A 57,671-nucleotide genomic window follows, 5' to 3' on the forward strand; every position below is an offset into this window, starting at 1 on the left:
TCGCGTATATGCGCTATTACAACCTAGAAAGGCTTCATACTGCCAACGGTGATCTGTCCCCCATTGAGTATGAACAAAATTCCTTAAGAAAAGTGTCCTGATTTAGTTGCGCAGAACAGACTTACCTTTATTACAACAATTTCTTTGGTATAGCTCTAGGCATGTGTATTTGCTTGGTCTTTTAGCTGTTGGTTTTTGTGCGTTGACGGGCTTAGTGACTTATTACTGGTTACAACGTCGTTCAACTCGTCGTTTACATCAGATATCACAGCATCGTTCAGGTAAATAGGAGTATATGGGATGAAAAACCACGCACTTAACATCATCGTTAAAGTTATTTATGCAGGTTGTATTTTAGGCGCTTCAAGCCAAGTACAAGCCACGGCGAATGATGTAAATACAACAGCTACTGATCCAAATATTGTAAGCTCTCTTATTGAACAAGCTAATTATTGGCATGGTAGAGCGCATGATGCGCGTGCAGTAGAAGCACTGCAAAAAGTGTTGATTATGGAAAGTAATAACCAAGACGCTTTATATTTAATGGCGTTCTTTACAGCACAGCAAGGGAATGAAAAGCAAGCGACCTATTGGCGCGAAAAACTTGCACAAGTCGCACCGCAAGATCCACGTATTGAAGGATTAAAGAACATCCGATCATCACAATTTAGTGATCAACAATTAGGTTATGCCAGGGACTTGGCAAAGAAAGGGCAACATGAAGAAGCGATAAAAGCGTATCAACGTTTATTTGTTAGCAGTGAGCCACCAGAAACACTGGCATTAGAATATTATCAGACAATGGCAGGTGTGCCGGCTATGTTGCCACAAGCCATTTCAGGGCTAAAACAACGAGCAGCATTAATGCCTGATAATAAAGAAACACAAAGAGCGTTAGGGCTGACGCTAACTTATAATGAAGAAACTCGTCGTGAAGGGATAACAATTTTAGGTAATGTTTCAGGTGATGAGTCAGCAAAAAAAGGCCTTCGCCAAGCACTACTATGGTTGAATGTTCGCCCTGATGATGAGGTGTTATATAAAACCTATTTACAAGCAAATCCGAATGATAAAGCCGTTGCTGAACATTTCCAAGGCGCTATTCAAGGCAATGCTCGTCAAGCAGGTTATACCGCTTTAAATAAAGGCAAGTTAAAAGAAGCTGAAGGTTATTTTAAACAAGCATTAGCAGCGGATAATAATGATGCACAAGCATTAGCAGGGTTAGGTTATACCGCATTACGTTCAGGTGATTTAGCAACAGGTCAGCGCTTATTAAATCAAGCCGCACAATCAGGTGGCGAGCAGGGGAGTAAATGGAAACAACAAGCTGAAGATGCTGGTTTCTATGCACAATTGCGTGATGCGCAACAACGTGCTAAACAAGGAAATATTCAACAGGCACTTGATAAATTAGCACCTTTAACGGGCGCTTCAGGTGAGAGAGGATTATCCGCTAATTTGCTACAAGCTGATTTATTACGTAAACAAGGTAATTTACCCGCTGCTCACCAATTGTTAGCCGGTCTTTATCAACAAAATAGTCGTAATGAAAAAGTCATTTCAGCTTACTACTATTTATTGGTTCAGGAAGGGCAAAATACGAAAGCGGAGCAATTACTGGCTCAACAATCAGCCTCTTTACGTCAAAAACTTACTGCAAATACAGATCCTTCAGAGACATTACGTCGTGAAGCACAAAAAGCGCTAGAAAATGGTAATCGTGTTCAAGCAAGACAATTACTGACACAAGCACAACGTAAAAATCCACAAAATAACTGGGTTTATCTTGATTTAGCTCGTTTAATGGCTGCTGATGGCGATAGTGTTGGTGCAAAAAATATTATTTCACAATTGCAAAATCGTAAAACAAGAGATACAGACTACGTCGCTTCTCTATTTTATGTTGAGCAAAAAGAGTGGGATAAAGTTTTTAACTTGTTAAGTAGTCATAATCAACAGACAGAAGCTGAAAAAGAGTTATTACAGCGTGCTCGTTTTCATCGTCAACTTGCGCAAGCAGAGCATTATCGCCAAGCTGGCAATCTTGTTGCTGTACGTAATACCTTGCGTCCTTTAATTAATCAAGTTGCTGATTATCCAAATGATGTAGGTGAATTAGCTGAACGATTAGTAAGCAGTGGATTAAACGATGAAGCGTTGCAGTTAGTTGAAAATGATATTGCCAAAGGCACTAAAGGCTCTGTAGGTAACTATGCCGGGCATATCAATGTTCTCAATGAATTAGGTCATTATACACAAGCATCTAGCTTGATTAATGATCCGGCATTGCAACAAGAAACACCGATTGTTGAGAAAAAACGTTTAGAAGTTGCCACTAAAGTTGCGCAAGCTGATAGTTTACGAGAAAAAGGTGAAATTAAAGCGGCTTATGACACACTAGTAGTTGCTTTAAAATCATCCCCTAACGATCCTGATTTATTAATGGCATTAAGTCGTGTTTATTTAGCGCAATCTATGCCTGAACAGTCGAATAAAATTCTCTCTTATTTGGAAAAAGAGCAAGGAAAAGATACTAAATTAATCCAAGCTCAAATAGAAGTTGCATTAGCGCAACAAGATGGCCGAAAAGCACAGCAGTTATTGCAACAAATTCCGTCTTCTTCACAACCTGCTTATTTATTACAAGCAGCGCAAATAGCACAATTAAACGGTGAAAATCGTAAAGCTTTAACCTTGTTACGTAGCGCACAATGGCAAAGCAATGATAGTGCATTGAATACCTCTGCGGGCCAATTACGCGCATTAGAGAGCGATAATACAGCCATAGCAGGTTCTATCTATGAACGTAAAGAGATGGCTTCTGTTCAACGTTCTATCCGTGAGTTAGAAGAAAAAGTTTCACCGTGGGTACAAGGTGGTGTTGCTGTACGTCATCGTAATGGTGATAAAGGATTATCTAATGTCACTGAAATTTCTGCACCAATCAGCATTTCAAGTGTTCCTGGAGAGGAGTTCCGCTGGGAATTTAATGTAACTCCAGTTTCTATGACGAGTGGCTCAGTTTCTGGTGAGAGAGCAAATCGTTTTGGTACAGGTCAGCTTCAACATGCTGAACGTTTTGCTAAAAATAGCGATAACCATGATGAGAAAAACAAAATTAATGCCGATGAAGCCGGTAGCCAACGTGCTTCTGGTGTTGAATTAGGGCTACGTTTATCTGACAAGAATGTCAGCTTTGATGTTGGCTCAACACCATTAGGTAAAGATACGGCAACGGTTGTTGGTGGTCTCACATATTCACCTAAAATTGGCCAAAATGGGCAATTAACACTGACTGCAGAGCGCAGAGCTATCAAAGATAGTCTACTTTCTTATATGGGACGCACTGATCCTACGACGGGTGAAAGCTGGGGCCGTGTAACACGTAATGGTGCCAAAGCTCAATATGCTTGGGATGATGGCAAAGTTGGCGCTTATGTCGGGGGTGGTTTTTATAACTATGAAGGTAAAAGTGTCGCGAGTAATGATGAAGTGAAAGCATGGATGGGATCTTACGCTAAGTTCTATAAAGATGACCAGCAAGAGGTGAAAGCTGGTGTGCATGTTGATTATATGAATTTTAGAAATAACCAAAATAACTTCTCATTAGGGCATGGCGGTTACTTTAGTCCACAAGATTATGTTTCTGTTTCATTACCTGTTGCTTATACCCGCCGTTTTGAAAAAGGTGAAGTGTCCTTAAATGGTGCGATAGGTATACAAAGTTACAAACAAAAAGGCAGTGATTATTTTCCAACACATAGTTATATGCAGGATGCCTTAAATAAACATAACGCGAGCGATCCTCGTATTAAATCTCGTTATGAAGAAAAAGACGAAACAAATATTACTTACAGATTAGGTTTAGACGCGAAATATTATTTAAACAAAGAAACCGAGTTAGGTGTCAGCTTATCGCATGATACATCCGGTGATTATGCTGAAGATAATATGTGGTTACACCTAAAATATACTCCAGACTTTCTGTCTAAATAATTAAGGAAACAAACAATGAATAAGCATGACAGTGATATCTTACAATTACCTTTTGAAAGCGGCTGGCAAGATCTAACTCAATTATTATTTTTTCAAGTATTAAATGACAATGATATTTCTACCGCCGAAAGTAAATTAAGAAATATTGGTAAAGATATTGCCTTACGCTATCCTTTGCCAGAAAGTGAAAATATTCAATTACTTGAATCACATATCAATCGCGTATTAACGTTATTCAAATGGGGTTTTGTCACCATATCTCCTGCAATGAGTGAGCTTTTATTAGTGCACTGTGCATGGCCTCACTTTACGCAAAGCCAAGATGATGTTCAGTGGCGTGTTGCAAGTGCTGGTGTATTAGAGGGGTTATATGAGGGGTGGTTAACCCATCAGGGTGGCAATGCAAAAATGCAAGTGCATCGTCAACCTACTGATGCTAAAGATGTCTTTATTTTTCGCTATGCACATAATTCATCAGCTGAATAATAATATATATGCTTTATTGATGAGCATCGGAGGTCAAAAATGAATGAAATGATATTTAATGATGATAATTCTAAATGCTTATTAATAAAGCAGTTTACTAATAATGTTTTTATGATGTTAGTAACTGATATTAATGGCGCTATAGTTTATGCTAATGAAAAATATTGTGAATTTAATAACGTTCATTTTGAAAATATAAAAGATAAAAAATACAACTTGTTTTATTTAATTGATAAGAATCAAATCAATTATTGTGTAAACGGTAATAATGATAATAAAGGTGTCTATCGATTAGAAGCAAAGAGAAATAATGAATCTCAACAAGAAGTATGGGAAGATATTAGTATTATTCCTGTATTTGATAAAGATAATTTAATTTCTCATTATGTATTTATTAGCTTGGATATTACTGATAAAGTAGAGTTAAGAAATGAGTTATTTAGTAAAAGCTATATTGACTCATTAACCGGAATATCAAATCGATTAAGTATTGTTGAAAAAATTGAAAATGAGCGATTAAATATTTCACATCCATCTTCATTTTGTCTTGGTATTATTGATTGTGATAAATTCAAAGCAATTAATGATCAATTTGGGCATCATGCCGGTGATAAAGTATTGTGTGAAATATCAAAGCGATTATCACAATTAGAAAACAGCGAAGTTTATTGTGGCCGTCTTGGCGGTGATGAGTTTGCTGTGCTTTTCCCTAAAGGATTACGTTCTTGTTCAGTGATTCTATTAGAAATCATAGAATCACTTTGGAAATCAATGGAAAAGCCTATCAATATTAATTCAGACTATATGTTAACGCCTTCCATTAGCTTAGGTATTGCTGAATATCCTAAAGACGGAAAGACATTATCTGAATTATTAAAATCTGCAGATGAAACACTTTATTCCATAAAAGAGATGGGTGGTAATAAATACGGGTTTTATTCTGGGTTTTAAATAGAAGAAATTTTCAAATAAAGGTATATAAAATAATATTATCTCTTTTTAATAAAGAGAGAGATAACTATATATTTAAAATATATATCGTGTTTCTGATGAAATATAAGAGTAATTTAAAATAATACTAAATATTAGTTTTAGATAAATATCTATTAGAGGATTTTATTATGATGAAAGCTGTTATCCCTGTTGCTGGATTAGGTACTCGTATGTTACCTGCAACGAAATCAATTCCTAAAGAAATGCTGCCTATCGTTGACCGCCCTTTGATTCAATATATTGTTGAAGAGTGTGCTCAGGCGGGTGTTGAGGAAATTATTTTAGTCACTCATTCTTCTAAAAATTCAATTGCGGATCATTTTGATACCAGCTTTGAATTAGAAAATATGCTTGAACAGCGTATTAAAAATAAATTATTAGAAGAAGTACGTTCAATTTGCCCTGAAAATGTCAAAATTGTGCAAATTCGTCAAGGTCATGCCTTAGGTTTAGGTCACGCTATTTGCTGTGCACGCCCTGTGATAGGTGATAATCCATTTATTGTTTTACTCCCAGATGTTTTATTGAATGCACACTATTGTGATCCTAAACATGATAATTTATCAGCAATGATCAAACGTTTTGAAAAAACAGAACGTAGCCAAATCATGGTTGAACCGGTACCAATGAGCCAAGTGCAACAATATGGTGTTGTGGATTGCGAAGGAATTTTCTGTCCTCAAGGCAATTGGGCTCCTATTCGTCGTATCGTGGAAAAACCAAATCCAGAAGATGCACCTTCTAATCTTTCTGTAGTAGGTCGCTATGTTTTCTCTTCTGCTATTTGGGAATTATTAGATGGTTTACCAGCAGGCGTCGGTGGTGAAATTCAGTTAACTGATGCGATTGATTTATTATTGAAAAAAGAGACGGCTGAAGCTTACACCTTAGTGGGTAAATCTCATGACTGTGGTAATAAGCTGGGATATATGAAAGCCTTTGTTGAATATGGTTTACATAATTCCGTTTTAAAAGAAGAATTCGCTTCTTGGATGCAGGATTTTTGTGAAAAAACATTGTTACCCAAAACAGAAGTCATAGAAGAAGACGAAATTAATGAAGAACAAAAGATAGTTGCTATCTTTTGAGTTACCTTGAAATAACATGCAATGTGCCGACCGAAATAAGATAACGGTCGGCAATAGCAGGAGAGAAAGGCAATGTCTTTTGGGCACTTATCTCGTTGTAATTATCTATTTTTTACCTTTTTTATTTTAGGTTTGTTGCTTATGGTTTCTCCCTCAATACAGGCAGCAGATACTCAAACCGGATGGCAGCAGTTTAAAGAGCGCTATATTAAGGATGATGGGCGTGTTATAGATAGTGCCAATAACAATATCTCGCACTCTGAAGGTCAAGGCTATGGGATGTTGATGGCGGTAATGAGTGATGATCGTCAGACATTCAATAAGCTGTGGCGTTGGACTGCAGCCTCTCTTTATCGAGGCGATTTAGGGCTGTTTAAATGGCGTTATGAGCCAGAAAACAGTGAACATACCCCTGATCCTAATAATGCCACTGACGGTGATATTTTAATTGCGTGGGCATTATTAAAAGCTGGTGAAAAATGGAATGATGAAAGTTATCTTTCAGCCTCTGATTCTATTCAGCACGCTATTTTAGAGCACACCTTAGTTAAAACAAAAAACTATACCGTTTTACTACCGGGTATTAATGGTTTTAAAACACCGGAAGAAATTATTATTAATCCATCTTATTTTATTTTTCCGGCATGGAAAGATTTTTACCGTACAAGCAAAGATGTTCGCTGGAAAGCGTTAATTAATGATAGCCAATCTTTGCTAAGAAATATGCACTTTGGTGAATATCAATTACCAACAGATTGGGTGAGTTTATATCCTGATGGAAAAATAGAGCCTAGTGAGAAATGGCCAGCACGATTTAGCTTTGATGCAATACGTATTCCGCTGTATTTAGCTTGGGCACATGATGAATTAGCTTTACAACCCTTTGTGCAATATTGGCAACAATTTGATCGTTATAAAACCCCAGCTTGGGTCAGTATTGATGGCCAAGAGCGTGCGGAATATAACCTCACACCAGGTATGATGGCGGTGAGAGATTTAACAATGAAAACCCCAATTGAAGATGTTGATTTAAGTAAAGATACGGATTATTACTCTTCCGCTTTACATTTATTAGCGGCATTTGCTCAAAACGGGCAATAAGTATTTTTAATTAAAAATTATAGATAGCTTAAATTACTTTTAATTAATAGGTTAATTAAGTTATCTATTTTGTTTATGGCAATAATGATAAAAATAAAAAAAGAGATAACTCCCTGAATTTATTTCTATTAGTTTACGTGGTTATTATTTGTTTTCGCTATCTCTATTTATTTATAACGCTATGTTTTTAAATAATAAATAAACTTTAAACCATGATCTAAGAATAATTTATTTAATGATATTTATGCTAAAGTTATCTCAGTGACTTAATAGTGTTATTAATATAATTTCTCATCAATAATAGAGGTGGATAAATGAAAGTTTCAGCACGCAATCAGTTAGTTGGTAAAGTTATTGATATTATTGAAGGTGCCGTTAATAGCGAAGTGATTTTATCTTTAGCGCATGGTGAAAAACTTGCCACAATTATTACTAAAGAGAGCTGTGACAGTTTAAAGATCAAAAAAGATGGCGAAGCAATTGCCATCATTAAAGCACCGTGGGTTGTCTTAGCACTACCTGATTGCGGTTTAAATTTCTCTGCGCGTAACCAATTTGCAGGTAAAGTAACTCAAATCGCACAAGGCGCAGTGAACTCGACCGTTCATTTAGAAACAACTAAAGGCTTAGAACTGACAGCTGTGATTACAAATGAAAGCTTACAAGAGATGAAGTTGGCAAAAGGCAGTGATGTTTTAGCATTAGTGAAAGCATCTAGTGTGATCGTTGCAACGCGTAAATAATAGTATTCAATCTTTTGAGATAATAAGTTTGGAGATAAAAAAAGAGGCTAGATAACTAGCCTCTTTTTCGTTGATATTAATCAGATTTATAATCCCGATCATCCATTATTTAAGTGATAAACATTAATCATCAGCGACACCTGCAACTTTCAGTTTGTCGTAAATATAATTTTTATAACTGTTAATTAATTTTTCGTCTTCACAGTCATTTAATTTACCTTCACATAAGTGTCGCATTTGAATATTGGCTTTATAGAAAGGCGATAATGGTAAACGTGCGCGCTCCAGTATCATGCCACCTAAGAAGCTAATATCTGTTAACTCACCCGTTGAAAGTGGCGCACCTTGCGTTAGGTTGTCTCTCAATGTGAATTGAGTGATATGTGCAGGGTTAGTAAATGGTGATTGGTAATTATTTAATTCAATATTAGGTTGATGATCACCAAAATAGAGAAACATTGTCGGTTTTTCTCTTTGGGCGACAAAATTAGAGAAATCTTTAATTGCTGGATCACTGGTAATAATTTTTTCCATATAGTGGCTAAATTTACCCGGTGCATTACTGCTTTCTGTTTGACCCGTAATTTGGTAATCATCAGTATGAGATTCATCATAAGGGCCATGCTCATACATCGTTAATGAAAATATAAATAAAGGTTTATCTGTTCGTTTTTTAAGAACTTCCTCGATATAACCCAGCATATCTTGTGTTGATATTTTCCAAAGATTTTCTTCCAAATGCCCAGGATAACCTAACTCTTGTGGTTGGATAATTTCATCAACACCCATTTGCTCGTAAGCATAACCAGCATGATAAGCACTGCGATTAAATGGGGTGAGTAAAACCGTGTAATAGCCTTCAGCTTTGAGTTGACGGAATAAACTTTCATTAAGATTATCGACAACAAAATAGAATACCGAATTCTTACGGGCACCAAAATCGTCAGTATTTAATCCAGTTAAGATGGAAAACTCAGAAAGCCAAGTACCACCACCAAAGGTTTGTACACGTAAAGGGCTTTGAGCACTCACACCTTCATCTTTTTGGAACATGAATAAATTAGGTAATGCGAGATCTTTATCAAATTGATAAATGGAAGGATTAACCGTCGATTCTTGTAATAAAACGATGATATCGGGCTTTATGTCAGTTTGTGTCTCAGGTAATACCGTTTTATTTGCTTTTTCAAGGAAGTAATCAGCACTTTCTTTAAAATAAGGAGGGTGATATGTCGTTTGGTAACCAGACATAATCAAATTAGTGACGGTACCGCGGCCACCAGGTAATGTGCCTTCCCATTCAGCTTGCCACTTTTCAACAGTAAAATGGATAGTAATGACGCCAACAACCATTAGCAGTAAGCTACTTATACGTAAAGCTGGGCGTGATTTTTTGGAAAAACGCCAAGCAATCAACATATTAATAAGAAGCCATATTAGCATTGCAACCAATGCCACACCGGCTTCCCAATAATGTCCTAATGTCCCTAAATTCGAGCTATCAAAAGCTAAATCAAAGTCAGAGAACATTAATGTCTCTTTGTAATAATGGACTTTAAGTTGGTTAATAAACTTAGTGATCAGGAAAAGCGTACCTGTTGTAATGACAGAAAATAAAATACGTCCTGATAAAATAAAGAAAAGAGAAAAAAGAATAAAATAAGCACCCACAGAGAGTAGGGCTGTATAAATAAGGCTCGCTTTTTCAAAAACAATAAACAGAGAGCCAATAAGAATAAGTGCAAGGTAAGCACTTCCTAATAGTTTTTTCATATCTCTTCCGAGTATAGCCATAAAGAATGGATTTAAATTTTACAAATATTGTAGGCGATAACCTTAATTAGACTGAATAGATTATTCAGCCTAATTATATTCTTTATTTAGAATAGCCCTTTATCTCGTAAAATATGAAGATCTTTTTTGCGCCGTGTAAAACCTGTACGGTCAAAATATTCTAGGATTTGTACTGCTAATTTACGCCCTACAGATAATTCATCACGAAAATCCGCTGCGGTAACACTGCCATTACTCTCATTATATTTCACAATAATGGAGGCAAATTTTTCTATAGATGTATGGGTATAGTAGCGATCAGCAATAATTGGGATAATTAAACCTAACTGTGCGGCTTTGCGTAATAATGAGCGAATTTCTTTTTCATCATTTTTCATTTCATTGGCAAGATCACGTACCCACCAAGGTTCAGATTGCTCAAAATAGACTTTAGCATGTTGCCATAACGCATCTTGTTCTGGAGAAAAGGCAAGACCATGAGTTGGAAGATGAAGCCAACCACGACTTTGGCTAATAGCACCGTCTTTACGTAATTGATCAATTAAGTGATAGACCAATTCATCATGATAAGTAGGTAGTGCCATTCGTTTTAAACGAGAACGTCCGACGCCCATTTGATCATTATGTTGTTGATGATATTCCTCAAGGGTATCGAGTAATTTCTGTTTTGCGTTATCAGCATTCTCTTTAGAAAGAATAACGCCTGCAACGCTGACTAGGTCAAAGGTTTCTAATAACTGAGTTAGCGTACTCTCTGTTAATTGCTGAGCCCAAGCAAACTGACTTAGAGAGAGCTCACCTTTTGGTAAACATAACGCTAAATGGGCACTAACGCTGTCTGCGCTATCAAGTTGGTGTAACCAAGTTAAGAACTCAGCTTGTCGTTTACCTCTGCGTGGCGAGTGCAAATGTAAGACTTTCGCTGCGGCTAAAGTGCGTTGAGCACTGATATCACGCAAGATAAGTCTATCGTTATCCACCAGCCAAAGGGGTTCATCAAGAATAAGTTCAGCTAACTGTGGTGTTTCATTTGCATCATTTAAAAGAGCAACACGACCTGTAATATGGCGTGTACCGTGGTGAATATGTACAGGCTGCCAATGCTTTAAAGGTTCATCTGCAATTAAACTGACTAATATTTTATGAGATTGATAGTTAGGTGCTTGAGAAAGCAGCCAATCACCACGAGAGACGTTTTCTTTACTGACATCACCTGTGATGTTAATTGCAATACGATGACCAGCACCAGCATGCTCTACGGGCTGATTTTGTGCATGTAAGGCTCTTATTCTTACGGGTTTATCTGCGCCAGTTAGCCAAAATGTATCGCCAACAGAAATTTGCCCTGCAAGTGCGGTACCTGTGACAACCAATCCTGCCCCTTTAATGCTAAAAACACGGTCTATTGCTAAACGAAAACGCTTATGCCATTGAGGGTGTTGTTGCTCTTGTTGATGCAACTCAACAAGGTAGTCACGAAGTGCTGGAATACCTTCACCAGAAGGGGCTGAGGTGACAAAAATATCAGGTTGTTGCCAGCCTAAATTGGCTAATACGTCGATTGTTTGTGAACGAACTTCTTCAATCCGTTCAGGCGTAACACGATCTGCTTTGGTGAGAATAACGGTAACTTGAGGACAGCCAGCAAGGCGTAAAATAGAAATATGTTCAATGGTTTGGGCCATAACACCATCGTCACAAGCCACAATTAACAGTGCATGAGAGATCCCTCCAACGCCAGCAAGCATATTGGAAAGAAATTTTTCATGACCGGGCACATCGACAAAACCAATAGACGTTCCGTCATCTTGACGCCAATAGGCATAACCTAAATCTATGGTCATGCCTCGTTTTTTCTCTTCAGGTAAATGAGTAGTATCTACCCCAGTAATGGCCTGTATAAGTGTGGTCTTTCCGTGGTCTACGTGACCTGCTGTCGCAAAAATCATAGTAAAAGTGCCTGTATTAATGCATTTTCATCCTCAAGACAGCGCAGATCAAGCCACAGGCGACCATCAGTAATTCGACCAATAATCGGCTTTTCTAAATTACGCCAATGCGCAGCTAGCGCATCTAACTGGCTACCTTTTCCATCTTTGGCTTCAAAGGTAAGTGCTGCACTTGGTAAACTTTCAATAGGTAACGAACCACTGCCTATTTGAGAAGCACATGAGGATATCGTGATATGGTAGTTATCCCCATAATATGCCTGAAAATGAGGCAGTAACCGTTGCGCCATATCATTAATTTCTGTTTGTGTCCGAGTTAACAAACGTAATGTCGGAATTTCAACTACCATTTTTTCTGGTTGCTGATAAAGGCGTAATGTGGCACCTAATGCCGCTAATGTCATTTTATCAACACGCAATGCACGCTTTAAAGGATGGCGCTGAATAGCCTCAATCCACACTTTTTTACCAAGGATTATCCCTGCTTGCGGGCCACCTAATAATTTATCACCAGAGAAAGTAACAAGATCGATGCCTTGTTGTAGATAATCTTGAGGCATTGGTTCTGAAGGTAAACCTAAAGCAGCTAAGTTAGTCATTGAGCCACTGCCTAAATCGATAGCGGTAGGTAAATTCATCTCTTTACCTAAAGCGGCTAATTCATCACCATGAACTTCTGCGGTAAAACCTTGAATAGCGTAATTGCTGGTATGAACTTTCATCAGCAATCCCGTATTTTCATTAATGGCGTTACGATAATCTTTAAGATGAGTGCGGTTTGTTGTACCCACTTCTTTGAGTGTACAACCCGCTTGTGTCATCACATCAGGGATACGAAAAGCACCACCAATTTCCACTAATTCACCACGGGAAACCACGACTTCTTTATTGGGTGCAACAGTTGCAAGCATCAATAAAACGGCGGCAGCATTGTTATTAACAATACAGGCATCTTCAGCCCCCGTTAATTCACATAACAAATCTGCGATAGCGCGATCACGGTGTCCTCTTGAGGCACCATCGAGAGAATATTCTAAGGTTGCAGGGGAGCGCATAACTTGGCTAACGGCTTCGATAGCAGATTCAGCCATTAATGCTCGGCCTAAATTGGTGTGTAAAACCGTCCCTGTTAAATTGAAAACAGGTTTAATTGACGATTTTCGTTGTAATGTAATGCGATTTTGTAATTCATTCGCCCACTGGTTATGCCATGCTGGTAGGTTATTATCTTGGCGAATAATGATACGCGCTTCTTCTTGTAACTTTCGTAAATGTTCAGTAATAAATGTCTGACCATAAAAAGTAACTAAAGCCTGAATTTCTTCTTGATGCAGCAACTTATCAATAGACGGTAGCTGGCTGTAAAGTGAGCGCGTATCATTTGTCATACTAGTACCTAATTATTATTCATTTGGGAACAGGAATGGGTTAATGCTACTACGAGCAAATCCTTCTTCTTCCATTTTTGCATCAAGAACAATAGATGCTAAATCATCAGCGACAGCATCAACATTGGCATCTTTTTCTTGATATAAAATTTTCAGATAGCTTCCACAGTCACCACAGCTTTCTGCTTTAACTGGAGCATTTTCACTGTCTAATGACCAGTAATTTAATTTACCTGTTAGCTCACAGTTGGTGCATTTAATACGCACAACATGCCACTCGGTTTCACATAAATTACAATGTAAATAGCGTAAGCCTTGTGTTGTTCCGATTTGTACCATGCTTGTCACTGGCATACTGTTACAAACAGGGCAGAATTGGCGATTTTCACCATATTCTGTTTTTGCTTTACCTGGGATATTAGAGGCCAATTGTGCCCAATAAAGGGATAATGCAGACCAAATAAAGACTGATTTATCCGCAGATACTTTTGAATATTCATCATTAAGTAATGCTGTCGCCATCTCTTCTAATTCAGTTTCAGAAGCTTTAGATAGGTTTTCTAAGGTGATAGTGACACTTTCTGGTACAACTGGACGTAATTCAGCAATAATCGAGGCTAATAAAGCATGCCAATGTTTACTACGTTTGAATGTTTTTTTATCTAAAGGTGCAATACCCGCTTGCTGTGTGAGAAGTGGCGCAAGATCAATGACTAATGGATTGTCATGGAGTGCTTTTTCTTGAGCCTTAGCAATTTCTGCTGCAAATTCAAGGTAGTCTGCAAAAGGATTATCTTTTGCAAGTGTTTGAAAACGTTCAGCACGACGTTGATAAAGGTTTTTCAGATTAGGGAATAATACCGGTGGAATGAAACTAATCCCTTTTTCTGATTGCTCTTTACCTAATTGCTCTTTAGGAACGATGCGAATACTCATAACGTTCTATCTTCCTATTATCTTAAATTTTATAGTGAATACCCACAGGGTTTGGCTTCAGAATAAATCAAATACAGACATGAAGCCATGACAGTGGGTAATAATAGCGTGATTTTATTGTTTTTTTACGCCTTAAAACCAGACGTAAATTGAATAAAAAACGGAGGCTAACAAGCCTCCGTTTGTTCAGAAATACACTTTAGGGCATTATTTCTGTGACTGCTTTTCGGCTTCTTTTTTCTCTTCTTCGAGAATTTCACGATACCAACGAGGGTGATGCTTTTTAGCCCAACCACGAGTTACCCAGCCTTCAATCATGCTACGAATTGAACCTTTCACCCAGAACGCCGCATAAGCATGAACAAATACGGTGATTATCAGTAAGATTGCTGATAATGAGTGGACTAATAAGGCAATTCGGATCACTGGGATCGAGAAATACTCTGCGAAATAAGGACGCCAAATAATAACACCACTGACTGTTAGTAAGATCAGGCTGATACTTAATGTCCAGTAAATGCCCTTCTGACCTAAGTTGTAGTGGCCAATATCACCAGCTTCTTCATTTTGCAGTACTTTATGAATGTTTTTAGCCCAGACTAAATCATCTTTATCAATAAAGTTGTGCTTCAGATATCTGAAGAACATAAAGAGAAAGAGAAACGCCATCACGCTACCCACGAATGGGTGTAACAAACGCGACAGTTCTGGTGTACCTAAAATATTCATGAACCAGTTCAGAGATGGGAAGAAGAAACCCAATCCGCTGATAGCAGTAAACAGAAATACAATCACTACTAACCAATGGTTAATACGCTCAGAAGCGGTGTGGCGAAGAATTTTATCGCCTTTCTTCTTCATCATTTCTGCTCCTCCTTATTCACAGAGGTCTGTGTTTTAGAAGATGCTTCCATCTCTTTGAGCGCTTCTTCTTCATCTTCTTCAGTTGTACGGTTTGGACCGACACCTAAATAGTGGAAAATTGCACCCGCGAAGGTTGCGGCAAAACCAACTGCTGCTAATGGTTTCCAGATACCTTTCCAGAATTTAACGGTTGAGCTAATTTCTGGGTTTTCTGGTAAACCATGATACAGGTTTGGTTTGTCAGCATGATGGAGAACATACATCACGTGTGTACCACCCACACCTTGTGGATCGTAAAGACCAGCGTTGTCATAACCACGAGTTTGCAGTTCTGAAACACGTTCACTTGCAAGATTGATCATCGCTTCTTTCGAACCAAAATGAATCGCTCCTGTAGGACACGTTTTCACACATGCAGGCTCTTGGCCAACTTCAACACGGTCAACACATAACGTACATTTGTAAGCACGGTTATCTTCTTCGTTAATGCGAGGCACGTCAAAAGGACAACCAGCAATACAATAACCACAACCAATACAGTGTTCTGATTGGAAATCAACAATACCGTTAGCGTATTGAATGATGGCACCTTCTGCTGGGCAAGCTTTTAAACAGCCTGGGTCAGCACAGTGCATACAACCGTCTTTACGGATCAACCATTCCAGCTTGCCATTCTCTTCAACTTCAGAGAAGCGCATTACTGTCCATGATTTTGCCGTTAAGTCAGTTGGGTTATCGTAAACACCAACGTTAGTGCCAATTTTATCGCGAATATCGTTCCATTCAGAACAAGCAACCTGACAGGCTTTACAGCCGATACAGGTTGTTACGTCGATAAGTTTTGCCACTTCTTCCTTGTAATCCCGCACATGAGGTGCGGGAGTAAGAGAATTGGTGGCAGAGCGACGAATAATGTCTTGGGATTGCAGTGACATAATTTATCTCCTTACACCTTTTCCACATTAACAAGGAACGCTTTAAACTCAGGCGTTTGTGTATTTGCATCACCAACAAATGGCGTTAACGTATTAGCAATAAAGCCTTTGACTGCAACACCTTCAAAGCCCCAGTGGATAGGAATACCAATGGTATCTACTTTACGACCATCCACATCAAGGGTTCTAATACGTTTAGTCACCACAGCTTTGGCCTTGATATAACCACGTTTTGAGCTGACTTTAACGGTATCGCCTTGAACAATGCCTTTTTCTGCGGCTAAACGCTCACCAATTTCAATAAATTGTTGTGGCTGAATAATCGCATTCAAGCGCGCGTGTTTAGTCCAGAAGTGGAAATGTTCTGTCAGACGATAAGTTGTACCGACATATGGGAAATCTTCTGCTTTACCCATATCTTTCCAGTCATCTTTAAAGATACGTGCTGCTGGGTTTGAAACCACATTTGGATGCAGAGGGTTAGTACCCAATGGTGTTTCAATTGGTTCATAGTGCTCAGGGAATGGACCTTCTGCCATCTTATCGATAGCAAACAGACGTCCCATACCTTCCGGCTGCATAATAAATGGACCAACATCAGAACCTGGAGCTGCGTTGCTATAGTCAGGTACATCAATACCTGTCCATTTGCTGCCATCCCATTCGATTAACTTACGTTTAGGGTCCCATGGTTGACCTTGTGGGTCTGCCGATGCGCGGTTATAAATAATGCGACGGTTAAGAGGCCATGCCCATGCCCAACCTAATGTATTACCTAATCCTGATGGATCGGAGTTATCACGGTTAGCCATTTGGTTGCCTTTCTCTGTCCAGCTACCAGCGAAGATCCAACAGCCACTTGCTGTGGTACCATCATCACGTAACTGAGCGAACGAGCTAAGCAGTTGACCTTTTTTCAGAATGATATTGCCATCAGCGTCTTTTAAATCGACTAATGCTCTACCATTACTTTCTTGTGCAACTTCTGCGGATGTTGGATTATCAGGATCAAAGTAATCCCAAGTCATATTCAACACCTGCTCTGGCATCGCGCCGCCTTCTTCTCTATAGAGTTGGCGTAAACGATGGAAAATACCAGATAAAATCTCAGCATCAGGGATAGCAATACCAGGGGCATCACCACCTTTCCAGTGCCACTGTAACCAGCGACCAGAGTTAACGATAGAGCCGTCTTCTTCTGCGAAACAGGTTGTTGGTAAACGGAAGACTTCAGTTTGAATATCTTCTGTTTTAACGTCGTTCTCTTCACCATGGTTCTGCCAGAAACATGAAGTTTCAGTATTTAGCGGGTCCATGGTGATAAGGAATTTCAGTTTTGATAATGAACGAACAACTTTGTTCTTATTCGGGAATGAGGCAACTGGGTTAAAGCCTTGGCAGATATAGCCGTTGACTTCACCTTTATCCATCATATCGAAGTATTGTAGAACGTCGTAAGGTTTGTCCCACTTAGGTAACAGTGAGAAGCCCCAATCATTATCACGTTGAGCATTATCACCATAGAATGTCTTCATCATACTGACGAAGAATTTAGGATAATTGCCCCAGTAGTTAACTTGTCCTGGTACTGTCGCTTTTGGCGTATTCGCAGCTAAGTAGGTTTCTAATGAAGTCTGCTTCTCAGAAGGCAGAGTCATATAGCCTGGCAAGCTTTGAGATAATAGACCGAGGTCAGTTAAGCCTTGAATATTGGAGTGACCACGTAGTGCGTTAACACCGCCACCAGCCATACCCATATTACCTAACAGTAATTGGATCATTGCCATGGTACGAATGTTTTGGGCACCAACAGTATGTTGAGTCCAGCCTAATGCATACAGGAAAGACGCTGTTTTATCTTTCGCTGCTGTTTCAGCAATATATTCACAGACTTTTAAGAAATCATCTTTTGGTGTACCACAAATCTGAGTAACCACATCAGGCGTGTAACGGCTAACGTGTTGTTTTAACAGATTCCAGACACAACGAGGATGTTGTAATGTGGTGTCGCGTTTTGCGAAACCATTTTCATCCATCTCGTAGTTCCAAGTGGTTTTATCGTATTTACGTTTTTCTGCATCATATCCGCTGAATAAACCATCATCAAAGTGATAGTCTTCACGGACAATCAAGCTAGCATTGGTATAAGCCTCAACGTATTCTTTTTGATATTTCTTATTTTCGAGCAGATATAAGATAACGCCCGATAAGAACGTAATATCAGTACCAGAACGGATAGGCGTATAGAAATCCGCAACAGCCGCAGTACGGGTGAAGCGAGGATCAATAACAATGAGCTTGGCGTTATTATGGATTTTAGCTTCCATCGCCCAGCGGAATCCCACAGGGTGTGCTTCTGCCGCATTACCGCCCATAACGACGATAAGGTTGGCGTTTTTCATATCAACCCAGTGGTTGGTCATCGCACCGCGACCAAATGTTGGAGCAAGACTTGCTACCGTTGGTCCGTGTCAGACACGCGCTTGGTTATCGACAGCTAGCATCCCAAGAGCTCTTGAGAATTTCTGAGTTAAAAACCCAGTTTCATTGCTTGCTGCAGAGGCGCAAAGCATACCAGTTGTTAACCAACGGTTGACTTCTACACCTTCTTTATTGAATTTCTCGAAGTTGGCATCGCGGTCTTTTTTGATTAAGCGCGCAATACGATCAAACGTTTCTTCCCATGAAAGTTTTACCCATTTATCCGAGCCGGGTGCACGGTATTCTGGGTATTTTAAACGACCTTCACTGTGGATGAAATCCACAAGACCAGCACCTTTAGGGCATAATGCACCGCGGTTTACTGGATGGTCTGAGTCACCTTCAATATGGAATATTGTTTCTTTTGCGTTTTTCGCGCCATCGCCCAGACTATACATTAATAGTCCACAACCGACAGAACAGTACGTACAGGTATTGCGGGTTTCGCGGGCTCTCAGTAGTTTATACTGACGCGAGCCTGCTAGCGCAACTGCTGGTGCAAAACCGAGCGCTGCCGCTGTAGTACCTGCCATACCGCCAGCACAGATCTTAAAGAACTGTCTTCTGCTGACCTGCATGGGGTCTCTCCTCATCATACATTGCTTTTACTGACTCTGATTTTCTTCACGAAAATGGAGCTGATTGTTTTTTTATTCCTATTATCCTTAATAGGATCAGGTTCATTGCCTGATAGGTAGTGTAAAATCGTTTTACCCATATTGTTATTATGTATTAATAAATTTAGGAATTCATCTTATGGATGAAACAAAATCGACAAAATTGTTAACTAAACGTGTAATCATTGGCGTAGATCAAACAATTGTGCAACACAAAGGATCGCTTAACAGACAAGAAGACGATTATATTGCACTCGAAGTTCCTGTTGCATTAGTGTACAACGGAATTTCTCACGTTGTTATGATGGCAAGCCCTAAAAATTTAGAGTTGTTCGCTGTCGGATTTTCTTTATCCGAAGGCATTATAAAGTCTTCTAATGAAATTCGCAGTATTGAAATTGTTGAAAGTTGTAACGGGGGTATTGAAGTTCAAGTTGAATTATCAAGCCGACGTTTTATGGGATTAAAAGAGCGACGCCGTAATATGACAGGGCGTACAGGTTGTGGGATTTGCGGAACAGAGCAACTTGAAGAGATTTTTCGTCCTATTACGCCATTACCTTTTACACAAACATTTTCACTTTCAAATCTTGATAAATCATTAGAGCAGATGACAACCGTTCAAGAAATTGGTGAATTAACTGGCTGTACTCATGCGGCTGTTTGGTTATCACCAGATGGGGAAATGCAAGGTGGCTGTGAAGACGTTGGTCGTCACGTCGCACTTGATAAGCTTTTAGGTATGAAAGCACAAGAGCAATGGAGTGAAGGTGCGGTATTAGTCTCTAGTCGAGCCAGTTATGAAATGGTACAAAAAGCGGCAATGTGTGGTGCCGAAATATTATTTGCAGTTTCTGCGGCAACCTCTTTAGCTGTCGAAGTTGCTAATAAATATAATGTGACGCTGGTGGGCTTTTGTCGTCGAGGAAGAGCAACCGTGTTTACTCATCCACAACGACTGACTGATTAATGAGCATGAAACACATTGAAATAGGTGTAATGACTATGTATTCTCGCATTACACCTATTTGATCTTTCACTTTATTTATATTTATGACCACAGTTTACCTAGTGTGTAATCCCATTCTTGTGGCTTAATCGGAATGCGCCCTGCATTTGGAGTAAAGGTCATTTCGCTAAATATAAGTCTATTTTCAGACATTAAAAAATCAACACGACAATAATTAAAGTTATCAGCCATTTTTGTGGCTAACTGCAACATTTTTTCAAATTGGATTGGTTTTTCAACTGGTTCTGGCGTATTGGGATCTTCTAATGTGAAGGGTTGTAGCTGCCAGTCTGTATCATACACATTTATATACTCATTTCCTTTGGTGTCAGAGATATCAATCTCGGCATAATGAGGTTGACCATGAAAGCAATGAATACGACAAGTTGTTGGGATCATTGGGCTTTGTGTATTGAATAAATCAATATATTCTTCACAAAGAATTTGGGGTTTTATATTTTTGTAGTGCCATTCTCGCGTTACTGGATAGAGGTTACGTTTTAAATGAAAATGGAGTTTTTTCTTTGCTTTTTCAAAATCAAAGGTTGATTTATCAAGGCATATCACTGTACTTCCGCTGTCATGATTGCATTTCAATACAAAGCGTGAAGGGAGTTGAGAGATATCTATTTCATCAGGGTGTGAATAAGTTTTAATAATAGGAACAAGATAAGATGGGCCTATTTTATCTATCACATAGTCTCTCACTTTAATCTTATCTGCTAAACGCGTATAAATTGGATTTCTATCAAATAACATACGTGCATTGATTTTTTCATTAAGTGATGTTGGTATTTTGAAATTAGGTTGATAACCTAAATTACGAATAAACTTATTCTTTAAATACACACGATCAGGTAATGCGATAGTACGAAATTGTTTGAAATAATATTCTATAATTTTCATAAGCTAATTTATATATGTGTTTATTTTTTATATTAAGAAATAATTAAATTTATATTAAAGGAGTATTAATTTAGCAATGTAGTGGTAAGGTTTTAAATGAGTAATATAAAAACAATATCTATTTTTAATTTTTATTAATATGGATATCAATACGTCAACATAGAGAGTATTGGCTGGAACTATTTTAAATTAATATAAAAATAGCGACATTAAGAGATAATTAACAAACGTAAAGATTGATTAAGAATATATTAATTAGGCGACCACTTGGTTATATGAATAGGTTTATCCCAGTTATTAAAGCGTAATCCTTTGCCAGTTCTATTTCCGTGAGCATCTAATATTTCATAGTATTCTTCAACGATTTGGCTACGGCCACGTTGCCATTCATTGGTTGTTGCAAAAGGATCGATTAAATAGATATCACCGACAACGGTATATAGCTCACCTAAATAGCGAATTTTTTTTGTACTGCTATTTGAATAATGAGAAAACATAATTTGGTAGGTTTTATAGTGTTCAGGTTGACCATAAGGGCCATATTTCATTGCAATATAACGAATGCCTTGATGATCAGAGTGGTTTGTACCACCAGGAACAGGCATATCAGGGGTGATATTAAAAAGAGTATACCGAGAGCTTGGCGCAGGTTGTCTTAATGCTTGTCGATAGCTTTGTGTATCAAGCCCTGTGGCGTTCCATGTTCTGTCCACCAGTCCATTTCCTGCAAAACAGGAAACAGAGGATCCTAATAATGAAAGAATTATAAATAGGAACTTAGCAAACATAAATACTCCTTTATTGCCATTATGATGCCAGAAAATAAGGTATCTATTCCGTGAAACAGAGATGTAGAACCCTGTTATTTCTTGCTGTAACCCCTATCGATTCCAAATGGTTATTTAAAAGAAAAAATAAGTGATTGTATTTTGAGAAAAAAATACGTTTTTATAATGAGATAATATGAGAGTTAATAGGTGAAAACGTATGAATACATTCCAAACATTGCGTGTCGCGACAGTACAGTTTCAACATAAGGCGAACGATAAAACTAATAATTTAGCGAAAATTCATCAGTTTATTGATAAAGCGGCGACTGAAAAGGTAAATATTTTAGTTTTTCCTGAAATGTGTATTACAGGGTATTGGCATGTTCCTAAATTATCAGATCAATCAGTGTATGCATTAAGTGAAAGAATTTCGGATAGTAGATCATTAGCATTAATAAAACAAAAAGCGATAGAGCATCAGATGGCGATCGGTGTTGGGTTAATCGAACGGGATGAAGATAACTCTCTTTATAATACATGGGTTGTTTGTATGCCTGATGGTTTATTACATAAACATCGTAAATTACATGCCTTCGAACATCCGATCATCAATAGTGGTGAGCAATACACTGTATTTGATACCCCTTGGGGGATCAAAATGGGGATACTCATTTGCTGGGATAATAATTTGGTTGAAAATGCACGAGCTAATGCATTATTAGGTGCTGATATTTTGCTCGCGCCTCATCAAACGGGAGGCACAAATTCATGTAGCCCATATAGCATGAAGCCCATTCCTATGGCCCTTTGGAAAAATAGACATCAAGATCCACAATCATTACAAGATGCTTTTCAAGGAGAGCATGGACGAGGCTGGTTAATGCGTTGGTTACCAGCAAGAGCCCATGATAACGGGATGTTTGTGCTCTTTAGTAATGGAGTTGGGCGAGATGAGGAAGAAATTCGCACAGGTAATGCGATGATTATCGACCCTTATGGACGGATAGTAAAAGAAAGCTGCGCCATTAATGATGATATGGTGATTGCAGATATTGACCTTACATTATTAGAAAACTCTACAGGAAGGCGCTGGCTAACAGGGCGAAAGCCTGAACTGTATTCGATTTTGACAACGACATTAGGTAACGAGCAAGATCCTATTTCGGTGCGATTTGGTAAAGCATAATTTAATAAAAAAACAGCTCACATTTTGTTAGCTGTTTTTGTTTTGGCTAGAGAATAATCTCAAAGAAAGATAGAACACTTTATTTATCAGGTTGTTGGTCTTGGTTATTAATTTTATTTATTTATTCTATGATAGAATAATAAAAGGAAAAACTATGTGGGATTAATGATTAATCATGGATACTCGTTTATTGAACGCATTTGTTGTACTGGCTGAAACTGAACATTTTGGTGAAGCATCAGCAAGGCTTTGTATTAGTCAGCCTGCACTCACTAAACAAATAAAAACATTAGAATCTCAATTGGGTATTACTCTTTTTCAACGTGGGCGCCAAGGTGCAAAACTTACCCTAGAAGGGCAATATTTACTCAATCAATGTCAATCAGTATTAAGAGAAGTTTATCTTTTAGAAAAACAGGCTCGCCAATTAATTGAGCCTCAAAAGATCGAGCTTTATGCTGGGTTTGGTTTGTCATCATTGAGCTTTATTACCCCTTTATTGGCTAAGTTTAAGCAAGATTATCCAGATATTACGGTTCATATTGATGATATGCCCTCTAATATAATGGAAGAGAAATTACTTTTAGGGGAATTGGATTTAGCTTTTTCACGTTTGCCGATTTCTGAGCCATTAAAAGGTCTCCAATTAGCACAAGAGAGACTAATGTTAGCTGTTCCAATACAAAATATTACGGTATTAGAGGTGGATGATAATCCATTACACTATTTTGAGACGCTTGGGCTTATTCAACTTGTGCCTGAAAAAGGAAAAAAGCTTTATCAGCAGATCCATGATTTTTTAAAGTATCATCAAATAAAGCCTCGAGTATTACAACAATCACAAGATATTCAAACACAATTGGCGTTAGTTGCAGCAGGTTTGGGGGTAGCTCTTGTTCCTAAAAGTGCAGAACTTATCTGTGATAAACAAAAAGTAACACTATTACCGCTTTCTGGTTTATATACACAATGGGAAATAGGTATTATTTGGAATAATAATATTAAAAATAAAGAGCGTGATCTTCTTATAAATATAATTTCTTAGGAAATAAATAAAATCTTATGAATAAAAATGGTTTTTAATTTTAGTGATGATTGTATTTTTAATATATAACATTATAGTAAAGATAAAACACCTAATAAATATTAATTAGTTTTAAAACAAAGTGATTTAATTAATTGCGAGATTGCTCACAAAAAATAACATAAAATAATAATGACTTTTTAACGTGTTTTAATAAAAAGTTAAATTAAAACATCATATTAAATTTATCTCCCTGACATAAATAAGGCTAATTAAAATCATTGTTATTAAAAAGAGTTATTTACAATGAAAGAGATTTATTTAATATAGTTCACCGACAACACAGCAAGCTTTATATTCGCCAGTGAAGTTGGAAAGATAAAATATAATTATCCCTGTAAGTGGCTACTTATTATTTTATTTATAATAAGTAGCCACACCCTCTAATGAATAATATGGAAATTATTATGAAAAAACTGAATAAAATAACTTGTGCGTTATTCGTATTAATGGGCACACATGCGGTGCAAGCTGAAATTCATTCTAATCAAAGCGGACCTTTAAACATCATGACAGTGGGAGCAAGTGATGCTGTTAATCGAGGTCCTCATCAATCAGTTGGTGGAGAACCAGGTGTTGGGATAAAAACTATTGGGAATGGTGCAAAACTTAGCTTTGCTTCGTTAACATCGCCAAGAATGAGTGGTGGGGCGGACAGTAATGGAATTTACACTATTCAGCCTAATGAAAGTACACCTGCTAGTCATAGTGATATGGGTGTTTTCCATTTTGCCAAAATTACTGATGCTAATGTCTATTTTGGTGACTGGGCAAAAACAACATCAGCAACGGATGCGACACATCAAACCTATTATATCGGTAAAGATGTTACAACCACATTACCAACAGATAGCGCTACTTATACGGTAACGGGTATTAGTCAATATAGCGGCAGTAACTTACTGACTGGTACGTTTGATGTTGATTTTTCACAGAAGAAAATCGAAGGTTCGCTGACTAATAGTCAACGTACGGTTGATTTAGCAGGAGGAAATCTTTATACCGCAAATAATCAAGTGACGTTTTCTGCAGATGCAAATGATGGGGCAACATCAGGGGTTGTTGAAGGCGCTTTCTTTGGTGAAAGTGCAGAGGCGTTAGCAGGTATTGTGGTGTTTAGTTCAGATCATAAAAAAGACATTAGTTTTGGTGGCACGAAAGATAGTAGTGATAGCGAATAAATGACAGCAGCATGGATGCTTCTTGATTTTTTTAAAAAAAATATTATAGATTTATTTGGTAATACAATCGGTTAATTCTTTTAAAGTGGTATTAGTGGTCATTACGCTAAATGTTAGCAACAGATAATCTGGTATAGGGTTATCTGTTTTTTTTTATCTAAATTAAGCCGATTTAAAGGAATTGTTCTTTTGTTTTTATAAGGATATACCATGAATTATTATCGACCTTTAATAAGAGGGTTATTGGCTTTATTGCTTATTTTATTTTCATTTAATGGGAGTGCAAAAGAGAGCCGTGACAAGCCATTTTATTATCTTGAAACAACGAGTACAGCTAAAATAGGTCAGCAACTTTATCACTATTTGCAACAACAACAGTGGCAAAAAGCAGAAAGATTACTGCTTTATTATCAACAACAACCTCAACATGAAGCATTACTTGTTAATTACGCAAAGGCGTTATTGGCACAAAACAGAGGTGATTTTTTAAACGCTGAATTTTATTATCAGCAACAACTTAAGCAAAAAGCCGATTTTATCCCAGCCCAAACAGGATTAATTCAACTTTATTTTCATTTACGAGAATATAAAAAAGCACAGCAACAACTTAATCAACTGAGCAATATCGTTGATTTATCTAAAAATATTATCCAATCTATTGAGTTTTATAAGGTTAAGTTAGCCTCTTATTTTCAAGGCCAACGTTTCTATCAACTTGGCTTTTTTTATGACGATAATATTAATCATGCACCTTTTTTCAAGGCCAACGTTTCTATCAACTTGGCTTTTTTTATGACGATAATATTAATCATGCACCTTACTTATCTGAAAAAATTGTCTCTCAATCAACCCAAGGAAAAACGACGCTAAGAGGTGCAAAACCTATTGCATCTACAGGAATTACTCATTATTTTTCTTTTTATCAACCTTTTATTATTTATTCTCACCATACTTTTTCTTCTTATACTTATGCTCGATATATAGATTATCACTCTCACCGTAATGCTAATTTTTTTGCATTATATACACAACTGGGTTATCGCTATCAAAAACCTCAATATCAGTGGTCAATAACACCTTATTACGAAATAAAATCATCACGGGAACAATATGAATATCAAGCATGGGGGAATGAAACACAGCTTTCTTATTTTATTAATAAAAAGCAAACTATTAATTTAAGCTTGGATTATAAAATAAAGAAATATCAAAAAGCGTTAAATAATTTAAATGATAAGCGAGTAAGTTATAGTGCTTACCATAACTATTATTTTAATAATGGAATACACTTAGTTAATCAATTAAATTATCAGTTAGATCGTAAAAAAAACACTTTATTAAATTATCAGCTGTATGGTATAAAAACTGGCGTTTATTATCCATTGTCAGCTAATTGGCATATCTCTCTTTTTTTACAGTATCAAATTAAATGCTTTAATAACTATAATCCTTTATTAAAAAAGAGAAGAAAAGACAATGGCGTTATTTTTACAACTAATATTAAAAGTAAATCGCCTTTTATTTTAGGGTTTTATCCCACAATAGAACTACGTTATACCCGAAGATTAAGCAATGTGGATTGGTTATATCAATATCAGCAACATGAAGTGTTATTTAAATTAGAAAAACAATTTTAATTAAATAAGTGACTTCCTTTATTAATTGAATAGGTAAAACAATGCATGTAATGCTTTTTAAAAAGCGAAAAATTGTTTCAATCTTCGTTTCTCTATCGCTATATTCTCCTTGCTTTTATCTGCAAGCCAAAGAAGATAAAACCGATCTTGGTCATATTCAAATTTCTGATAATAAAGAAAAAGATAAACAGGGTTATTCACACGTTTATGAGAAAGATGTTTCTAATGTTTATTTAGGAAAAGAGCTATTAGAGCGTTATCAAGGCGTTTCTCCCGCTGATTTACTAAAAAGCGCCATTGGTGTTTATAGTGGTGAAGCGCGTAATGGTGGGGCGCTTGACCCGAATATTCGTGGTATTCAAGGGCAAGGTCGGATACCTGTTACTGTCGATGGGACCGAGCAGGCAATTACTGTTTATCGAGGTTATAGTGGTGCATCTAATCGTAACTATATTGATTCTAATCTGATTAGCAGTATCTATATTGAAAAAGGTCCCTCATTAACACCTGATATGAAAACGGGTATTGGTGGCGGTATTGCAGTAAAAACTTTAGATATTCGAGATATTGTACCTATTGGTGATTCTTTTGGGATTAATTTTAAAGGAGATATTAGTAATAACTCTACACGGTATAAAGAAGTTTATACAAATATGATTGAAGATTACCGCTATTATCCAAAATTTTACCAGCAACATGCTTACATTATTGATCCTGCTTTAGAAATAGTGCCTCAAAAAAGTAAAGTACAAAATTTTCAAGATTATTCATTTCGACTTGGGGTGGGATTTGAAGAAGAAAATTTTAACTTATTATTTGCTTACGCACTACGAGAAAAAGGAAATTACTTTGCAGGAAAAAGAAATGCCAAAAAATATAGTGAGAATAATAAAGACTTATTAGAATCCGTTCATGTAAGGGATGGGACAAGAAATTTTGAGCCTTATTTACCTTTTATTGCTCATATTTATCGTCCTGATAATGAAGTCCCTAATACCTCTAATCGTAGTCGTTCTCTTTTAGTTAAAGGAACATTATTCCCTGAATCAACACATCGTTTTTCAATTAACTATCGATACACAGATTTACTGTTTGGCGATATTATGCCATCACGCTTAAGTTGGGTTCGTTATGATAAAAATTTAGTCAATCAGTGGCCTCTGGGAAATATTACACAACAAGCAGGAATATTAACCTATCAATATAAACCAGAAGATAAAAAAACAGATCTACTATTAAGATTATGGGGCAATTTAACTACGGGTCATACTAATACACGAGGAGGAAAACCAAGGGAGCCAAAACAAGTTGACTCGTTTTCAAGTAGAAATACACAATGGGATCTCAGTTATGAAACTGGGTTTATTGATACTTCTTCTCTTTATCAAGAGAATAATCGTTATGGTATTGATATATCCTCGATATTTAAATTATCACCTCAATTTTCTATTTCATTTTCCAGTAATTATCAATTTGAAAAATTAGACAGTGATGAAATTAAAATTCCTGAAAATTTTGATTTTGTTACCGCAGGGCGAGCAGGGCAACGTCATGAAATTAATTTAGCCCTTTCCACAGATTGGAAGCCACTTTCTTGGTTAGCTATTACTGCGGGTGGGAAATACCATTATTATCATTTAACAGATACTTTTTTAAATAATAAGCTACGGAATAACGTAAAAGGTTATGAGAAATCCCCATCAATAAGAGGCTTTATTCTTCCTTATCGACGAACTTTAACTGCTGAGGAATATTTATTATATAGAGCCTACCACAGTATTGATGTAGAAGGTTTACCAGAAGAACTAAAGAATTATCGACGTTATCCAGAAAGCTATAAAAAAATACGTGAGTTTGTGAAATCTAAGTTTATTTATCCTGAATATGAAAACTTACCATTAGAAATAAAAGAAAAGATTATTAATAGTAATGAAGTGAATAGAGTTCAAGTTGATATGATGCAGGATGATTTTCTTCGTGAGAGACAAGGATATCTCAACATAAAATCTTCTGAAAAACGTCTTATGATCACTGAATATACAGTCTTACTTTATGACGAAAATGGAGAGTTACCTAAAAGTAAAAACATCTTCTTAAGTGGCTATGTTGATATTAATGAAAAAGTACCTGATCCAATTACAGGTGAACTAGTTAATAAATATGAAATGGGCGTTTCTAATTCAATACCTATTTATCTTGATGATAAAGATAAATTTGCACCAGAGCCCAGTTATCATCATGGTGCATTTTCACCCTTAGTGTCTGCGACGGTATATGCCAACGATATATTGCGTTTTTATGGACGTTATACCGAACAACTACGGTTACCTAATCTATTTGAAAATACCAGTGGCTTTTCTGGGTCAAAAGCGCGTTATTACGGTTTTAAATTAAAACCCGAACGTGCAAAAAGTACTGAGTTAGGTGTTGTGTTTGATTTGACAGATTGGCTAAATGTGGAGCACCATGCCGATATTAAAATTAATTATTTTCGTACCAATATTGAAAATGTGTTTGATAGAGATACGAACTGGCAAATTAGGCAATTTGAAAAGCAAATATTAGAGGGATTAGAGGTTCAAGCTCGCTTTGATAATGGCTTTATTTTTATGGATACGGCTTTAGTTTATAGCCATAAAAATAAAGTATGTGATAAAAATGCCTTTAGTCACTATGATCCATTTGGTTTCTTGGGTATTAAAGAGTGTATGACGGGCGGTTATCCTGGTGGTTTTTTACGTACCTCTATCCAACCTAAATATTCGGTTAATTTACATTTAGGGACTCGTTGGTTAGATAATAAATTAGAAATTGGTAGTCGCTGGCTTTATTCATCAGAAGTGGAAAATAAGGATGAAAAATGGCTAAAAGAAAAGTTACCACGAGAAATGTACGGTCAAAATAATAATCCAATGCGTTGGGCAAAAGTCTTTACCGTTGATGCTTATATTAACTATCAATATAGCCCTAATTTATCGTTTGAAATAACGGGCAGTAATTTATTAAACGAATACTACATTGATCCTTTAACGCGATCAGGTATGCCTGCACCGGGAAGAACATTCCGATTAGGTGTGACTGCACAATTTTAATTAAAAGAGAGTAAGGAGCTTTTATTTATGTTGGCACTTTCTGTCAGGCATCCGTTTAATATTTATTATTGGCTGATTGGCATATCGTTAGTTTATATCGGCGTATTAAGTTGGGTGTTACGTTCACTTTCTATGACAGAAAGTGCGCACCATATTCATCAGCAACAAGAAAATACATTATCCGTTTACCAAGTGGTATTTTCACCTCCTCAACAATCAACAGTTGTGCCGGAACCTTTAGTGGAAACGGAGCCACAAGAAACGCCCATTGTTTTACCCATTGCCGAAAAAGGGGAGTTTGTTGAAGCACCAAAGAAAATACCTGAAAAAATAAAAGAAAAGCCCACACCTATAAAACCAATTACACCTGTAAAAAAACAGGTGGTGCAAGAAAAAGTAGAGCCGATAAAACAGCGTGATTTAGAAAGCCAAGTAGCGCAAACGACTTCAGAAGCCTCAGCAGAAAGCTTAACGCAACATACGGCAAGCTCATTAGCAGGAAGAAGTCATGCATTAAGCGAGAAAGGAATAGGGCAAGGCGAATCTGATAATCACTATATTAGTTCACTGCGTCGAGAAATAGAGCGCCATAAACGTTATCCATCACAAGCACGTCGTATGCAACATGAAGGTCAGGTGGTGGTGAGCTTTTCACTAACCTCTGAAGGTGCGATTTCAAGGGTTGAGATAGAAAGTACCTCGGGTATTTCTTCCCTTGATAATGCGGCTATTGCTGCGGTTAAACGTGTAAAACCTATAGGTCCTAAACCCGAAAACCTATTGAACCCTTTGATTGTTTCATTAGATTTTCAATTAAATTAATAAAATAACGGAAACACCTGAGTACAACTTGGACTTGGGTGTTTTTTTATAAAGTTGTTTTTTGTGCGCTCATTCTCACTTTTCCGATCACAACCCCATAAATCCTTATTGTTAATGATATTGATTATGATTAACATTAATAATTACATTTATTATTTAAAGTAAAGATTATTTACTTGGAAAGTGGTCATGTTTAAATCCGTTGTCTCTATTGCCTGTCTTTTTATTTTTCCTTTTATTGTTAATACAGCAAATGCTTCTGATGTTGGCGCTGATAGCCAATCTTGGCCTCGCACTTTTACCAACGTTGATGGCACTAAAACTGAAATTAACGCAAAACCTCAGCGTATTTTATCGGCATCAGTTTCTATCACCGGAACGCTCCTTGCAATGCAAGCTCCGGTGGTTGCCAGTTCAACGGCGGCAAATGGCCAATTTTTTGCCCAATGGGATAAAGTGGCAAAAGAGAGAAAGGTTGAAAAACTGTGGTCTGCGGGCAGTGTTTCATTAGAGATGGCTTATCTTTATGCACCTGATTTAATCGTTGTTTCCATCAATGGTGGTGATACGGTCTATCCTCAAGTTGAACAATTTAAACAAATCGCGCCTACCATTGTTTTAGATTACGGCAAACAGAGTTGGGAAAGCTTAGCGTTACAATTGGCACAAGCAACAGGACAAGAAGAAGAGACCGGTACACTACTACAGCGTTTTGCGAACGTAGTAAAAGAGGGGAAAGAAGCGCTACAACTCCCTGAAGGTCAGGTCAATATTATCTCTTATTTTGGTGCTGGTACTGTTAATCCCGTTTCGCTAACCACCAGCCCTCATGCGGTATTATTACAACAACTCGGTTTCACCATTGAAAGCGCAGATCTTGCTTGGCAACCGAAAGATAAACCCGTTTCAGATTTTGTGTGGGCTCAATATGAGCATTTAACACAACTCACTGCACCTACAACGTTTCTATTAAGTGGCACCGCTAAAGAAGCCGATGTATTTATGGCTGATCCTATTCTTGCAAATCTGCCTTCTGTTAAAAATAAGCAAGTTTATGGTTTAGGTGCAAACTCGTTCCGTATTGATTATTACAGCGCGCAAGAAATTATCAGTGATATGGTCGCGCGTTTTAGTCAGCATAAGTAATAACGTATGTTTACTTCTCACCACAGCATAAAGTGGGGAATAAGAGGTGCTATTCTCCTATTGTTCTTTTTTGCACTATTAAGTTTATTTGTTGGAAGCAGGCATGTTTCTATGTATACAACATGGCAGGCTTTTACCAATTTTGATACGACAAATAGTGAGCACTTATTAGTGCGCTATCTACGTTTTCCTCGCACATTATTAGCTATAGTTATTGGCGTTGCATTAGGTGGAGCAGGAACGTTAATGCAAGCTTTAACACGTAATCCACTTGCCGATCCGGGGCTGTTTGGCATTAATGCTGGAGCAATGGTGGCGATCGTCTCTGTTATTGCATTAACGGGGATCACTGATGTCACTATTTATATGTGGTTTGGTTTATTAGGGGCATTCTGCGCGGGTGTTGGTGTTTATCTTCTTGGTGGTGTAAGACACGGACTTAATCCTGTGAGAATGGTGCTTGCAGGTGTTGCCCTTTCTGTCGTTTTACTCGCTATTACTCAACTTATTACGGTCAATAGTGATGAACGTGTTTTTGATCAATTCCGTCATTGGGTTGTGGGTTCATTGCAAGGACGTAGTTTCGATGTTTTGTACCCAATTACTGTGTTGGTTGTGATTGGAAGTGTGATTGCTTACTCGCTAACACGCTCGTTAGATATCGTGACATTAGGTGATGATATTAGTCATGCGTTAGGTGCAAACCAAAAACGAGTTTGGCTATTGTCGGCATTTTCAATAGTTCTTCTTGCTGGAAGTGCTACCGCAGCGGTTGGCCCTATTAGCTTTTTAGGCTTAACAGCCCCTCATTTTGCTCGTCGTTTAGTCGGTGCTGAATATCGGCGGATCTTACCCATGTCGATGTTAATTGGTGCGTTAGTCATGCTGATGGCAGATTGTTTAGGGCGATTAATCGGCACACCAGGCGAAATTAGTGTCGGTATTATGATTTCACTGATTGGTGGGCCTTTCTTTATTTATTTGGTTAAACGTTGGCGGATCATTACATTATGAAACTTAAAAATAATGAGATTATCTGCCAATTGGGTACATGGTCTTGGATCTTCTCTCCAAAAGATATCATCATCGCCTTTATTTTGTTTTTATTGATGATTTCTCTGGCATTTTTCGCCCTTACAACAGGTAAGTTTCCCATCGAGTTTTCTACATTAATAGATATTGTTGTCGGGCAATCAGAAGGTGGTATCAAAGAGAAAATTGTCATAGATATCCGTTTGCCTCGTCTACTTACTGCCATGGGGGTTGGAGCTGCATTAGGTATTTCAGGCGCTATTTTCCAGTCGATCTCTCGCAATGTTTTGGGCTCACCGGATGTTATTGGGTTTACAACGGGTGCAGCAACAGGTGCATTACTTCAAATCATTATTTTTAATGGCACCGTTGTGGATATCGCTATTTCTACATTAATAGGCGGAATGGCAACGGCGTTAATTGTTTATCTACTGTCATTAAAAAATAGTGTTATGTCTGGTTACACCATGATTTTAATCGGTATTGGCGTCGGTGCCATTTTACATGCCTTTAATAGTTTATTGTTGGTAAAAGGCAATATTGATAATGCCATTATGGCTAATCTTTGGCTTGCTGGTTCACTAAACGCTCGTACTTGGCAGCATGTTTACCCTACTTTTATCGGTTTACTGCTGCTTGTTCCCCTTATTGTTTTTTATGCTAAATCACTCACTTTAATGGAAATGGGCGATGATATGGCCCAACAATTGGGCGTCAATGTTGGCCGAGTAAGATGGGTGATGATTTTTAGTGCTGTATTACTCGCTTCATTAGCGACTGCCAGTGCAGGGCCGATTGCTTTTGTTGCACTCGCGGCACCTCAATTAGTGATCCGATTAAGCCACTCAGGAAAGCTACCCATCGTAGGCTCTGCATTAATGGGAGCACTTCTTTTGCTTTCTGCTGACGTATTGTCACAAAGCCTACCTATTGATGTCACGATGCCAGTAGGTTTAATGACGGGTGTTATTGGTGGACTTTATTTGTTGTGGTTACTAACACGAAAATACAAAGCTTAAATTGATAATGATATGCATTACGTATGTATAATAATAATCATTATATATAATGCTAATGAATAATAATAAATGAAGTAAATATTTATCAACTTATGGATGAGTGAAAGGGATGGTCACCAAAAAGACTTATTAAATTTTTAGGATGTAGTGCGGGTATTTTATTAAATCGTCTAATGGCATGCTCTATGGCATGAAAGGTATAGACTTATGTCTGTTATTCTTACTCTACGCGCAAAAAAAGCCACAATAACAACACTTGTGCAAACGGCTTTATTAGGAACGCTATGTATTGCGACTCCTTATGTCAATGCACAAGAAATAGAAAAAACATCAACGTCACAAGATAACAAAAAACACGACGAAAAAGTGGATGTGTTAATTGTAACTGGTGAAAAACTCAATAAATCTATCTATGACACAGGCTCGAGTGTCACGGTTTATGATGCGAAAAAAATAGAAGCTACACCAAATGCAGATGTGAATACATTACTGCAAATGACACCCAACATTGTTGATAACGGAAACAGTAATGCTTTACCCGCTATTCGAGGTGTTGATGGCTCAGGACCAGCACAAGGTGCTATTGCTTTCCTCGGTGGTACTCGACCTAGAGTTAATTTCTCTGTTGATGGGCGCTCATTTACCTATAACGAATTTGGTTATGGTGCTCAATCCTTGTGGGATGTGAATACGGTTGAAATTTTCCGTGATCCACAAAGTTATGTGCAAGGCCGTAATGCTATCGCTGGTGCAATTTTGGTTAAAACTCAAGACCCAACATTCTATTGGGAAAATGCAGTAAAACTGGGTGCAGGTCAGCAAGATCTTCGTGAATATGCAGTCATGACTTCTGGGCCACTGATTGAAGATAAATTAGCGTTTCGTTTTACGGCAGAAAGACAAGAGCGTGAAAGCTTTGTGCATATGGATAAATATTCACCAACGGGTGATCCGCGCGATATCCATTCCAATACATTCCGTGGAAAACTACTTTATGACTCTTTAGATAATCCTGATTTTAAGGCCAAGCTAACAGTTAGCCATCTTGATAGTCGATCACCGCAAAATGAAGCCAATATGGCAAGTAATTTAGCGCCAAATGCCCCTTCACGTTTTCGTCCTGTGATTAAACGTAAAACAACCAGCGGTATTTTAAATACTACATGGGAAGCGAATGACAATTTAAGTGTTGAAAATACACTGATTTATACTGATTTTTCAACACGTCGCCTAACGGAAGCACAAAGCCCTCGTGCAGATATTGATGCTAAAGAGTTTGAATTTGAACCTATGATCCGTTTTAAAACGGACAGTGAAGCATTAAGCGGGATTTTGGGTTTACGTTATTTCCACGCCAAACAAGATGAATTTGTGAATATCTTTGGGGGTAGCTATTTTGATGATAAAACAGAAACGGCTTCCGCTTATGGTTCATTAACTTACGCACTATTTCCTGAAATTGATGTCACGTTATCAGGACGTTTTGAACGAGAGCACCACACTCGTAATGGGGGAAGTGCGGCTGTTGCTATCGATTTTGATGAAACCTATAACACCTTCTTGCCTAAAGCTGATATCGCATGGAAACCGGGTGTGAATCAAACCGTCGGTTTTGCTGTCGGCCGAGGCTATAACGGTGGTGGCGCAGGTGTGACGATTGGTAAGCCGATTGTCACTTATGTCTATTCACCTGAATATGTATGGAATTATAGCCTTTATACACGTAATAGCCTGTTGGATAACAAATTAAGTGTGATGACAAACTTGTTCTACAACGACTATAAAGATATGCAACTGCCTTTCTATTTAGGGCCAAATTCTTCCACTATTCGTAATGCGAAAAAGGTTGAAACTTACGGTGCGGAATTAACAGTCGCTTATCAACCAATAGACTCGCTTGAATTAAACACAGGTATTGGTTTATTAAAAACTAAAATCAAAGACTTTGGTAACAGTGGTATTGAAGGGAAAGAGTTAGCTCGAGCACCTAGTTACACTGCAAATGTTGGTGCTAAATATCAATTAACTCAGGCGATGGATATTAGCGGTAATGTTCAATTCTCGGGTGATTATTTCTCTAATGCAAATAATGCAGATAGCGGCAAAGTAGATAGTTTTTGGTTAGCTAATTTACAGCTTGGCTATAACTTCAAATGGGGTAGAACCACATTATTTGCTCAGAACTTATTTGATTCTGATAAACGAATTCTTATCCCAGATAATAATAAAGACACCGCTATTTACCAACGTCCTCGTATGGTTGGTGCTTCAGTAGAAATTCGTTTCTAAACATAAATCACAGCAAAGGGTGGTGTTAATTTATCACCCTTATTTTACTTAATGTGATCATTCAATAAAAAGATAATGTGATGAATAATAGCCGATTGCAGACTCAATGTTTAACGTTGGGATATCAACAAACAACGATTTGCCAAGATATTTCTCTTTCTATTCCTGATAAAAAAGTCACCGTCATTATTGGTCCCAATGGTTGTGGTAAATCAACGTTATTGCGTAGCTTATGCTGCCTATTAAAACCGCTATCAGGCCATGTTTCATTAGATGGACAGCCTTTAACTGCATTGCCAACTAAAAAGTTAGCTCGTCAAATCGCGTTATTACCACAAACGATGCAAGCACCTTCGGGGATCACTGTAGCTAATTTAGTTGCAAGAGGGCGATTTCCTCACCAAAGTTTTATGCATCAATGGAGTAGAGAAGACAAGTTAGCCGTAGAAACGGCAATGAAAGAGACCGGAATAGTCGAATTTGCAGATAAAACGGTAGATTCATTATCTGGAGGGCAAAGACAACGTGTTTGGGTTGCGATGGTATTAGCGCAACAAACGGAGATTTTACTATTAGATGAGCCAACAACCTATTTGGATATTGCTTATCAAATAGAATTACTGAATATCTTTCGAAAGCTTAATCAGCAACAAGGGCGAACTGTCGTTGCTGTTTTACATGATTTAAACCAAGCTTGTCGTTACGCAGATAATCTAGTGGTCATGGTGCAAGGTCAAATTATTGCACAAGGCCAGCCACAATCTATTATTAATGAGGCGTTAATCAAACAAGTTTTTGATTTAGAATGTAAAATTATTCCTGATCCTATTATTGGAACACCAATGATAGTGCCTTGCTAAATTATTTTTTAGCAATAAAAAGCGGCTTTAGCATGACTAAATACCGCTTTTAGATTTGAGTTAGCATAAATAAATTACGCTATTTTGGGCCATTTATTGGCAATCCAAAGTCCACTCATTTTCATTGCATAACCAAATAAAACACCCACAACTAGTGAAGGAATGGTTTGAATGAGGTCCCCTTGTGCTGCAAAAATAGTACATGCTCCAATAAAAGTGCCGGGAATATAAGCAAGTAAAGTGCTTTTAGCTTGAATACACATTACAAAGGCAATCACACCCGTTACGGCATAGCCGAAAATAGAAATATCATTAAAAATCTGGCTACCATAAATAATGGCTAATGCCCAAATTACACCACTCATAATGGTTGCTATTGTGACTGCTAATCCTTTAACACCTTCTTTTGGATAAGCAAAATAAGCGGTACAACCTAAAAAGCCAGCCCAGCTTAATAAATCAAATTGATTAGCAACAAATGCCCAAATGGCAGAAAGAATGCCTGTTGTCAGCGCAGTAAAATAAAGCGTTCTCACGATAGACTCTTAAATATAAGGGGGATATTTACCCAGTTAACTAAAGGCGAAGTTTAGCATTGTCATTGGCTGGTTTTCTATATTTAGATCATTAAAAAGCACATTTAATAATGATATTAATATGTGTTAGATATATTGATCTTTATTCAAGATAGAAAAAGTAAAAAGTAAACGATTGCGTAATCAGTTTTATTTATTAAATGTAAAAATAAATATTTTAACTAAGTATTATTTATTGATATTTAATTTATTATTATTCTTCAATAATATGAATATAAAGAGTGCGGAGAGAATAAGGACAATTGTTCTCGGTTTCAATTAGTGTAAAACCATGTCTTTCATAAAGTTGAATTAGATTTTTATTATTTTCGTATTCTAATATAATGATCCTACCACCAATAAGGGCTTTTGCTTCTGATAAGACAGCATAAATCTCATTCAAGATTAACTTTAAAGAAATAGGGTTATTTATTATAGATGTGTTTTTCCCAATTTGACCAATAAGAAAAGCTTTAATTCTTTCAGCTTTTTTAGAAATTCCATCGAGTTGTTGTATTTTTGTTTTACTTATTTTTGCATTATCAAGAATAAGTTCTTTAAAGGATAAAGAGAAGTAAGCAAGAATTTCACCATTATCATTTAATATTAAATAGGTTCGTGCATTATTAGTTTGCTCAAATCTTATTGCTTTAGTAGAAGAAGTTAAAAATTTCTCAACATCACAATTTAAATTATTAGAAAAACTACTTAAGAGTTTAATTGTTGTTTCTTTATCAAACTCTTTTAGTAGTTTTCCAAGTTGGGCAATCGTTGTTTTAATAACGCAATTCCTTGTCTATTTTCTGTTTCGTAATTCCGTTTTACTATTTTTATATGTCGAGGATAACTTAAAGCATTCTGTATAAGTTCAATAGACTGTTTGTCCTTAACAATAAAATTTTTGCTAAAAGAAGTCGTGGCCATAGATATCTCCTATGATTTTCTTTCCGGAAAATATAGCAATGTTGATTAGTATAAACAAAGATTAATTGTTTGAAAAATGAACTACAAGGAGGAGTAAAACTATCACTTAATTATTAAAAAACGACTATAGCGTGTAAAACGGATTTTACCTGCTATAACCGTTAAGTTGAAAGTTACACGGTATAGCAGGTAAGCTACTAAATATTGTCTAATCTTGCCGAGCGAGCTTTCATTCCATTCAATATCTTATTGCGAATTTCAGAAGGGAAATCATCAGGTAGTTGTTGTTTTACACGTTTGATGGCATCGTCCATTTCTTTATAAAAATAACGAAGAATATCTGTCATCAATAAAGGATCGAAGCCGACAGCTTCGGCTGTTTGGTAAAAATGGCGAGGGAAAATTTGCTCAATAGCATATTTTTTTCCTCGACTTGCTTGTAATCCCATAGCGAGTTTTGCATCTCGTGGATTAAGTCCTCGTCCTCCAAAATTGGGATAGATAGACATGATGTCATAAAGAGGAGTGAGGTGAAAACGTCCTTCTTGATTGATAAAAATAGAAAAATTCTTTGCATGTCCATCCGTTGCAGCTAAAAGCCAAAATAGTACTTGTGCCTTCATAAAATGAAAACGGTCTTGATCAGCATTTGATGAACCAAGCAAATAATTCATAATATCAATAATGCCTGGGCCCCCTTCATTTTCATATTTTAGAGCTGAAGGTATATTTAGAATTTGGCAGAAATCTTCTTGGGGTAAGCGTATTATCCACGATTTATCTGATGAATATTTTCTATCAAAGCGTTCTACAGCAAGCGCTTTAATATTTTCTGTTTTAACAATAAAGCAGTGAGGGACGGGAAGATCAAACTCTTTGGCAATTAAGGTACAAAGATATTCATTTTCTACACTATCGGATAAATCCATTGTGTAGGAATGCCCTTCAATAACACCAATGGGCAGCTTAATAATATGTGTAGTCGGCGTATTATTGTGTGGCACACACCAATGATCATCTTTTAAAAGTAATGCTGTTTTTTCTTGTGCACCAGCAATAGAAATTCTGAAATCAGTATATTCTTCAAGCATTCCGAGTGGTGTATTGGATTGATATCCTAATAGTATTTTTTCAAGTTCAGCGTTATCAAGTTTGTTATATTCTATTTTTTTTATATTAGCTGGCGTACTACCACTGGGAAGTAACCGTAATGCACCAACTGTATCCGCACCTACGGCAGCTAATAGATCAAATGGTTGATTTGAGTTCGCATTATAGCGACTCACAATACGATTTCTAATTTCAGTATTATCAGGTAAAAGATTATCAAAGAAATTATAGACACAATCTCCTTGATATTCTTGAAGTTGTAGTGGCATAGAAAGAGATATAGGACGACTTCCCGGTTGATTAACCCAATCTTCAGCATATTGGAATGAATGCGCACCTGAGCTTTTTTTAGTAAAAATGCCCACATGATATTCATTCATATACACATCAAGGCTCGCCATTTACCACTCCTCTTTCCATTCACTTTTGTGTGCTAAATTATTTTTAGCATCTTTAGGATGAATTTCCATCTCTAAATTTAGAGCAGAGAGCAGTTTGAAAAAGGTTTCTAGCTTGGTGGAATTAGGATTAAGTTCAAAATTGGATACAGTGTCTTGTCGAATTCCCACTTTTTGGGCGACTTTACCTTGAGAAAGCTTTTTTGTTAATCGGACATCTTTTAGATGTACGCTGAGTTGATAGGCGTTAATTATAATCATCATCTTCTACCGGTTATAGGCGTTAATGTCTAATATACCGGTTATAGCGTGTAGATCAAGGTTTAGTGGTTATAGCGTGTAAAACGGACTTTACCTGCCATAACCGTTAAATTAAAATTTACACGGTATAGCAGGTAAAATTTAATGGTTACTTCCCAATACAGAAGCTTAAAAATCGAGCTAACTCGTTAATCTATCAGCGATACATTGCCCTCAAAACATGGCTATGGGCACATGCAAGGACACAAAAGTATATAATGAATAATCAGTACCTCTGCTAGGTGCTACTGCTGAAAGTTTGCTTGTTACACAACGTAATACCCTTTTTAGCCCCATTCTGATGTTCTACTGATAGATAGTATTTTTTCAGTAATCATTTGTTTAGTTTGAATTTTCATGATTCTTGATTCCATAAACCATCTTCATCATACATCTTTGCTTCATACTAGTAAGTGAATTTCTGACATCTGTTTGAGTTTCAGACTGTTTGTTGCAGAGGATTTGCAGGCAGTAGCTGGATTGAAGCTGATCTGTGTGCTGGCGTGACTTTCACTTGCTTATGATCTTAAAAGTAACGTCGTGTTTTGGACATTCAGCAGGAAGTACGAACGCAGAGCCTTCGGCAATGCTGTCCGATTTCTCTACGGTATTCTGTCTGTCGCTACGTTTGCAACAGGGTAGCGATAAAAGGTATGGTCACCTGTATTGAGACAGGAGGTCGGTTTCAGATCGGGGGACTGGCTGCCAAAGGAGTTTCTTACAGGCCTCAGTTCGTTTTAGAACAGGAAGCTTTTAGAGGTACTGCTATAAGTAGGGGATAGGGTAGAACTGGAGGAAGCTATGGGAAACTGTTTTTAGGATTTGAAAATTAATTCTTCTAGAAAATCCATGACTAAGTCAAGCTATAATGTAATACAGTTAGAAAAACTTATTCCAAGTTGTTCTGGGCATGATCAACAAAAACTCAGGTGTCTATAAAAGTGCATCAGAAGTTATTTGTCTCTTTGTTTTTGTAATTTATAAATATTATCAGATCCATATTTAACAACCATGCTTTTATAAAACGAAGGCTCAATATTTTTAGCAAATGCAAGTAGCCCTACTAATTTATTGCATTCACCATTAGGTAATTTCTCATTTATAAAATGATGGATCATGGCAGAGATTTTTCTTTTCCTTTCTCTACCTATGGATAATTTATTATCGTTTGTTAGAGTTATACCAGTAACGTGACGGTTATGTCCTTTTGAAGAAAATACTGTTTTTTCATGATTGATTCTAATCTTACCTAAAGAATATTTTGGTAGTATATTTTCAAGCATGTCAGGTATATCAAACAAAATATCTTTATTATTTGTTGAAAAGGTTAAATCATCAGCATAACGAGTATAGTTAACGCCTATCTTAGAGCATATCTTTTGAACCTCAATATCCCAAAAGTACATCACGAAATTTGATATTAAAGGTGAGCTTGGTGCTCCAATGCTTAATCTCAAATTACTATTCCTCTTGGATTTGAAGAATAATATATTCTCAAGTATTACTTTATCATTTGCAGTTAAATCGATATTTGCAAGTCGTAACTTTGAGAAAAACAGACGTGGTGTTATGCTAGGGAAAAAATTTTCAAAATCCATCTTCAACAAGTATTTTGTATTAAGATGGATTTGAGCGTTGGTCTTAATGCTACTACCTTTTTTATATGCAAATGCGCATTCGTGAACGGGTAATTTATCGGATAAATACTCAGTAATTACACGTTGTATAAATTTTAGCTCTTTCGAAGGATGTGCAATAGTTCTCTTCTTGTCTGAGTTTCTTTTTGCAATTCTATATATTTTATAGCGATAAGGAGCCGTCAATGAAAAAGAAATGATTTCACTTTTTTTAGTTAACAGTAAGTCTGAAATATGCTGTAATATGTCCATTAATTAATCTCCTCAGCCATTTCTTTTTTTGCTATTATTTGACGCAGCGCTGTAATTCTTCGTTTTGATAATGGATCAGTTAATATTACAAAAGATTGTCTAAATTTCATTGTTAATTGTTGATTATCTACGAGTTTATTATTTTTAGTTTTACCAAATTTTACCCATTTTCGCTCTTTTAATGGAAAGTAATATTTGTTTGAGCTATATGATAAAACATCTATAAAACCAACTTTCTGAAGTAAATAAATTGATCTGTTGATGATTTTTGTTGAAATATTAATCCCTAATGAATTTAGGGCTGATTCTATTTCACTAAGTTGTATTGGGAAGCAAAGAGATATAATTTCAGTAATCAGAAGTGCTATATGCCCAGAATTATTCTTACTGAATTGTTCTGTTTTTGGGATTGACGAAAGTTTTTCTTTTATATTTACACATAAATCATCAAGAAAATCATCATCGTATTTTAAGACTTTAGGATCTGGCCAAGGGTAGATTACAACAGAGGATGAAACTTTCTTTTTAATGTACTCAAGTGGGCCTAAATAAATGAATGAGTCCTCACCAGATACTTCTTCCTCTGAAGCAACAATCAGTATTTTTTTAAATAGTTCTGATTTGTTGCAAAATATACCTAATTCAACTAATGATCCAGGACTTTCTAAGAATATGATAATAAGAGATGAAATATTAGCTATATCATCTTCGAACACTAGAAGATCTGGGTAGGCATTTTCTTTAAAATAATCCTTGAATGTTTCAGCTAGAATGAAATGCTCGTGAAGTTCAGGGACATGCTTTGCTGTGTAAGTAAGTAGTCTATCCCTAAAACTGGGGGGAATTGGTGCACGTATATCGACTTTGCCACCACACACGAAAAGAAGGCGATGAGATATATCAACATTGAAGTTACTTATATCTAACAATTCAAATTGTTTTTTAATAGTTTCTTCAAACATTGATTTAAACGTTATGTATTTTTGATTTGTTTTCCGTTGATGAAAAAAACGAGCAATATTACTTTGCTCGTTTTTACTCTTTACTAGAGGAGGCGCTAGAAAGTTTTCTACCGATCCTAGAGACTTCTAGGATCGGTAGAAAACTTACTAGCGCAACCCTAAAAGTACTCAATAAGTTAGTGTCTGGCGAAACGCTCGACAAGGCTATAAATCAAAGCCTAACGCTAAAGAGTGATGTTATTATGGTTGAGAAGTGCATCTTTTTCAACTGGTTAGATAGTATATTCTAGTCAGAAACTATTATTGTTATATTTTTCATATTATTCAGTTGGTTATATTGTAACCTTTCCTGAATTGTCAAATGATAACCTTCCTTACAATCTCAATCAGTGCATCAACAAAATCCGCCCAAGCCCGGCGCTGATTTAGGTACTCCGCACGGTTGTAGACACCGCGAACGCTACTGATCTTATGTGTCAGGCATTTCTCCATCCAGTCTGAGTCGTAGCTTCGCTCATGGATCAATGTGCTGGTAGTATGCTGGAAGTCATGAATAACAAAATCCCCGACATTTATATCCAGCGTACGCACCACGCAGTTAAGCGTTGTTTGATGCGGTCGATCACGACTTGAATATGGGTAGTTGTGAGTTCTTCGAGTTTAAGCTTCCCGATGATGGAATGATGTCCTTGTCGATAACGCGAATGATGTTGCTCGGATCGCGGTTACTTTTTTCAACGATATCGGTCAGCCAGTGTTTGGTGAATGTTTTAACTGTCGTTGGGTCTTTCTGTTTAAGTTTTTCTTACAGCCTTTTCTGCGTCGGATTAATGCCATGGGTCACTATTGAGTGGCAATTTTCACACCAAAGCCGTGCTTCTGCAAGTGAGAAAACCGGGTATTAGCCCAAAGAGATCTTTTACGATTTGTTATCAAAGCTGTAGTGGAAACGCCAGGTTTTTCGTCCAGAGGGAAGAACTTCAATCATCAAGCTCGTCATATTCGGCAAGTTTTCATGAGCAGATATGTGTAGTTTGGTATTTGAAAGTACCATATCTCACTTCAACAGTGTGTCCATTTAATGTGGTTGGTAGCTCAAAAAGCAAACGATGACACGTGAGGAATTAAGAACCGTACAGAAAGTAAAAACCCGTATTAATATGCAGTTAATACGGGTTAGTGAACGTTTACGGACGAGGATGGACTAAAATTTACTTCCCGATACAGAAACTAGAGAAAATACGACCCAATAAGTCATCTGAGGTAAATTCACCGGTGATCTCACTTAATGCTTGCTGAGCCAGTCTTAACTCTTCTGCCAACAATTCACCGGATTTTGCATAAACCAGTTGCTCATGGCCTTGCTGTAAATGTTCTGCAGCGGTATTTAATGCCTGTAAGTGGCGGCGACGAGCCAAGAAACCACCTTCAGTATTACTATTAAAGCCCATTGCTTCTTTTAGGTGGGAACGAAGTAACTCAATACCCATTCCATCACGAGCAGATAAGCGGATCATCGGGTAGTTACCTTGTGCCGTGATCTCGGCATTCTCACCAGTTAAATCTGATTTGTTACGAATAACAGTAACAGGCAAGGTGTCTGGCAAACGTGCCATAAATTCAGGCCAGATATCTTCAGGCGCTGTTGCATCGGTTGTGGTGCTATCAACCATAAATAGCACTCTATCTGCTTGTTCAATCTCTTTCCAAGCTCGTTCAATACCAATGCGTTCAACCTCATCACTGGCCTCACGTAAGCCTGCAGTGTCGATAATATGCAAAGGCATACCATCAATATGAATATGCTCACGTAATACATCACGAGTTGTACCAGCGATATCCGTGACAATAGCCGCTTCTCGACCTGCTAATGCATTTAATAGGCTTGATTTACCCGCATTTGGACGACCTGCGATCACCACTTTCATTCCTTCTCGTAACAAGCTACCTTGGCGAGCTTGAGCACGAACATCATCTAATTCAGCAATAACGGTATTAAGTTTTCCTTCAATGATACCGTCAGAAAGAAAATCAATCTCTTCATCAGGGAAATCAATAGCCGCTTCAACATAGATACGTAGATGAGTTAACGACTCTACCATTTCGTTAATATGAGAGGAAAATGCACCTTGTAATGAATTAATCGCTGAACGAGCTGCCTGTTCTGAGCTAGCATCAATTAAATCAGCAATCGCTTCTGCTTGTGCTAAATCGAGTTTGTCATTTAAAAATGCACGTTCAGAAAATTCCCCAGGGTTTGCAATACGTACACCTGGAATTTGTAAAATACGTTTTAGTAATAGATCTAGAATAACGGGGCCGCCATGGCCTTGTAGTTCTAGAACATCTTCACCTGTAAATGAGTTCGGATTAGGGAAGAAAAGGGCGATACCCTGATCAAGTACTGAGTTGTCATCATTGCGAAATGGCAGATAATCAGCATAACGAGGTTTAGGCAACTTACCTAGAACGGTTTGTGCCACAAGGGCAGCTTTTGGGCCAGAAACGCGTAGGATACCAACACCGCCTCTTCCCGGAGGTGTGGCCTGAGCGACGATAGTATCAGTGCTATGCATGGTGTACTCGCTTAATCAGAATAATCATATAAATATAAAAAACAGAAGGCGGTCATTGTAGACCGCCTTCGCTATTTTATGTCACTTTCCTTTGAATGTAACCAAGGAAGAGGTTTTTCCTCATGTGACCTTATTTTTTGTCTCTGCTGTGTAAGCCACGTTTTTCCAGACCGCGGTAAATTAACTGCTGCTGGATAATGGTCACTAAGTTACTGACGATATAGTACAGAACCAGACCTGATGGGAACCACAGGAAGAATACAGTAAACACAACCGGCATAAAGGTCATGATTTTTTGTTGCATCGGATCAGTCACTGCAGTTGGAGACAGTTTCTGAATGACGAACATCGTTACACCCATTAATAATGGCAGGATGTAGTATGGGTCTTGTGCAGACAAGTCTTGTATCCATAACATAAATGGAGCATGACGTAATTCAACCGAGCCCATCAGCATGTAATACAACGCAAGGAAGATTGGCATCTGGATAATCAGTGGTAAACAACCACCCAGAGGGTTCACTTTCTCTTGTTTGTATAACGCCATCATTTCTTGGCTCATACGTTGTTTGTCATCACCAATACGTTCACGCAGAGCAGCCAATTTTGGTTGCAGTAAACGCATTTTCGCCATGGAGGTGTACTGCGCTTTAGTCAGCGGGTACATGATACCACGAACGATAAAGGTGATCATGATGATGGAGAAGCCCCAGTTACCGATAAAGCTGTGAAGGAATTTCAACAGTTTAAACAGTGGTTGAGAGATAAACCATAACCAACCGTAGTCTACAGACAGGTCTAAATGTGGCGCGATAGCGGACATTTCAGACTGAATTTCAGGGCCAACCCATAATGTAGAGGTGATGTCAGCTGTACTATTTGGTGCAATAGTGACAGGTGCTGATTTATAACCAATCAGAGCAATGGATTTGTTTTCTAAAGTAATTGAGTAGAAGTTATTGTTCTGACTATCTTTAGAAGGAACCCATGCTGTTGCGAAGTATTGTTGTAACATCGCAACCCAACCATTATTCGTGGTTAGAGATAAGTTTTTATCTTCGATATCACCAAAACTATATTTTTTATAGTTGGTTTCATCTGAGGAATATGCCGCACCACGATAAGTGTGTAGCGCAAAATTGCTGCTACCAGTATCACGGCTTTCTGGCAATTTAACAGATTGTTTTAACTGACCGTAGAAGTTCATTGTCAGTGTTTTATCTGTTGTATTCTCAATTTTGTATTCAATACCGATATCGTACTGACCTTTTTTCAGAATAAAGGTTTTGACGAATTTTACGCCTTCTTCATTCACAAAAGTCATAGGTACACGTAATTCATCCTGGTTTTCACCAAGTACAAATTCGTTTTTATCAGCAGTATAAACTGGGCGAGATTTCTGATCTGGACCATCTGGGCCAATTAAGCCACTTTGAGCCTGATACAGGAATTGAGGTGTAGTTTCCAGTAAACGGAAAGGTGTCTGTGAATTAAGCTCGGCGGGATAGGCTAACAAATCAGCCTCATCGATTGTACCGCCCTGAGTATTGATACTAAGATCAAGTACATCAGTTTTTACGGTAATCAATTTTGCCTGCTCATTGCTGTTACCAGTTACAGCAAGACTATCACTACTTGGCATGTCCGCTTGTTGCGAGATCTGAGTAGTAGTGGTGGTGTTTTGTGAAACTTTATCACCCTCCCACTGCTGCCAGATCAGGAAAGAAACGAACAGCAAAGCGATGAATAGAAGATTGCGTTGCGAATCCATCGTTAATTTTCTCTGTTATCGTCGTTTTTTCTAGGTGGGACAGGATCATCACCACCTTCGTGTAAAGGGTGGCATTTTAATATGCGTTTCACTGTTAACCAACTACCTTTTATCATTCCAAACCTGCGCAATGCCTCAATTCCATAATGAGAGCACGTAGGATTAAAACGACAACGAGGCCCCAACAGAGGACTAATCCCCAGTTGATAGCCCCTAATCAGCAAGATCAGGACTTTTGAGCCAAGCGACAATGACGACGCCATAATTTACCCAACACTTCCGTCAATTGGTGGTTATCAAGTTCAGCAACCCCTTTTCTTACTAATAACACAAAATCCATCGGCGGTAATTCATGCTGATGTAAACGAAAGTATTCACGGGCTAATCGTTTAATACGATTGCGCTCATGAGCACGTTTAACGTTTTTCTTTGCGATTGTTAGACCGATGCGGGGATGCCCCAGCTCATTCTGGCGACCCAAAATAGTAACTTCTGGTGAACTCGCGCGTTGTGGTTGCTGGAAAACAAAATTGAAATGCTTGGGAGTTAACAAACGTAACTCCCTTGGAAAAGCGAGCTTAACCACGGAATGGTTAGCTTTTATTATTTCGAAGAAACGGTCAGACGAGAGCGGCCTTTCGCACGACGGCGAGCCAGAACCTGACGACCATTTTTAGTGGCCATACGAGCGCGGAAGCCGTGGTTACGGTTGCGCTTCAGTACAGACGGTTGAAAAGTGCGTTTCATGGCGATTTCTACCTACTTAATATAATTACTGATTCAGCAAATGCGTTGACAGACAGGCGTGCAATAAATAAACAAACCAGTACTTCAATCGCAGCATCAATGATGGAAAGATGCGGGATTGTAATAAAATCACTCAAATGCGTCAATCAAGATGACGCTTTAAGTACCGATTTTTGTCGTCTTTTTTAGCAAACCCGATAATCAATCCTGACTTATGCGCAACGAGTACGCTTATTAGCGACCTAAAAGAAAGCCTTAATAAGTGACTTTGTTGGTACAAGCACGCAGGGTGCAAGATTATACGGACTCATGGTAAAAGCGCAAGGATCTTTGGTGGATCAAGTGAGAGATATTTGATCACTTACTATAAGAAGGAGAGATTTATGCAAAGAGAAAGTTATCCCCAATTGCTATTTATAGGGCGACTCAAGTACACTAGAACGCCTTTGCATATTTCATTTGGTGAATTATCACAAATCATCAAGCCTGTGGATAAAAACCATAAAAACTGTGCAAAAGAAAGAGGATCTTCGTTTCATTTTGCGATATGATCCCCCGTCACGATCAGAATAGCCAGTCTGCGATCGTGAATCACGATGTAAATAAATCGTTGTCACCAAGAGTTGTTCCTTATTAAGAATTGAAGAGGAACGATGTTGTGCACTTTGTGTTTAAGCACGCTGTGTTTAGCTACATTGTACAACTGCATTTTTCCTGTTTATTTTTTAGTCTTGTTTTTTTAGGGGAGTCCGCCGTGTCACTTTCGCTTTGGCAGCATTGTCTTGCCCGATTGCAGGATGAGTTACCTGCCACTGAATTTAGTATGTGGATACGTCCCTTGCAGGCAGAATTAAGCGATAATACGCTGGCGCTGTATGCACCTAATCGTTTTGTTTTAGATTGGGTAAGAGAAAAATATATTAATAATATCAACGCATTATTAGTGGATTTTTGTGGCTCTGAAGTCCCTTCTTTGCGTTTTGAAGTGGGTAATAAACCTGCATCGACACGTACACCGGAAAGTGTTCCTAAAGCTGTCGTACATCCGACAGTAAATACGGCACCTACGTATAGTCAGCCCGTTCGCCCTAGCTGGGATAATCAACCCGCGTCTCAACTGCCTGAGCTGAATTATCGCTCTAACGTTAACCCAAAACATAAGTTTGATAACTTTGTTGAAGGTAAGTCTAACCAGTTAGCGAGAGCTGCCGCAAGACAAGTTGCTGATAATCCAGGTGGTGCTTATAACCCACTCTTTTTATATGGCGGAACAGGGCTAGGTAAAACGCACTTGTTACACGCAGTGGGTAACAGCATTATGGAACGTAAAGCGAATGCAAAAGTCGTTTATATGCATTCTGAACGTTTCGTACAAGATATGGTAAAAGCGTTACAAAATAATGCGATAGAAGACTTTAAACGCTATTACCGTTCTGTGGATGCACTATTAATTGATGATATTCAATTTTTTGCCAATAAAGAGCGTTCACAAGAAGAATTTTTTCATACCTTTAACGCATTGTTAGAGGGTAATCAGCAAATTATTTTAACCTCAGACCGTTATCCTAAAGAGATTAATGGTGTTGAAGATAGATTAAAATCACGCTTTGGTTGGGGATTAACGGTGGCGATTGAACCACCAGAACTTGAAACCCGAGTAGCGATTTTGATGAAAAAAGCGGATGAAAATCAAATTCAGTTACCTGACGAAGTGGCCTTTTTTATTGCTAAAAGACTTCGTTCTAACGTCCGTGAGCTTGAAGGTGCATTAAACCGAGTGATTGCTAACGCGAATTTTACAGGTCGTGCGATTACTATCGACTTTGTACGTGAAGCATTACGTGATTTACTCGCTCTACAAGAAAAATTAGTCACTATCGATAATATTCAAAAAACAGTTGCTGAATATTATAAAATTAAAGTGGCCGATTTACTGTCGAAGCGGAGATCCCGATCGGTTGCCCGTCCGAGGCAAATGGCAATGGCGCTGGCAAAGGAACTCACAAACCACAGCTTGCCTGAAATCGGGGATGCCTTTGGTGGCCGTGATCATACAACTGTTCTTCATGCTTGTCGTAAAATAGAGCAATTGCGTGAAGAAAGTCACGATATCAAAGAAGATTTTTCTAACTTAATCAGAACATTATCATCCTAGCGCTATGAAATTTATCATTGAACGTGAACAGCTTCTTAAGCCGCTACAACAAGTGAGTGGCCCTTTGGGTGGTCGTCCTACCTTACCTATTTTAGGTAACTTATTGCTTAAGGTGACTGAAAACACCTTATCACTAACAGGAACTGACCTTGAAATGGAGATGGTGGCGAGAGTTAACCTCAGCCAGTCTCATGAAATTGGCGCCACAACTGTTCCTGCGCGTAAGTTTTTTGATATTTGGCGTGGGTTACCTGAAGGTGCAGAAATTAGTGTTGAGCTTGATGGTGATCGCCTTTTAGTGCGCTCAGGTCGTAGCCGTTTTTCATTATCAACCTTACCAGCATCTGATTTTCCTAATTTAGATGATTGGCAAAGCGATGTTGAATTTACCTTGCCTCAAGCAACATTAAAACGCCTCATTGAATCCACTCAGTTTTCAATGGCACATCAAGATGTGCGTTATTACCTCAATGGTATGTTGTTTGAAACTGAAAACACAGAATTACGCACAGTTGCAACAGATGGGCACCGTTTAGCCGTATGTTCGATGGATATCGGGCAATCTTTACCGGGTCACTCGGTTATTGTTCCTCGTAAAGGTGTTATTGAATTAATGCGTCTACTGGATGGTGGTGGTGAAAGTTCACTGCAACTGCAAATCGGTAGCAACAATATACGGGCGCATGTCGGTGATTTTATTTTTACCTCGAAGTTGGTTGATGGTCGTTTCCCTGACTATCGTCGCGTATTACCGAAAAACCCAACCAAAACAGTAATTGCAGGTTGTGATATTCTTAAGCAGGCATTTTCTCGTGCTGCGATTTTATCGAATGAGAAATTCCGAGGTGTGCGTATTAACCTCACGAGTGGCCAATTAAAAATCACAGCCAACAACCCTGAGCAAGAAGAAGCAGAAGAAATTGTTGATGTTCAGTATCAAGGTGAAGAAATGGAAATTGGCTTTAATGTCAGCTATCTCCTTGATGTATTGAATACCTTGAAATGTGAAGAAGTTAAGCTGTTACTAACTGATGCCGTTTCAAGTGTTCAAGTTGAAAATGTGGCAAGTTCTGCGGCTGCTTATGTTGTTATGCCAATGCGTTTATAATAGTCACTAACATGATTTTATCCCGTTTATTGATCCGCCATTTTAGAAATATCGAACAGGCGGATCTGCCATTAGCGGATGGCTTTAATTTTCTTGTTGGACCAAACGGGAGTGGTAAAACAAGTATACTTGAAGCGATTTACACCTTAGGACATGGACGAGCATTTCGTAGTTCTCAAGCAAATCGCGTGATCCAACATGATGAAAATGAATTTATTCTTCATGGGCGTTTAAGTGGGCTTAATGGAGAGAGCCGTGGCTATGCGATTGGATTGAGTAAAGATCGCGAAGGTAATAGCACGGTACGCATTGACGGAAGCGATGGTCATAAAATTGCAGAATTAGCCAAATTATTACCCATGCAATTAATTACACCTGAAGGTTTTACTTTGCTGAATGGTGGGCCTAAATATCGTCGCGCGTTTATCGATTGGGGTTGTTTTCATAATGAACCTCGATTTTTCGCTGCATGGTCGGATTTAAAACGTGTTTTAAAGCAACGTAATGCGGCACTAAGGCAAGCAACGTCTTATCGACAGCTGATGCCTTGGGATAAAGAACTTATCTTATTAACGCAACAGATAAGTGAATGGCGAGCTCAATATACCGAAGATATCGCTAAAGATATTGAAGAAACGTGTCGTCTGTTTTTACCTGAATTTTCGCTGAAAGTCAGTTTTCAGCGGGGCTGGGATAAAGAAACTGATTATGGTGAGTTGCTAGCACGTCAATTTGAACGTGATAAAATGTTAGCCTATACCTCACTTGGTGCTCATAAGGCAGATCTACGCATTAGAGCAAACGGCACGCCAGTAGAAGATATGTTGTCACGAGGTCAGCTCAAGCTATTGATGTGTGCTTTGAGACTGGCACAAGGTGAATATTTCACTCGTAAGAATGGGCAAAGATGCCTGTATCTGCTCGATGATTTTGCTTCCGAATTAGATGCAAGTCGGCGTCAGTTGTTAGCCGAGCGTCTAAAATCTACGCAAGCTCAGGTGTTTGTCAGTGCGATAACACAAGGGCAAGTGAAAGATATGCTAGATGTAAATAGCAGGCTATTTAGCGTAGAACGTGGCAAAATAGAGGTTAAACCATAGGAATAAAGCGAGAAACGTTGATGTCGAATACATATGACTCCTCAAGTATCAAAGTATTAAAAGGGCTGGATGCGGTGCGTAAGCGCCCGGGGATGTATATCGGGGATACAGATGATGGAACCGGTCTGCATCACATGGTCTTCGAGGTGGTCGACAACGCAATCGACGAAGCCCTCGCGGGTTTCTGTGATGAGATTATTGTCACTATCCATTCAGATAACTCCGTCTCTGTTCGAGATGATGGTCGTGGAATTCCAACCGGCATTCACCAAGAAGAGGGTGTTTCAGCAGCAGAAGTTATTATGACAGTTCTGCATGCTGGGGGTAAATTCGATGATAACTCCTATAAAGTCTCTGGTGGACTTCATGGTGTAGGGGTTTCTGTTGTTAATGCGTTGTCTGAAAAACTCGAACTGACTATTCATCGCGATGGAAAAATCCATCAGCAAATTTATCGTCATGGTGTACCTGATGATCGCTTAAAAGTGATTGGCGATACCGAAAAATCAGGAACATTTGTTCGCTTCTGGCCAAGTCTTGAAACCTTTAAAGGTGAGACTGAATTCCAGTATGAAATTTTAGCAAAACGTCTTCGTGAATTGTCATTCTTAAACTCAGGCGTTTCTATCCGTTTAATTGATAAACGTGATAACCGTGAAGATCATTTCCACTATGAAGGCGGTATTAAAGCATTCGTTGAATACTTAAGCCGTAATAAAACGCCAATTCACCAAAATGTATTCTATTTCTCTACTGAAAAAGATGGTATTGGTGTTGAAGTTGCGATGCTGTGGAATGATGGCTTCCAAGAGAATGTTTATTGCTTTACCAACAATATTCCACAACGTGATGGTGGTACACACTTAGTTGGTTTCCGTACTGCAATGACACGTACGTTAAACAACTATATGGATAAAGAAGGCTTTAATAAGAAATCGAAAATCAGTGCAACGGGTGATGATGCTCGTGAAGGTCTGATCGCGGTTATCTCTGTTAAAGTACCTGATCCTAAATTCTCATCACAAACAAAAGATAAGCTGGTTTCTTCTGAAGTTAAAACAGCAGTAGAAACGCTGATGAATGAGAAGCTGGTGGAATACCTGTTAGAAAATCCAAATGACGCCAAAATCGTTGTTGGAAAAATTATTGATGCTGCTCGTGCTCGTGAAGCTGCGCGTAAAGCGCGCGAGATGACTCGTCGTAAAGGTGCTTTAGATTTAGGTGGCTTGCCGGGCAAATTAGCAGACTGTTCTGAACGTGATCCTGCTTTCTCTGAACTGTATTTAGTGGAAGGGGACTCTGCGGGCGGTTCTGCAAAACAAGGGCGTAACCGTAAAACGCAGGCTATTTTGCCGTTAAAAGGTAAAATCCTAAACGTTGAGAAAGCGCGTTTTGATAAAATGCTGGCGTCTCAAGAAGTAGCAACATTAATCACAGCATTAGGTTGTGGTATCGGTCGCGATGAATATAACCCAGATAAACTGCGTTATCACAGCATTATCATCATGACGGATGCCGACGTCGATGGTTCTCACATTCGTACTCTGCTACTGACATTCTTCTATCGTCAAATGCCAGAAATTATCGAGCGTGGTCATATCTTTATTGCTCAACCACCACTTTACAAAGTGAAGAAAGGGAAGCAAGAGCAATACATCAAAGATGATGACGCGATGGACGAATACCTGATGTCTATAGCGCTTGATGGTGCAGCACTTTATATCAGTGAACATGCGCCAGCAATGCACGGTGAGCAACTTGAAAAACTGGTTGTTGATTACCATGCTGCACATAAAATTATTCGTCGTATGGAGCGTATTTATCCACTGAGTATGTTAAATAGCTTGGTGTATCACTCAACGCTCACAGAAGATGCGTTATCTGATAAAGCTAAAGTCGAAGAGTGGATGAGTGGCTTGGTTAACCGTCTAAATGAAGCGGAAGATCAAGGCAGTACTTATAGCTATACTATTGTTCAAAATGATGAAAATCGTCTATTCGAACCTGTATTACGTATTCGTACCTACGGTGTGGATACAAACTACAAATTGGATTATGACTTTATCCACAGTAGCGAATATCAACGTATTACCCATTTAGGTGACATTATTGGTAACCTAATTGAAGAGGGTGCGTTTATTGAGCGTGGAGAGCGTCGTCAGGTGATTTCAAGCTTTGAAGAAGCACTTGAGTGGCTAACGAAAGAATCTCGTCGTGGCCTTGCTGTACAGCGTTATAAAGGTCTTGGGGAAATGAACCCAGAACAATTATGGGAAACCACCATGAACCCAGATACACGCCGTATGATGCAAGTGACCGTTAAAGATGCGATTGCAACGGATGAGCTATTTACTACGTTAATGGGCGATGCGGTTGAACCTCGCCGTGCCTTTATCGAAGAGAATGCGCTGAAAGCCGCAAATATTGATATCTAGTTTAGATTAAGTTAGATAAAAAAGCGGGGCCATGAAAATGGTTCCGCTTTTTTGTTAACGTCAAAAATTACATTTACCCGCGTTGCCCAACCAAACGGCACAGCATTTCTGTCACTAAATAGCTTTTCTCAAATGAGCTCACAGGTAAAAACTCAAAACGAGAATGGAAGTTTAATGCGCCTGTAAAATAGTTAGGTGTGAGCAATCCTCTTGCTGAAAGCGCAGAGCCATCTGTACCTCCTCGCATTGGGATCACGTTAGGTTGAATATCTAATTGTTTTAATGCTTCAAAAATAAGTTCAATCGCGGTGCGATCTTCCCCAATCGAATCACTGATATTGCTATACACATCGACAATCTCATAGTCGATTTGTGCACGAGGGTGGCGAGCGCGTATTAATTCAACAGATTGTGCTATGTATTGCTTACGTGCTTCATAGCTTTTCTTATCAAAATCACGAATAGCCATTTTAATCACGGCATTATCAGGGTTAGCGATCAAATCAGTGACATAGAAATAACCTTCGCGGTGTTCGGTGTGCTCTGGCGTATCAAAGCGATCAAAGCAGCCAATAAAATCATGAGCAACACGAATTGGGTTTAATAATACGTTTTTTGCGGACATTGGGTGTGCAGTAATACCTTTCACCGACACATTAATGGATGCTGCATTGAAGGTTTCATACACCACTTCTCCTAATGCACAGCAATCAATGGTGTAAGCAAAATCAACGTTGAAGCGAGATAAATCCATCAGTTTAGAACCGCGTAATCCAATCTCTTCATCTGGTACAAACGCAACATAGATATCGCCACAATCAAAATCAGCATGCTGAAGTTTATCCATTAACTCCATAACCACGGTGATAGCTGCTTTATTATCAGCACCTAATACGCTTGTACCATCACTAAAGATAATTTCTTCACCAATATAAGGCTCGGCTTCAGGGTGCTCTTGCGTTTTAAACCAAATATCTTGCTCTTTATTTAAGCAGAGATCTTTTCCTTCATAACGCAATGTTTGAGGGTGAATGTCTGGCGAAAGACCCACATCAACAGTATCAAGATGAGCAACAAAACCAACTTTAGGGGCATTGGGTTTAGTGCCTGGTCTCATTGCATATAAAATAGCGTGAGAATCAATATAGATATCTTTCAAACCATAAGCTTCTAGCTCTTTAGCCAGTAACTTTGCTAATTCAAGTTGCCCTTGTGTACTGGGTACCACAGAAGCTGATGCATCACTTTGGCTTTCAATTGCCAGATAACGGAAAAAACGCTGTTCTAATTTTTGACCTAAGGTATTCATTATAATCTTTATCCTAATACAGTTGCTTTTATCAGTGTGAGTTATGATGCTGGTTGCCATGTATATCCGCTATCAAAGCCAAGAGGAATATCAAGCCCCCAAAAGATAAATAGCGTGGTGGTTAATACAATAAGCAAGCCAATAGTGAAAGGGATCATCATTGAGCATAATGTACCGATACCCGCCCCTTTATAGTATTTTTGGCAATACATCAAAATCAGTGGATAGAATGGGAACATGGGGGTACTCACATTCATTGCGGAATCACTGACACGAAACGCTGCTTGTGTTAATTCAGGTGAAATCCCGACAGCCATCAACATTGGCACTAATACTGGGGCAATCACTGCCCATTTTGATGTTGCTGAGGTGATCATGATATTTAAGATCGCGGTTAGCAAAATCACACCTAACACGGTCATACCTGAAGGCATATTCAGTGTACGCAGTAGCTCGGCACCAGATAACGCTAATAATGTTCCTAAATTTGAGTGTTGGAACGAGTAAAGAAACTGAGCTGCAAAAAAGGCAAAAACGATAAATGGGATCAGCGATTTGGTGATATTTTCCATCGCTTTGACAATATCTTTTGTGGAGGCAAAAGATTTAGTCATATAACCATAGATTAATCCGGGTACAGAAAAAAAGATAAACAGTAAAGGCACCACAATTTGCATAATTGGGGCTTTAGGACTGGTTAAACTGCCTTCTGGTGAACGTAGCGGTGAGGTTTCTGGTAATAGCAGTGCAAATAAACCAGCCCCCATTAGTACAACTGCCCAGCCAGCAAAACGGAATGCTCGTTTTTCTGTCGAGGTGATCTCACCTAACTCTGCATCTTTGGTATCAATACCAGAGGAAACTGGACAATTTTTATTTAACCACGGTTCTACAATTTTTTCAGT

At 38.1% G+C, this 57,671-nt stretch carries 48 protein-coding genes and 1 pseudogene (1 of these 49 running past the window's edge); 26 read left to right on the plus strand and 23 right to left on the minus strand.

The features are described from left to right. The 8 genes from DK866_RS16655 to DK866_RS16690 form a co-directional block, all read left to right on the plus strand. On the plus strand, positions 1 to 101 hold a 101-nt coding region (locus DK866_RS16655), incomplete at its 5' end, for an IS3 family transposase (protein WP_162556975.1). 5 nt (positions 102 to 106) lie between these two features. Further along, positions 107 to 289, plus strand: coding sequence for a hypothetical protein (locus tag DK866_RS16660; RefSeq protein ID WP_244179720.1), 183 nt, complete (start codon positions 107 to 109; stop codon positions 287 to 289). Between the two features lie 11 nt (positions 290 to 300). Continuing rightward, entirely contained in the window at positions 301 to 3,999 is a 3,699-nt protein-coding gene (locus DK866_RS16665) for a cellulose biosynthesis protein BcsC (protein ID WP_109409804.1), read from the plus strand. 15 nt (positions 4,000 to 4,014) lie between these two features. After that, entirely contained in the window at positions 4,015 to 4,485 is a 471-nt protein-coding gene (gene bcsD / locus DK866_RS16670) for a cellulose biosynthesis protein BcsD (RefSeq protein WP_036933477.1), read from the plus strand. Between the two features lie 39 nt (positions 4,486 to 4,524). Next, a complete protein-coding gene (locus DK866_RS16675; RefSeq protein WP_109409805.1) occupies positions 4,525 to 5,436 on the plus strand; it encodes a sensor domain-containing diguanylate cyclase in 912 nt (303 codons plus the stop codon). Between the two features lie 170 nt (positions 5,437 to 5,606). Further along, entirely contained in the window at positions 5,607 to 6,566 is a 960-nt protein-coding gene (gene galU / locus DK866_RS16680; protein ID WP_227336216.1) for a UTP--glucose-1-phosphate uridylyltransferase GalU, read from the plus strand. Between the two features lie 72 nt (positions 6,567 to 6,638). Beyond that, on the plus strand, positions 6,639 to 7,667 hold the full coding sequence (locus tag DK866_RS16685) for a glycosyl hydrolase family 8 (protein WP_109409806.1): 1,029 nt from the start codon (positions 6,639 to 6,641) through the stop codon (positions 7,665 to 7,667). 314 nt (positions 7,668 to 7,981) lie between these two features. Then, positions 7,982 to 8,410: a TOBE domain-containing protein gene (locus DK866_RS16690; protein ID WP_109409807.1), complete on the plus strand. Its 429-nt coding sequence runs from the start codon at positions 7,982 to 7,984 to the stop codon at positions 8,408 to 8,410. 123 nt (positions 8,411 to 8,533) lie between these two features. On the opposite strand, the gene DK866_RS16695 is transcribed toward DK866_RS16690, so the two are convergent. The 7 genes from DK866_RS16695 to fdnG all read right to left on the minus strand — a co-directional run bounded on the left by DK866_RS16695 (position 8,534) and on the right by fdnG (position 19,335). Beyond that, positions 8,534 to 10,183 (minus strand): LTA synthase family protein, encoded by a 1,650-nt coding sequence (locus DK866_RS16695; protein WP_109409808.1) that lies wholly within the window; start codon positions 10,181 to 10,183, stop codon positions 8,534 to 8,536. Positions 10,184 to 10,290: 107 nt separating this feature from the next. Then, positions 10,291 to 12,153, minus strand: a complete 1,863-nt coding sequence (gene selB / locus DK866_RS16700) for a selenocysteine-specific translation elongation factor (RefSeq protein ID WP_109409809.1) — start codon at positions 12,151 to 12,153, stop codon at positions 10,291 to 10,293. Continuing rightward, a complete protein-coding gene (gene selA / locus DK866_RS16705; RefSeq protein WP_109409810.1) occupies positions 12,150 to 13,541 on the minus strand; it encodes an L-seryl-tRNA(Sec) selenium transferase in 1,392 nt (463 codons plus the stop codon). The genes selB and selA overlap by 4 nt, the downstream gene beginning before the upstream one ends. 15 nt (positions 13,542 to 13,556) lie before the next feature. After that, entirely contained in the window at positions 13,557 to 14,477 is a 921-nt protein-coding gene (gene fdhE, locus DK866_RS16710; RefSeq protein ID WP_109409811.1) for a formate dehydrogenase accessory protein FdhE, read from the minus strand. A 207-nt stretch (positions 14,478 to 14,684) separates the two neighbouring features. Continuing rightward, complete coding sequence (gene fdoI, locus DK866_RS16715; RefSeq protein WP_072070496.1) at positions 14,685 to 15,341, minus strand: formate dehydrogenase cytochrome b556 subunit; 657 nt, start codon at positions 15,339 to 15,341, stop codon at positions 14,685 to 14,687. After that, a complete protein-coding gene (fdxH, locus tag DK866_RS16720; protein ID WP_036933457.1) occupies positions 15,338 to 16,276 on the minus strand; it encodes a formate dehydrogenase subunit beta in 939 nt (312 codons plus the stop codon). The genes fdoI and fdxH overlap by 4 nt, the downstream gene beginning before the upstream one ends. An 11-nt stretch (positions 16,277 to 16,287) precedes the next feature. Continuing rightward, a complete protein-coding gene (fdnG, locus tag DK866_RS16725; RefSeq protein WP_109409812.1) occupies positions 16,288 to 19,335 on the minus strand; it encodes a formate dehydrogenase-N subunit alpha in 3,048 nt (1,015 codons plus the stop codon). Positions 19,336 to 19,513: 178 nt separating this feature from the next. Here fdnG and fdhD point away from each other — a divergent pair, with 178 nt between their 5' ends. Then, a complete protein-coding gene (gene fdhD, locus DK866_RS16730; RefSeq protein WP_109409813.1) occupies positions 19,514 to 20,344 on the plus strand; it encodes a formate dehydrogenase accessory sulfurtransferase FdhD in 831 nt (276 codons plus the stop codon). Between the two features lie 81 nt (positions 20,345 to 20,425). On the opposite strand, the gene DK866_RS16735 is transcribed toward fdhD, so the two are convergent. Together DK866_RS16735 and umoA are read right to left on the minus strand one after the other, a co-directional pair. Further along, positions 20,426 to 21,289, minus strand: coding sequence for an ATP-grasp fold amidoligase family protein (locus DK866_RS16735; RefSeq protein WP_109409814.1), 864 nt, complete (start codon positions 21,287 to 21,289; stop codon positions 20,426 to 20,428). Between the two features lie 251 nt (positions 21,290 to 21,540). Further along, on the minus strand, positions 21,541 to 22,077 hold the full coding sequence (gene umoA / locus DK866_RS16740) for a UmoA family flagellar biogenesis regulator (protein ID WP_109409815.1): 537 nt from the start codon (positions 22,075 to 22,077) through the stop codon (positions 21,541 to 21,543). 199 nt (positions 22,078 to 22,276) lie between these two features. On the opposite strand from umoA, the gene DK866_RS16745 reads away from it, so the two are divergent. The 12 genes from DK866_RS16745 (at position 22,277) to DK866_RS16795 (ending at position 37,407) form a co-directional block, all read left to right on the plus strand. Further along, positions 22,277 to 23,245: a nitrilase family protein gene (locus DK866_RS16745; RefSeq protein WP_109409816.1), complete on the plus strand. Its 969-nt coding sequence runs from the start codon at positions 22,277 to 22,279 to the stop codon at positions 23,243 to 23,245. Between the two features lie 175 nt (positions 23,246 to 23,420). After that, positions 23,421 to 24,290 carry a LysR family transcriptional regulator gene (locus DK866_RS16750; RefSeq protein ID WP_109409817.1) on the plus strand — a complete coding sequence of 290 codons (870 nt, stop codon included), beginning with the start codon at positions 23,421 to 23,423 and terminating at the stop codon, positions 24,288 to 24,290. A 446-nt stretch (positions 24,291 to 24,736) separates the two neighbouring features. Then, entirely contained in the window at positions 24,737 to 25,510 is a 774-nt protein-coding gene (locus DK866_RS16755) for a Slam-dependent surface lipoprotein (RefSeq protein ID WP_109409818.1), read from the plus strand. Between the two features lie 210 nt (positions 25,511 to 25,720). Further along, complete coding sequence (locus DK866_RS20230) at positions 25,721 to 26,380, plus strand: tetratricopeptide repeat protein (RefSeq protein ID WP_244179721.1); 660 nt, start codon at positions 25,721 to 25,723, stop codon at positions 26,378 to 26,380. Next, entirely contained in the window at positions 26,344 to 27,147 is an 804-nt protein-coding gene (locus DK866_RS20235) for a surface lipoprotein assembly modifier (RefSeq protein WP_244179723.1), read from the plus strand. Before DK866_RS20230 ends, DK866_RS20235 begins: the two co-directional genes overlap by 37 nt. A 41-nt stretch (positions 27,148 to 27,188) precedes the next feature. Then, positions 27,189 to 30,239 carry a TonB-dependent receptor domain-containing protein gene (locus tag DK866_RS16765; protein WP_109409819.1) on the plus strand — a complete coding sequence of 1,017 codons (3,051 nt, stop codon included), beginning with the start codon at positions 27,189 to 27,191 and terminating at the stop codon, positions 30,237 to 30,239. A gap of 27 nt (positions 30,240 to 30,266) precedes the next feature. Further along, entirely contained in the window at positions 30,267 to 31,061 is a 795-nt protein-coding gene (locus DK866_RS16770) for an energy transducer TonB (RefSeq protein WP_109409820.1), read from the plus strand. 189 nt (positions 31,062 to 31,250) lie between these two features. Further along, the gene (gene fepB, locus DK866_RS16775) at positions 31,251 to 32,207 is read left to right on the plus strand and encodes a Fe2+-enterobactin ABC transporter substrate-binding protein (RefSeq protein ID WP_109409821.1); all 957 of its coding nucleotides are present in this window, start codon (positions 31,251 to 31,253) and stop codon (positions 32,205 to 32,207) included. Between the two features lie 6 nt (positions 32,208 to 32,213). Continuing rightward, complete coding sequence (locus tag DK866_RS16780) at positions 32,214 to 33,221, plus strand: FecCD family ABC transporter permease (protein WP_109409822.1); 1,008 nt, start codon at positions 32,214 to 32,216, stop codon at positions 33,219 to 33,221. Continuing rightward, complete coding sequence (locus DK866_RS16785) at positions 33,218 to 34,258, plus strand: FecCD family ABC transporter permease (RefSeq protein ID WP_109409823.1); 1,041 nt, start codon at positions 33,218 to 33,220, stop codon at positions 34,256 to 34,258. Before DK866_RS16780 ends, DK866_RS16785 begins: the two co-directional genes overlap by 4 nt. Before the next feature lie 207 nt (positions 34,259 to 34,465). Then, positions 34,466 to 36,547, plus strand: coding sequence for a TonB-dependent receptor (locus tag DK866_RS16790; protein ID WP_109409824.1), 2,082 nt, complete (start codon positions 34,466 to 34,468; stop codon positions 36,545 to 36,547). An 80-nt stretch (positions 36,548 to 36,627) separates the two neighbouring features. Next, positions 36,628 to 37,407, plus strand: a complete 780-nt coding sequence (locus tag DK866_RS16795; RefSeq protein ID WP_109409825.1) for an ABC transporter ATP-binding protein — start codon at positions 36,628 to 36,630, stop codon at positions 37,405 to 37,407. A 74-nt stretch (positions 37,408 to 37,481) separates the two neighbouring features. Here the strand turns inward: DK866_RS16795 and DK866_RS16800 are convergent, their stop codons facing one another. The 12 genes and pseudogenes from DK866_RS16800 to rpmH form a co-directional block, all read right to left on the minus strand. Next, positions 37,482 to 37,943 (minus strand): DUF1097 domain-containing protein, encoded by a 462-nt coding sequence (locus DK866_RS16800; protein WP_109409826.1) that lies wholly within the window; start codon positions 37,941 to 37,943, stop codon positions 37,482 to 37,484. A 783-nt stretch (positions 37,944 to 38,726) separates the two neighbouring features. Next, positions 38,727 to 38,906, minus strand: coding sequence for a hypothetical protein (locus tag DK866_RS16810; RefSeq protein WP_109409828.1), 180 nt, complete (start codon positions 38,904 to 38,906; stop codon positions 38,727 to 38,729). Positions 38,907 to 39,103: 197 nt separating this feature from the next. After that, positions 39,104 to 40,417, minus strand: coding sequence for a type II toxin-antitoxin system HipA family toxin (locus DK866_RS16815; protein WP_109409829.1), 1,314 nt, complete (start codon positions 40,415 to 40,417; stop codon positions 39,104 to 39,106). Then, entirely contained in the window at positions 40,418 to 40,675 is a 258-nt protein-coding gene (locus tag DK866_RS16820) for a helix-turn-helix domain-containing protein (protein WP_072070485.1), read from the minus strand. A gap of 992 nt (positions 40,676 to 41,667) precedes the next feature. After that, complete coding sequence (locus DK866_RS16825) at positions 41,668 to 42,603, minus strand: retron St85 family RNA-directed DNA polymerase (protein WP_208624193.1); 936 nt, start codon at positions 42,601 to 42,603, stop codon at positions 41,668 to 41,670. Further along, the gene (locus DK866_RS16830) at positions 42,603 to 43,565 is read right to left on the minus strand and encodes a retron St85 family effector protein (RefSeq protein ID WP_109409830.1); all 963 of its coding nucleotides are present in this window, start codon (positions 43,563 to 43,565) and stop codon (positions 42,603 to 42,605) included. Before DK866_RS16830 ends, DK866_RS16825 begins: the two co-directional genes overlap by 1 nt. Before the next feature lie 357 nt (positions 43,566 to 43,922). Further along, positions 43,923 to 44,619, minus strand: a pseudogene (locus tag DK866_RS20045) (integrase arm-type DNA-binding domain-containing protein). 157 nt (positions 44,620 to 44,776) lie between these two features. Further along, positions 44,777 to 46,141 (minus strand): tRNA uridine-5-carboxymethylaminomethyl(34) synthesis GTPase MnmE, encoded by a 1,365-nt coding sequence (mnmE, locus tag DK866_RS16845; protein ID WP_109409832.1) that lies wholly within the window; start codon positions 46,139 to 46,141, stop codon positions 44,777 to 44,779. A gap of 130 nt (positions 46,142 to 46,271) precedes the next feature. Beyond that, positions 46,272 to 47,912 (minus strand): membrane protein insertase YidC, encoded by a 1,641-nt coding sequence (gene yidC, locus DK866_RS16850; RefSeq protein ID WP_109409833.1) that lies wholly within the window; start codon positions 47,910 to 47,912, stop codon positions 46,272 to 46,274. Between the two features lie 2 nt (positions 47,913 to 47,914). Then, on the minus strand, positions 47,915 to 48,175 hold the full coding sequence (yidD, locus tag DK866_RS16855; protein ID WP_072070482.1) for a membrane protein insertion efficiency factor YidD: 261 nt from the start codon (positions 48,173 to 48,175) through the stop codon (positions 47,915 to 47,917). Next, the gene (gene rnpA, locus DK866_RS16860) at positions 48,139 to 48,498 is read right to left on the minus strand and encodes a ribonuclease P protein component (RefSeq protein WP_071788569.1); all 360 of its coding nucleotides are present in this window, start codon (positions 48,496 to 48,498) and stop codon (positions 48,139 to 48,141) included. The genes yidD and rnpA overlap by 37 nt, the downstream gene beginning before the upstream one ends. A 17-nt stretch (positions 48,499 to 48,515) precedes the next feature. Continuing rightward, positions 48,516 to 48,659, minus strand: a complete 144-nt coding sequence (rpmH, locus tag DK866_RS16865; protein WP_036933424.1) for a 50S ribosomal protein L34 — start codon at positions 48,657 to 48,659, stop codon at positions 48,516 to 48,518. 383 nt (positions 48,660 to 49,042) lie between these two features. On the opposite strand from rpmH, the gene DK866_RS19880 reads away from it, so the two are divergent. From DK866_RS19880 to gyrB, 5 genes are all read left to right on the plus strand, one after another. Then, positions 49,043 to 49,210 (plus strand): hypothetical protein, encoded by a 168-nt coding sequence (locus DK866_RS19880; RefSeq protein ID WP_162557025.1) that lies wholly within the window; start codon positions 49,043 to 49,045, stop codon positions 49,208 to 49,210. Positions 49,211 to 49,413: 203 nt separating this feature from the next. After that, positions 49,414 to 50,814 carry a chromosomal replication initiator protein DnaA gene (gene dnaA, locus DK866_RS16870; protein WP_109409834.1) on the plus strand — a complete coding sequence of 467 codons (1,401 nt, stop codon included), beginning with the start codon at positions 49,414 to 49,416 and terminating at the stop codon, positions 50,812 to 50,814. Between the two features lie 4 nt (positions 50,815 to 50,818). Next, positions 50,819 to 51,922, plus strand: a complete 1,104-nt coding sequence (gene dnaN / locus DK866_RS16875) for a DNA polymerase III subunit beta (protein ID WP_109409835.1) — start codon at positions 50,819 to 50,821, stop codon at positions 51,920 to 51,922. Between the two features lie 11 nt (positions 51,923 to 51,933). Then, complete coding sequence (recF, locus tag DK866_RS16880; RefSeq protein WP_109409836.1) at positions 51,934 to 53,022, plus strand: DNA replication/repair protein RecF; 1,089 nt, start codon at positions 51,934 to 51,936, stop codon at positions 53,020 to 53,022. 20 nt (positions 53,023 to 53,042) lie between these two features. Continuing rightward, the gene (gene gyrB, locus DK866_RS16885) at positions 53,043 to 55,457 is read left to right on the plus strand and encodes a DNA topoisomerase (ATP-hydrolyzing) subunit B (RefSeq protein ID WP_109409837.1); all 2,415 of its coding nucleotides are present in this window, start codon (positions 53,043 to 53,045) and stop codon (positions 55,455 to 55,457) included. 73 nt (positions 55,458 to 55,530) lie between these two features. Here the strand turns inward: gyrB and pepT are convergent, their stop codons facing one another. Both pepT and DK866_RS16895 read right to left on the minus strand, forming a co-directional pair. Then, positions 55,531 to 56,766, minus strand: coding sequence for a peptidase T (pepT, locus tag DK866_RS16890; RefSeq protein WP_109409838.1), 1,236 nt, complete (start codon positions 56,764 to 56,766; stop codon positions 55,531 to 55,533). Between the two features lie 41 nt (positions 56,767 to 56,807). Then, positions 56,808 to 57,671 carry the 3' portion of an AbgT family transporter gene (locus tag DK866_RS16895; protein WP_109409839.1) on the minus strand. 684 nt of this gene lie beyond the right edge of the window, so only the last 864 of its 1,548 coding nucleotides appear in the window; its start codon lies beyond the right edge, outside the window; it ends in the stop codon at positions 56,808 to 56,810.

The organism is Proteus genomosp. 4 str. ATCC 51469, from assembly GCF_003144375.1.
Taxonomy (GTDB): Bacteria; Pseudomonadota; Gammaproteobacteria; order Enterobacterales; family Enterobacteriaceae; genus Proteus.

What these genes read in the sequence shown, in the direction of transcription:
- DK866_RS16665 (WP_109409804.1), top strand. Translation starts at nt 301, where the DNA reads ATGAAAAACCACGCACTTAACATCATCGTTAAAGTTATTTATGCAGGT.
- bcsD (WP_036933477.1), top strand. Translation starts at nt 4,015, where the DNA reads ATGAATAAGCATGACAGTGATATCTTACAATTACCTTTTGAAAGCGGC.
- DK866_RS16675 (WP_109409805.1), top strand. Translation starts at nt 4,525, where the DNA reads ATGAATGAAATGATATTTAATGATGATAATTCTAAATGCTTATTAATA.
- galU (WP_227336216.1), top strand. Translation starts at nt 5,607, where the DNA reads ATGATGAAAGCTGTTATCCCTGTTGCTGGATTAGGTACTCGTATGTTA.
- DK866_RS16685 (WP_109409806.1), top strand. Translation starts at nt 6,639, where the DNA reads ATGTCTTTTGGGCACTTATCTCGTTGTAATTATCTATTTTTTACCTTT.
- DK866_RS16690 (WP_109409807.1), top strand. Translation starts at nt 7,982, where the DNA reads ATGAAAGTTTCAGCACGCAATCAGTTAGTTGGTAAAGTTATTGATATT.
- DK866_RS16695 (WP_109409808.1), bottom strand. Translation starts at nt 10,183, where the DNA reads ATGAAAAAACTATTAGGAAGTGCTTACCTTGCACTTATTCTTATTGGC.
- selB (WP_109409809.1), bottom strand. Translation starts at nt 12,153, where the DNA reads ATGATTTTTGCGACAGCAGGTCACGTAGACCACGGAAAGACCACACTT.
- selA (WP_109409810.1), bottom strand. Translation starts at nt 13,541, where the DNA reads ATGACAAATGATACGCGCTCACTTTACAGCCAGCTACCGTCTATTGAT.
- fdhE (WP_109409811.1), bottom strand. Translation starts at nt 14,477, where the DNA reads ATGAGTATTCGCATCGTTCCTAAAGAGCAATTAGGTAAAGAGCAATCA.
- fdoI (WP_072070496.1), bottom strand. Translation starts at nt 15,341, where the DNA reads ATGATGAAGAAGAAAGGCGATAAAATTCTTCGCCACACCGCTTCTGAG.
- fdxH (WP_036933457.1), bottom strand. Translation starts at nt 16,276, where the DNA reads ATGTCACTGCAATCCCAAGACATTATTCGTCGCTCTGCCACCAATTCT.
- fdhD (WP_109409813.1), top strand. Translation starts at nt 19,514, where the DNA reads ATGGATGAAACAAAATCGACAAAATTGTTAACTAAACGTGTAATCATT.
- DK866_RS16735 (WP_109409814.1), bottom strand. Translation starts at nt 21,289, where the DNA reads ATGAAAATTATAGAATATTATTTCAAACAATTTCGTACTATCGCATTA.
- umoA (WP_109409815.1), bottom strand. Translation starts at nt 22,077, where the DNA reads ATGTTTGCTAAGTTCCTATTTATAATTCTTTCATTATTAGGATCCTCT.
- DK866_RS16745 (WP_109409816.1), top strand. Translation starts at nt 22,277, where the DNA reads ATGAATACATTCCAAACATTGCGTGTCGCGACAGTACAGTTTCAACAT.
- DK866_RS16750 (WP_109409817.1), top strand. Translation starts at nt 23,421, where the DNA reads ATGGATACTCGTTTATTGAACGCATTTGTTGTACTGGCTGAAACTGAA.
- DK866_RS16755 (WP_109409818.1), top strand. Translation starts at nt 24,737, where the DNA reads ATGAAAAAACTGAATAAAATAACTTGTGCGTTATTCGTATTAATGGGC.
- DK866_RS20230 (WP_244179721.1), top strand. Translation starts at nt 25,721, where the DNA reads ATGAATTATTATCGACCTTTAATAAGAGGGTTATTGGCTTTATTGCTT.
- DK866_RS16765 (WP_109409819.1), top strand. Translation starts at nt 27,189, where the DNA reads ATGCATGTAATGCTTTTTAAAAAGCGAAAAATTGTTTCAATCTTCGTT.
- DK866_RS16770 (WP_109409820.1), top strand. Translation starts at nt 30,267, where the DNA reads ATGTTGGCACTTTCTGTCAGGCATCCGTTTAATATTTATTATTGGCTG.
- fepB (WP_109409821.1), top strand. Translation starts at nt 31,251, where the DNA reads ATGTTTAAATCCGTTGTCTCTATTGCCTGTCTTTTTATTTTTCCTTTT.
- DK866_RS16780 (WP_109409822.1), top strand. Translation starts at nt 32,214, where the DNA reads ATGTTTACTTCTCACCACAGCATAAAGTGGGGAATAAGAGGTGCTATT.
- DK866_RS16785 (WP_109409823.1), top strand. Translation starts at nt 33,218, where the DNA reads ATGAAACTTAAAAATAATGAGATTATCTGCCAATTGGGTACATGGTCT.
- DK866_RS16790 (WP_109409824.1), top strand. Translation starts at nt 34,466, where the DNA reads ATGTCTGTTATTCTTACTCTACGCGCAAAAAAAGCCACAATAACAACA.
- DK866_RS16795 (WP_109409825.1), top strand. Translation starts at nt 36,628, where the DNA reads ATGAATAATAGCCGATTGCAGACTCAATGTTTAACGTTGGGATATCAA.
- DK866_RS16810 (WP_109409828.1), bottom strand. Translation starts at nt 38,906, where the DNA reads ATGGCCACGACTTCTTTTAGCAAAAATTTTATTGTTAAGGACAAACAG.
- DK866_RS16815 (WP_109409829.1), bottom strand. Translation starts at nt 40,417, where the DNA reads ATGGCGAGCCTTGATGTGTATATGAATGAATATCATGTGGGCATTTTT.
- DK866_RS16820 (WP_072070485.1), bottom strand. Translation starts at nt 40,675, where the DNA reads ATGATTATAATTAACGCCTATCAACTCAGCGTACATCTAAAAGATGTC.
- DK866_RS16825 (WP_208624193.1), bottom strand. Translation starts at nt 42,603, where the DNA reads ATGGACATATTACAGCATATTTCAGACTTACTGTTAACTAAAAAAAGT.
- DK866_RS16830 (WP_109409830.1), bottom strand. Translation starts at nt 43,565, where the DNA reads ATGTTTGAAGAAACTATTAAAAAACAATTTGAATTGTTAGATATAAGT.
- mnmE (WP_109409832.1), bottom strand. Translation starts at nt 46,141, where the DNA reads ATGCATAGCACTGATACTATCGTCGCTCAGGCCACACCTCCGGGAAGA.
- yidC (WP_109409833.1), bottom strand. Translation starts at nt 47,912, where the DNA reads ATGGATTCGCAACGCAATCTTCTATTCATCGCTTTGCTGTTCGTTTCT.
- yidD (WP_072070482.1), bottom strand. Translation starts at nt 48,175, where the DNA reads ATGGCGTCGTCATTGTCGCTTGGCTCAAAAGTCCTGATCTTGCTGATT.
- rpmH (WP_036933424.1), bottom strand. Translation starts at nt 48,659, where the DNA reads ATGAAACGCACTTTTCAACCGTCTGTACTGAAGCGCAACCGTAACCAC.
- DK866_RS19880 (WP_162557025.1), top strand. Translation starts at nt 49,043, where the DNA reads ATGCAAAGAGAAAGTTATCCCCAATTGCTATTTATAGGGCGACTCAAG.
- dnaN (WP_109409835.1), top strand. Translation starts at nt 50,819, where the DNA reads ATGAAATTTATCATTGAACGTGAACAGCTTCTTAAGCCGCTACAACAA.
- recF (WP_109409836.1), top strand. Translation starts at nt 51,934, where the DNA reads ATGATTTTATCCCGTTTATTGATCCGCCATTTTAGAAATATCGAACAG.
- gyrB (WP_109409837.1), top strand. Translation starts at nt 53,043, where the DNA reads ATGTCGAATACATATGACTCCTCAAGTATCAAAGTATTAAAAGGGCTG.
- pepT (WP_109409838.1), bottom strand. Translation starts at nt 56,766, where the DNA reads ATGAATACCTTAGGTCAAAAATTAGAACAGCGTTTTTTCCGTTATCTG.